Consider the following 57,671-nt stretch of genomic DNA (forward strand, 5'->3'; position numbering starts at 1 on the left):
GAGCAGTCTGGTAGCTCGTCGGGCTCATAACCCGAAGGTCGTTGGTTCAAATCCAGCTCCCGCTACCAAGTTTCTTAAAAGAGGCTCACAGACAGGTGGGCCTTTTTGCACAGTGGACTATTGTTTTCTGTGCTAAATAGGGGCGATTAACGCCCTTTTTTATTGGTTATCGTATCGCTATCGTGTAGTGTCGACATCAATTGGTCAAATAGTCATGCTTCACTATAGTAGGTCTGTGTCGGTTAAAACAACCGATTGAATCGCACGAGAATGACGAGAGTAAATGAAATTATCAAATAAATCCCAAGCATTGCATGACTTAATTGTTCCTGCAGTGGAAGCATGTGGTGTCGACCTTTGGGGGATCGAGTTTCTCCCACAAGGTAAACGTTCATTATTGCGTATTTATATCGATAAAGCGGTAAGTGAAGATGCTGAGCCTGTAATTAATGAAGATGGTGAAGTAGAACTAGGCCGTGGTATTGGTGTACAAGATTGTGTGCGTGTAACACAACAAGTTGGCGCAATGTTGGATGTTCATGATCCAATCTCAGGTGAGTATTCATTAGAAGTTTCTTCACCAGGTTGGGACCGTCCATTTTTTCAACTAGAACAGTTACAAGGCTACATCGGACAACAAATTGCTTTGCGTTTAATTGCAGCAGTAGAAAACCGTCGTAAATTTCAAGCAAAACTTATCGCAGTAGACCTTGAAAATGAAGAAATTCAGGTTGAAGTTGATGGGAAGCATGTGCTTGTGATCGACAGCAACAATATCGATAAAGCAAACTTGATCTATCAAGATTAAATTTATTTAAATTTTATAAGAAATCGGTAGGTGACTTATGGGCCGCGAAATTCTTACCGTTGTTGAAACGGTTAGTAATGAAAAAGGTGTTAGTCGTGAAGCGATCTTCGAAGCTTTAGAACAAGCTCTAGTTGCTGCAACGAAGAAAAGATTTTACGAAGGTACGCATGCTGAAGAAGCTCAGCTTCGTGTAGAAATTGATCGTAAAACTGGTGATTACCGTACGTTCCGTCAATGGACTGTTGTGGCAGATGAAGATCACGAGATGCCAGCTTGCCAAGATGCAATTTCTGACGTTGATCCAGCTAAATGGTCAATTGGTGACGTGCGTGAACTCGAAGTAGAATCTATTGAGTTTGGTCGTATTGCTGCACAAATTGCAAAACAAGTTATTGTACAAAAAATTCGTGAAGCTGAGCGTGCTTTAGTTGCTGATGCATATGAGTCTAAAGTTGGTGAGTTAATTTACGGTGAAGTGAAAAAACAAACCAAAGATGGCTTCATTATCGACTTAGGCGACAATGCAGAAGCTTATCTTGCACGCGAAGAGATGATTCCAAAAGAAATTCTTCGTCCAAAACAACGTGTAAACGCTATTTTATATAATGTTAACCGTGAAGGTCGTGGCGCTCAGTTGTTGTTATCACGCGCTAAGCCTGAAATGTTAATTGCTTTAATGAAAAAAGAAATTCCTGAAATTTCTGAAGAAATTATTGAAATTAAAGCAGCGGCACGTCAACCGGGCGTTCGTGCTAAAATTGCAGTGAAAACAAATGATCACCGTATTGACCCTGTAGGTGCATGTATTGGTATGCGTGGTACGCGTATTCAAGCTGTACAACAAGAGTTAAATGGTGAACGTATTGATGTAGTGGTCTGGTCTGATGATCCGGCTCAATACATTGCTAGTGCATTAGAACCAGCTGATGTTTCAGGCATCGTGCTTGATGAAGATGCAAGAAGTGCCGACATTATTTTTGCAACCAGCGATCAATTAGCTCGTGCGATTGGCTCTCAAGGTCAAAACGTTCGTTTAGCTTCTGATTTAACTGGCTACAAACTCGACATGATGCTTGAAGAAGAGTATCGTGCTCGTCAGCAAAATGAAGCTCAGCAATATCTTGATATGTTTGTATCACGTCTCGATATTGAAGAAGATTTAGCAATGGCATTGGTGGAAATGGGCTTCACTTCTTTAGAAGAGATTGCTTATGTTCCTGCTGAAACTTTTGACGAAATTGAGCTTGATGCTGAATTGGTTGAGTTATTGCAAAGTCGTGCAAAAGAAGCAGCCCTTACTGATGCTTTGAAACAGCAAGAAAATATTCAAGAACCGAGCGCAGACCTTCTCACTATGGAAGGCATGACTTCTGAGATCGCTTACTCGCTTGCCGCTCGCGGTATTATTACTGTCGACGATTTGGCAGATCAAGCTACTGACGATATCTCTGATATTGAAGGACTTGGTCATGAAAAAGCAGGTCAATTGATCATGAAAGCTCGCGAATCATGGTTTAACTAGGAGATGAAATATGACGGACAAGTCGATTAAAGAGTTAGCTCTCAGTGTAGGACGTCCTGTTGAGAAGCTCCTAGAACAGGCTCGTGAAGCAGGTTTGCCTCAACGTACAGCAGACGACATTATTACCACTGAACAACAGGATACTTTGGTCAATCACTTGAAAAAAGTTCATGGTCAGGAAAGTGGTAACACAGGAAAAATTGCGTTGAAACGTAAAACAACCAGTACCGCTAAAGTTGCAAGTACTTCAGGTAAAGCAAAAACGATTAACGTAGAAGTACGTAAAAAGCAGGTTTTTGCTAAACCAAACCCTGAACAAATTGCAGCTGAAGCAAAAGCACGTGCAGAAGCTGAAGCAAAAGCACGTGTAGAACAGCAAACGCGTGAAACTGCCGAGCAAAAAGCGCGTCTTCAAACAGAGCAAAAAGCTAAAGCAACTTTAGATGCGATGCGTGCTGCTCATCAACAAGATAGTGCTGCACAGACAGCTCCAAAAGCTGCTGTTGTAGTGAAAAAGCGCGGTGGTGGTACAGTTAAACCTGCACCAAAACCAGCTGAAACTCCAGAACAGAAAAGAGCTCGTGAAGAGCAGTCAGCTCAGTTAAAAGCAACTGAAGAAGCTGCACGTCGTAAAGCGGCTGAAGAAGCTCAGCAACGTACACTTGAACAAATGCGCAAAATGGCGTCTAAGTATTCAAATGACGATGCTACTACGACAATTCGTGTGATTGATGATTCTCCACTTGCTTCAGGTCTAGTTGGCCAAGCTTATGAAGATTCATTTAAGCAAGAAGACCGTGAAATTAAACGCGGTGGCGCAACCACTAACCCACGTGCTGGGAAGAAAGGTGGCCGTCGTGGTCAAGAAGAGCAAAGCTTTGTTAACCATAACAAACGTGGTTTAAAATCAAGCCAAGCGAATAAGCATGGATTTGAAAAGCCAGTTAAAAAGCAAGTTTATGATGTAGAAATCGGTTCAAGCATTGTTGTTGCCGATCTTGCTCAAAAAATGGCGATTAAAGTACGTGAAGTTATCAAAACACTTATGAAAATGGGTGAATTGGTTAATCAAGATCAAGCTATTGATCAAGACACAGCGGCACTTGTTGTAGAAGAAATGGGCCACAACCCTGTTTTAGTTTCTGATACACAAGCGGAAGATAACTTGCTTGAAGCAGCTGAAGAAGCTCGTGGTGAGCAAACAACTCGTCCGCCAGTTGTTACCATTATGGGTCACGTTGACCATGGTAAAACATCATTGCTTGACCGTATCCGTCGTTCGAAAGTGGCGGCTGGAGAAGCAGGTGGTATTACCCAGCATATTGGTGCATATCACGTTGAAACAGACAAAGGAATTATTACATTCCTTGATACGCCAGGACATGCGGCATTTACTTCAATGCGTGCACGTGGTGCTAAAGCAACGGATATCGTTGTATTAGTTGTTGCTGCAGATGATGGTGTAATGCCACAAACTGCAGAAGCAATTGACCATGCTCGTGCAGCAGGTACTCCAATTATTGTTGCAATCAACAAAATGGATAAAGAATCTGCTGATCCAGACCGTGTGTTAAATGAATTAACAACGAAACAAATCGTTCCAGAAGAATGGGGTGGTGATGTTCCGATTGCTAAAGTTTCTGCACACAGCGGACAAGGTATTGATGAACTCCTTGATTTAATTCTTATTCAATCAGAATTGATGGAATTAAAAGCATCTGCTGAAGGTGCTGCGCAAGGTGTTGTTATTGAAGCGCGTGTAGATAAAGGCCGTGGTGCAGTAACTTCGATTCTTGTTCAAAACGGTACATTAAACATTGGTGACCTTGTTCTTGCAGGTTCGTCTTATGGTCGTGTCCGTGCAATGTCTGATGAAAATGGTAAGCCAATTAAATCAGCAGGACCATCTATTCCAGTAGAAATTCTGGGTCTTCCAGATGCTCCAATGGCGGGTGATGAAGTTCTTGTTGTAAATGACGAGAAGAAAGCGCGTGAAGTTGCCGATGCTCGTGCTGACCGTGAGCGTCAAAAACGTATTGATCGTCAAAGTGCTATGCGCCTTGAAAATATCATGTCGTCAATGGGCAAAAAAGATGTTCCTACAGTGAACGTTGTTTTGAAAACAGACGTACGTGGTACTTTAGAAGCATTGAATGCTGCTCTACATGAATTATCTACTGACGAAGTAAAAGTTCGTGTAATTAGCTCAGGTGTTGGTGCGATTACTGAGTCTGATGTAATCCTTGCTGAATCTTCAGAAGCTGTATTGTTAGGCTTTAACGTTCGTGCCGATACGACTGCTCGTCAACGAAGTGACCAAGATGGTATTGATATTCGTTACTACAGCATCATCTATGAATTAATTGATGATGTGAAAGATGCCATGAGCGGTAAACTTGCTCCTGAACATCGTGAAACAATCTTGGGTGTTGCGGAAGTACGTGAAGTATTCCACTCAAGTAAGTTTGGTGCAGCAGCAGGCTGTATGGTACTTGAAGGCACATTACATCGTAATAAACCGATTCGCGTATTACGTGATGATGTTGTAATTTTCCAAGGTGAGCTTGAATCTCTTCGTCGTTATAAAGATGTTGTTGATGAAGTTCGTGCTGGTATGGAATGTGGCCTTGCGGTGAAAGGTTATAAAGACATCAAGCCACAAGATAAGATCGAAGTGTATGATGTTCAATTGATTAAACGGAGTCTTTAATGGCGGGTAGCCAACGCTTAAAGCGCATGGCGGATTCAGTACAACGTGAGTTGTCTGAGCTGATCCGTCAAGAGCTTAAAGATCCTCGCTTAGGTGGTCTAGTGACCATCTCTGCGGTGAAAGTCAGTGCGGATATGGGTTATGCTGAAGTTTATGTCACCGTTATGGGACGTGAACTCGGCGATGAGCAAAGTGAAGCAGCAAATAAAGAAACTTTAGATGTATTAAATAAAGCTTCTGGTTTCTTGCGTCATGAATTGAGCCGTCGCATTAAGACTCGTATTACGCCTCGCTTACGTTTCCATTACGATAAGACGAACGCATATGGTAACTATATGTTTGGTCTAATCGAAAAAGCGGTACAAGATTTACCAGAACGTAAGTCAGATGACCAAGAGTAATTAAAACTCAAAATAAAAAAGCCACCTTCGGGTGGCTTTTTTATTGATTCAATTTTTTTATTCTTTAGGAGGTTCCATAGGGGGCTTATTTTGTGAGAAGCGCTGACCAATTTTGTAACGATCCCAAGGTAGAGGACGTTCAATGGCTTCAGGTACTTCACCACTCAGTGAGCGTAAACGTAAATGTAGCGCAGCTTGAGCAATCAAATTAGCCGAAACTGGTGCGGTAATGAAAGCTAAAAGGGTAATGAGTAGCTCGGCAAAACCGAACCGACCTTGGAAAGCAAAAAAGATCATGGAAGCAATCAGAAAGCTTCCTAAGCCGAGCGTACTCGATTTGGTAGGCGCATGTAAGCGCATGAATAAGTCGGGTAAACGGACCATACCGATTGAGCCAACTAACATGAAGAAGGCGCCAAAAACCAGAAAGACCGAAACAATAATTTCCATTGTAAATTGCATTTGACCTCTCCTTAATCGATAACATGACCGGTTGTGAAGTAGCGTGCTAAGGCGGCTGTAGATACGAAACCTAACATCGCAACCAATAGTGCTCCTTCAAATAGAGAAGTCGTCATCCAATAAATGCCTAACACAACAATGAGGCAAGTTGCATTGAGGAAAAGTGTATCGAGCGCTAAAAGGCGGTCTACAATTGATGGGCCCATAACCAATCTAAAAAGGCAAAGTAGCATCGAGATTGTAACGGCAATCAAGCTAATACCTAGAGCATAGGGTAGGATTGTCATGCACTTGCCTCCGTTTTACTTTTCACATCAAAAATTTCCATAAGAGGAATTTCATAACGTTCTTTGATGTCTTGAATATCAGATTCGATATTATCTGTGCTTAAAGCATGAACCAGAATATCCCCGCGTTCCTGATCGATACCCGCAGAAACCGTACCTGGTGTTGTGGTAATGATCATTGCCAGTAAGGTGTTGACCTGCTCATGTTCTGTCTCTAAAGGTACGCGATACCATTTAGGGTGTAATTTTTTAGTAGGTCCCAAAACAAGTTTTGCGACCTTAAAGTTAGAAATAATAATATCCCAAAGAACAACAAAACATAGTTTAACTGCAGGTTTCCAGTGAATATGCGGTGTGCGGGTAATAAACGGTTTGACTAAACGAGGGATGATTAAGCCCAAAAGCATCGCAGTCAAAAGATCACTCGCATCAAGACTATGCGCCAGCATCAACCAAAATAAAACGATGAGAACCGAAACAAATGGATGTGGAAACCAGCGTTCAAGCAAATGAGTTAACTGCATTGTTATGGCTCCATAGGTTTCAATTGACTTTCATCAACAATGGTAGGCGTTTGGAGTTTGTCCTGTTGCTGAATTTGTCGTTGTTTATATTCAGAAATATGTTCACCATTGAACGTATCTTTCGAAATAATATCTGGAACAAGATAAGCATTATGATCTTCAACCTCACCGCCATACTTGGTTTCTGGTAAGTAAGCTGGGTCATATGGTTGCACACTGATGACTTCACCGTTTTGATCTACTTTAAGAATAGAGTGTTGGTAAAGTGCATGATCCTGAATCTGTTGTGCGGTGCTTAATGTGTAATGCTGAATTGGTGCAGCAAAGACAACATAAGCGATTAAACCAGCTAGTAATAGATAGATGACTTGATCGTTACGTGGTGGTGCGTGTTCCGGCAAAGCACGATAAAGAATATAAGCTGGATGGATTGGATCTTGTTCTGGAGCAGATGCGCGCCAGAATAAGATAAAACCAACACGTGTGAGTGCAATAATACTTAATAGGCTCACAACAAGCACAACACCAATAATCCAGCCTTGATAGCTAGCTTCAACTGTCGCTTGTAAAATGAATACTTTTCCAAGAAAACCACTAAAAGGTGGTAATCCAGCCATCATCATCGCAATCAAGAAATAAGTCAGCATAGCTGCTTTTTCTTGTTTGATTCTTGGGGCAACTTTTAAATGATCTTTAAAATCTCCACGTTGTGAAGTGATCCATCCACAAAATAGATAAAAAGCTGCGCCGATCAATGTACTGTGCACTAAGTAATATAAAGCACCAGACCATGCCTGCGTATTAGACATGGCAATTGCTGTAAGCAAGGTGCCAATTGAAGAAAGGACCATAAAGCCCACAAAGCGACGTAAACGATCTGCTCCAATTGCGGCAATCACACCATAGAGTGAAGTAATTAAGCCAATAGGAAGTAACCAGCTTTTTAAGATTTCTTGACTAAGCGCATCGTCAAATACTGTTCCATTTACACGTAAAATAGAATAGATCCCGACTTTAGTCATGATAGTGAAAATTGCAGCTACAGGCGTACTTGCAACAGCATAGGTTTTTGGTAGCCAAAAACCGACAGGAAGCATTGCTGCTTTAATACCGAAAACGACAAGGAGAAGTAAGGAACCCGCGACTGCTAATTTGTGTTGATCTGCTTCAAGTGTCGGTATAAGACGTGAGACATCCGCCATGTTGAGGCTACCCACACTGCCATAAATCATACCAAGCCCAATTAAGAAAAGGGCAGAGGCTAAAAGATTGATAATGACATAGTGAACGCCAAGCTGAAAACGAGGTTTGCCTTGTCCATGTAAGAGCAACACATACGAAGCCATCAACAGGATTTCAAAAAAGACGAAAAGGTTAAATAAGTCGCCTGTTAGAAATGCTCCACAAATCCCCATTAATAGAAAATGTACCATGGCATGGAAATAGCGACCACGCGTATCCCAGTTATCACTTGCATACCATAAAACTGGTACTGCTAATGCGTAAGTCAGTGCCAGCATAAAGGCTGAAAGACGATCGAGTACAAGCACAATACCAAATGGCGCGGACCATTCACTTAATTGGTAAACAGTAATTTGCCCCGTGCTGGCGTAACTAAGATAAACAATAGCGGTAATTAATCCGGCAATTGCTGAGATAAGGCTAATGCCACGACGCCAAGGTTGGCGCCAGTCATCTTTTAAAGCACCTGCCCCAGGGTTGCCTAACAGTAATAAGATAAAAGCAGTAAATGCTGGGATGAGAATGCTAAAAATAGGCGTGTGTTGTTGCCAAAAAGATAAAAAATCAAACATCACGGCTCATCCTCACGTGGGTCGTATGTTGGAGAAGCATCTTCTTTAGCATCAACATGATCACTACCTGATTCATAACGGCTACGTAGCGCAAGTTGTACAATAAACGCTGTAGTTGCAAAACCGATCACGATGGCGGTTAACACCAACGCTTGAGGGAGTGGATCGGTTATTTTTGTCGTTTCAGTTAAAATTGCTGGTGAGCTGATTTGTAATCGACCCATAGCAAATAAAAATAGGTTTACTGCATAACCGATTACAGCCAATCCGAGCACAACAGGGAAAGTACGAGCACGTAAAATCAGATAAATACCTGTGGCAACAAGTAAACCAATAGCAGAAGCCAGTAAGAATTCTAAACTGATCATGATGATTCCTCCCGATGTGGTACAGGACCGGACATACTCGAATGACGAGAGTCGCCTAATACAGAGATGAGCAACATTGTCGCGCCTACAACGGTGATATAAACACCCAAGTCAAAACTTGCAGCTGAAGCTAGATGTAGTTTTCCTAGAATTGGTAATTCAACATAGACATGAGCACTTGTGAGGAACGGACGTAACCAGAACCATGCTGCTATACCAGTCAGACCTGCAATCGTTAATCCTGTGCCAATCCAGACTTCGTAAAGGCGGCCAGACTTCGCTTTTAACAGCTGTTCTGCTTGATCTTGACCTAGTGCAATATATTGAATGATTAGCGCCATTGAGGTGATTAGACCTGCAATGAAACCACCGCCTGGATAGTTATGTCCTCGCAAAAAGATATAAACACTGACGACAAGCGCTAGAGGTAATACCCAAGAGGCCGTAATACGGAACATAAGCGGAGAAGGATTAAAACGGTAGGTGAGGCCTTGCGTCATGGTTGTGCCGTGTACACGCATACCATCCATTAAACATAGGGCACCAATCGCAGCAATGCCTAATACCGTAATTTCACCGAAGGTATCGAAGCCACGGAAGTCAACTAAAATGACATTTACAATATTTGAGCCACCACCAAGTGGTAAAGACTGTTGGGCAAAGAACCAAGAAATTGAATTATGATCACGGGTTAAAATCAGCCAAGTAATCCAGCCAATTCCTAGACCTCCAATAATTGCTAAGGCAGCATCTCTCAAACGTCTAGAACGACGAGATTCATACGGCGTGAGCTGTGGAAGTAAAGATAAGCTCATTAATAAAAGAACAGTCGTTACAACGTCTACTGTAATTTGAGTCAGCGCTAAATCTGGTGCTGACATGGTGACGAAGACCATCGTTACCACTAGACCAATTGCACCACTAATAAGTACTGCTTTAATGCGCTCATGGTGGAACCAGAGCATCATCCAACAGCCTGAGAACAACGTCAGCCAAAGAACCACAGCAATCCATGGAGCATGGGTGAGTTCACGTGTACCTGTGCTCAGCCCTTGATTGAGTAAAGGCATAGTGACCATGATGATGCTAAAAGCAATGATCCAGAACAAATAACTTTGCAATGAACCATTTTCAGTTTTTTGTTTGATTTTTCGGCTTGTAAGCAGCAGATGTTTTAAAAATAAATCAAATAAGATACGGCCTTGTAATTTGCCTAGACGTGGGTCAAGGTCAATTTTACGAATCATGCCGTCTTTTGCTAAAGCAAAGTAGAACAGCGTACCGCCCACTAAAGCAATAATACTCATCACAAGAGGAGCGTTGAATCCATGCCAAATTGCAAGGTGTGTACCCGCAAATTTTGGCTGCATCATGCTTGCTCTAGTTACGCTATTGACCAGTGGTTCTACCAATAAGGAAGGCAGAACGCCGACCAAGATACAGAGTACAGCAAGAAGAATGGCTGGAGCACGCATCCCGATAGGTGGTTCATGTGCATCTTTATTTGGAACTTGTTTACCAATTGGGCCGTCAAAGAACACACCATGCACTAAGCGAATTGAATAACTTACTGCGAAGATACCAGCCAGTGTTGCGATGATGCTGGCAAAGATAACTGTTGAACCTGAAAGATTTGCCAATAGCTCGGTAAAGAACATCTCTTTTGAAATAAAGCCGTTGGTAAGTGGTACACCTGCCATAGAGGCAGCGGTAATCATGGTGAGTGTGGCAGTGAAAGGAAGTAATTGCCAAATACCACTGAGTTTTCGAAGATCACGTGTGCCGGTTTCATGATCAATAATCCCTGCAAGCATAAACAGCGCTGCTTTAAATGTTGCATGGTTAATAATATGGAAAATAGCAGCGGCAACCGCTAAAGGAGAACCGATACCGAGTAAACAAACAATAAGCCCTAAATGACTAATGGTTGAATAGGCTAACAGTCCTTTTAAATCTTCTTTGAAAATGGCAAAACACGCTGCCATACAGAGCGTAAATAGGCCGACAAACGTAACGATATTATGATAAATCGCAGCGCCTATAAAAATTGGAAGTAAGCGGGCAAGTAGAAAAATCCCCGCTTTTACCATGGTCGCAGAGTGTAGGTAAGCAGACACTGGTGTGGGTGCCGCCATTGCGTTAGGTAACCAAAAATGAAAGGGAAACTGAGCACTCTTCGTAAATGCGCCAAGCAAAATAAGCAATAACATTGGAATAAAAAGAGCGTGGGCTTGGATAACATCTTTCATGCCCATGATTTCGCTAATTTCATAGGTTCCGGTGATTTGTCCTAATAGAACAAATCCACCTAGCATCGCTAAACCGCCCATTCCTGTAATGGTGAGTGCCATCCGAGAGCCACGTTGAGCAGCTTCATAGTGACTCCAATAACCCACTAACAAGAAAGATGAAATACTGGTGAGCTCCCAAAAGACTAATAAAATAATAAGATTATTAGAGAGCGAAATTCCCAGCATTGCTGCCATAAACAGCATGAGTAAAGTATAGAGTTTACTTAATGAGTTTTTAGGGCCTAAATAATAATAGGCGTATATATAAATGAGTGTACCGATACCGGTAATAAGAAGAGAAAATAATAAACCAAGAGCATCAAGTCTAAAGCTCAGATTGATCCCTAATTGAGGTAGCCAATCCCAGCTTTGTTGAATGCTTGCACCACCAAGCACAGTTTTAGCTTGAGTCAGTAATAAACCAAAACTGGTTAAACTGACTCCAATTGCCCCTAAAGCCGTTACTCCACGCGAGAACCGTTGAAGCAATGAAACAAGGGTGGTGCCTAATATTAACGGTAATAAGATAATTATCGGTAGCACACTCGTATCCATATGTGATTTAGGTCGAAACCTAAAGGTGAAATTTTAATTTCAGAATAGATAGGAATTCAAAGAGAGTTCCAAAGCTTATTATTCCGAAAACCCAACCAAATTAGAAAATAAAGCGAGAAACAAGTTGTATTGCGCAACTTGAAGAATAAAAACGCAAAATGAAATTTATTGTACACTAAAAAAGCATTGAAAATCTGATGTTATTACATGTAGTAACAACATCTAGTTATTTTAATGCCTAAAAAACCGTACTCCACCATATATTTTGTGAGTGTGGTTTTTTTTGATTATAAAACTCAAACCGAAGGGCTTTCTTCCGGTGCGTCTCCCGCATGAATCATCCTTAATAATTCATTTTTTTGTTGTTCATTTAAACCCTGAATCTGCTGAAATAAAACTTCAATCGGTGCTGGTGTTGGGTCTATTAAACTCAAAGGCTGTGCTTCCATAGATGGTATTAAAGGTTCGCTTCTTTGAAGTAAGGTGTAGATATGTTCAAGCTGTTGTTTGGTGGTGTTTAAATCAAGATGGCTAACTTTACCGTGCTCTAATTTTAGACATTGATAGGTTGAAGCATGTTCGAGTAACTCTTCACGACTTCCTGTTGCAATAATTTGTAGGCGTGGGAATGCTTGATGAAGTCGATTTAAGATCTCGGAGCAATGTGTTGAGTCGAGCTGTGCATCAATCTGGTCAATGAGTAAAATGCCGTCTCCTTCAAGGCAAGGGTTTAAACTTAATGGATTGAGTAAACAGAGTCTGCGGGCTATATCGCCTACTAAAGCAATCCAAGTTTTGGTTGTATTTGAAAGCTGCTGAAAAGGTAAGGTTTGACCTTCATAATCAACCATAAGTTGCAACCGAGGCTGATATTGTAAATAGATATCTTTAAGCTCAGGTAAAACTATACTTAATGCATTCTTGAGGGCGTAGAGATTGGGTGAAGTGAGCTGTTTAGGTTGCCCTGATAACTCTTTTTGGAGCTCATTTAATAATTCTGTTTGATCTTGCTGATCTGACTGTTTAGATCTAATCCGTTGTACTAGATATGCAGCTTGAGCATTTTCAATATCACTGATTTCTCGTAGCCATTCAAAAAAGCGTGTAAAAGTTGTAAACGGTAGTGGGCTAATATCATAGGCTGAAATGGCTTGAGTAATGCCAGGTAAATTTTTATTAAGCAGATTAATATCATTTACAAATCGCTCGGCTGGGTAGTAAGCGATTAAGGGAAGTCCTTGTAATGGATCTTTTTTTATGACTTGTTGATAAAGAGCCATGGTTTGGTCAAGTTGCTGAGTTTCAACTTGGCTCACTCCAATCCCACTTGCATTTAAGGTTTTAAAAAGCTTCCAGCTACACAGCGAAGAATCTACCTGCTGAGCAGAGGTACTTTCTGGCAGATGACCAATTTCTGAAGGAACTTGAATAGTCACTTCAATTTTTGATTGTAGACGTGACTGAGTAATGTCTTGATCAGGCATGACAATACCGGGACTGCGCAAATCTTTAAGGCGAGCAGGGAACCAAGTTAAAGCATGGTAAGTATGTTTGAGCAACATACTTTTACCAGTTGCCTGTTCACCTAAAATTAAGGTGATTGGCTGTTTTTCATAGTGAAAGTGTATTTTAAGGTCGTGAAACAGAGCAATATGTTTAAATTGGACAGATTCAAGTTTCATAGGCTCACCTAAATATGAGCGCTTCAACCAACCGACTGACGAAGACTTAAAGGCGCCCTTAGTTTTAATTGTTGTATCAGATCATAAAGATGATGGATATTTAGACTTACTTTAGCACGAGTACAGGCAACGTACAGTAATCTTAATTCTTCATCGGTAATCTTGTGTTCTAACCCATTAATTTTAAATTGATAGTCATCTTCAATATGAACGCGGTTCCATTCTAAGCCTTTCGCTTTGTGGGCTGTAGAGATGACATAATCAGCTTGCTCAAGTGGTGTAATCTTTGCAAGCGCTTTTTTTAGTGGGTCGGTACCGTGGTCATCGACAAGTTTAACCAATGGCTTAATATCACTACCTTCATTAGTTTCACAGTATTCATGAACATCATGCCATGAATTAAACCATGCTAATTCAGGTACATCAGTAACCCGTTTTCCTTGCTTTAAGAGGCTTGCAGCATCTACAAAACGGTTTAGTTTTTGATGGTCAGCCTGCAAACTTACTTTATCGCCGTGAACTAAACCAGCTAATAAAAGTTCCATTGCACGAGCATTGGTACGGCACAAAATCGCATCACGCATTTTAGTGTGTGGTTTATTTACAACACTTGATTTCTGGTTTGGATTACCAAGCAGAGGAACAGTTTCATTTAAGCCGCCCAGCAATGCATTGGCAACATCTGCAATCGTTTCACCAAAACGAAAAGAAGTGGTGAGGCGAGACTCTGGCAATGGTAATTGCTGCATGGCATTAATTGCACCACGCCACGCGTAGATTTGCTGATGTGCATCGCCAACATAGATAACCTGAGTATTTTTTTGACGAAGCAAAATGCCCAACATTAAAGGATCGGCATCTTGTGCTTCATCAAATAGTACATAATCGGCTGGAATGTTCGGTTCAGACAATGCCCAAAGTTTGAGGTAAATATCGTGACCAATTCCTGCCTGATGATTTGGGTCGATCGACTCTAACCAGCGGCGTTCAACAGCAGGGTAAAGATGAGTTTGTAACTCGGTAATATCGTCTGGATGTAACCAGTTTGGTGCCTGAATATGTCGAGGAGCAGGGTATTGCGAGCTGGTCGAGCAAAAATAGCTGACAGCATTGGCGACAAGACTTGCGAGGCGACTTGGCATTAAGACGTATTTTTCATAACGTCCACCCATCATGCGTCGCAAAGTTATAGGTTGTAGTCGATATTCTTTTGCAATAAAGCTTGGGCTTAAGCGAGGTAAGCGTAATTTATCAGTCACACCTCGTGGCACACTGCGAAAAGCGAGGGAGTGAAAAGTACGACAATCTACATTACGATGAAATTTGTTTTGTGCTTCGCCTGCAATTGCCTTGTTAAATGCTAGATACATACCGCGCCGTTCAGGCATGGCATCACTAATCATTTGTAAGGTAGTAGTTTTACCTGTACCCGCATAGGCAATCACTTTAAATGATTGCCCAAGACGTGCGTTATCTATGGCAATTGCTTGCTCATAGGTGGCTTTAGGTTTTTCGATATTCGACACTGAGTGATTTTAAACCTTGTTGCGGTTAGCTTTTTCAACTAAACCAGATAAACCCTGACGACGAGCTAATTCGTCAATAATAAGTTGTGGATTAAGATCGAAATAACCCAACATGACAATGCTATGGAACCACAAATCGGCAGTTTCATAAATCAAGTCATTTAAATTACTTTCTGTATTTTGAGCAGCGTAGTCTTTCGCAGCAATAATGGTTTCTACGCTTTCTTCACCGACTTTTTCCAAGATTTTATTGATGCCCTTTTTGTAGAGGCTTGCAACATATGACGTATCCGCTTCTGCTTGTTTACGCTCTTGCATTAATTGCCCTAAGTGAGCAAGTACATCCACTTGTTCTGTCGTGTGATCATGATCGTGGCTTTCAGTTTTGGCTTTATCGCCATAAATTGCAGTAGGGTCTTTTAATTGTGCATCGACAATTTCCCAGCCCTGTGGGGTAAGTTTACGGTAGAAACAAGACTCACGACCTGTATGGCATGCAATACCGCCGTGTTGCTCAACTTGTAATATGATTACATCGCCGTCGCAGTCCAGACGAATTTCATAAACCGTTTGGAAATGACCTGATTCTTCACCCTTGTGCCAAAGTTTTTGGCGAGAGCGAGAGAAATACACCGCCTGATTTTTTTCTGCTGTGAGCGCAAGTGATTCACGGTTCATCCACGCCACCATCAAAATACGTCCGGTTTGATGATGTTGAGCAATGGCAGGGATAAGACCTTGTTCGTTAAATTTTACTTCATCGAGCCATTGCGTGTTATTCATGAGGAATCACCAAAGAAATATGAACTATAAATTGATTTCAATCAGATGCTAAAAATAGCTTGTATAGTGTACGGCATCAACGTCGCTTTGCGGAAAAATTCTTTGTCCTTTTTGTCTTTGTCAGCGTAATGAGTAGCTTGTACTTTTTACTCATAAGTGCCTTATTCAGATGGCTGAGTCATTAGAATATTTGAAATCTCAATCAAATTTTGATCTGGATCACGAATATAAACTGAAAGAATAGGATGCATTGCACCAGTACGTTCAATCGGACCTTCTTCAATTTGAATATTTAATTGATTAAGGTACGCAACTACTTCTGAAATGGGAGTGTCAGAAATAAAACACAAATCGGCAGATCCAGGAGTCGGCTGTAATGCCTTGGGTTCAAACTCATTGCCTTGCTGGTGTAAATTTATTTTTTGATTTCCAAACTTTAGGGCCTTTCTATTACCTTTAAACGTGATGACCTCAAACCCCAATACGGTTTGATAGAAATGACAGGTGGTTTCAATATTCGAGACAGTTAAAACAAGATGATCAAGATGGCTGATTTTCATGTGTTACTCACTATTATTTGGTGGGGTTAATAGTCAGACAGAGATTCGCTTTCTAAATGAAATGCACTGTTTTCTTTAGGCGTTTGAGCTACCTGATCATAATCAAGTTGCTGGAATGGACCAGTCTTTAAGCCTGAAATCGTAATTGCCATTTCTTTTCGAAAATAAGGGATTTGATACATCCACGGAAAAACTAGATCTCTTAAACCTCCAGCCCACCAATGATCAGATTGATAAAGTGGTGTTAATAAGCGACTAAGAAATTGATAAAACTGGGTGGATGAACGGCGAAGCTGGTGGTAGTGCTGCCAGAGCAGGGACCAATCAATACTCTGGTTCTTTTGAGCATGTTGTAATGATTGAGAGAAAGCCCAAGCATCCAATAATGCCATATTTGCACCTTGACCTAACTGTGGACTCATCGCATGAGCTGCATCTCCAATTACTCCAACTCGACCCTGACCAAATTGAGTCAGGACCACATCGCGGTAGTTTGCAGATAGCCATTTAGGCTGAGTTTGACTGTTATACAAAATTTCTTTCAGCCATTCTGCAACTTTGGGCCAACGTTCTGAGACTTGCTTTAACCAAGCTTGTTTAGCCTGCTCATCTTGTAAAAAGCTTTGTAGTTGTGGTGTAGGTAGACTCCAAAAAACACTTGAAAGGCGCTGTTGAGGTTCAGTTGGAATCGCTCCTGTAGGAAGAATTCCCATCATAATTTTCGAGCGATCATAAAATTGATGCAGAATTTCAGAATCGAGAACTTGGCACTCAGGTACGATACTCCATGCCGCACCCCAAGGATAAGCTTTGTCAACCTTTACCCATGCTTTAGGGCGTAACTGGCTACGTGCACCGTTGGCAATGAGTAGGCTATCAAAGCAAGCATCAAACTTTTGGTTTTGATGACTGCCGAATATCCGAACTTCATCATTATGTTCTTCAAAACTTTCAACAGAATGGTTCATATGCCAAGTGATCTGGCTTGAATACTCGCTAAGCTTTTGAGTGAGTACATGACACAAAGTGGCTCGGTGTATACCTAGACCATAGAGGTTTGCTGATGCTTCGTGATAATGACTATTAACTAAAAGGCGCTTGTCCGGAAGTTGTCCTTCTAGGCCTGTTACTCTTGCGCCTAATGTTAAGGCTTTTTCGAGCATACCTAAGTGTTCAAATACAGCTAAGCCCGCAGGTTGTAGTAATAAACCGGCACCTACCGGAGATAACTCATCAACTTGTTCAAAAATAGTAACGTTATTGCCTTGGCGGGCAAGCAAAATAGCAGTGGCTAAACCTGCTGTACCTGCACCGATAATGGCAAAATGAGGTGTTTTCATTGTTTGTTCTTTTGAAGCATTTATAGCTTCAATTTAGCAATGAACGAATAGCTGATCTATAAATTTTTTGAAAATTAAATTTTTTCCATAAAAAAATCCCTTGCATTGGCAAGGGATTTTGAACTTATTTCAATATACGCCAAAGCGCTAATAAGCTACTCAGCACAATTAGAATAATCGAAACAAACCAAGGGCTAATAATTGCAATAGTCAGCAAAATCAGCATAGTACTGCCGAACATCCAACTACGGCGTTGCTGATGTTCCATTTGCAAACGAAGTTGCTGAATTTCGCGTAACTGGCGGTCTTGCCAAGCTGACTGATTTTTTAAACCATTTAAGCTATCAATAATTAAGCTTGGGAAATCTTGAGCGCCTAAAAGCAGGTCAGGTAATTGCTGGCCGAGTTCTTTTACATTTTTGACTGGGTTCATGTTGGATTTGACCCATTCCGTCAAAATTGGTTTTGCCAATTTCCAGATGTCGAGTTGCGGGTAAAGGTCAGTCCCTAGGCCTTCTACATGCACTAAAGTTTTGAGTAGCAGCATGAGCTGTGGCGGAATCTCAAGATGGAAGCGACGAGCAATGTCCATCACTTGAATTAAGATACCCGCAAAATCAAGCTGGTCCATTGGTTTAGATACCATTGGCCCAACAGTACGGCGCATTTCACGTGCTAAAGCATCTTGGTCTGTACCCGGTGGAATCCAGCCAGCTTGATGCACAATTTGAATGAGCTGCATAAAGTTGCTGTTCATGACAGCAAGCAACATACGGGCAACTGTCATCTGGTCGTGCTTAGAAAGCTCACCCATAATCGCACAGTCCAGCGCAATAAAGCGTGGATTGCTTGGATTAATGGTTTCTACAAAGACGTTACCAGGGTGCATGTCTGCATGGAAAAAGTTATCGCGGAATACTTGCGTAAAGAAAATAGTTAACCCTTTTTCTGCAAGTTGTGCGCGATCCATGCCTAAACGGTCAAAGGTTACCGTGTCTGAAATAGGCACGCCTGTAATGCGCTCAGCCACCATGACATCTTTGGTGTCCATGTAGACTTCTGGCACATACATCATGGTTGAGCCAGTAAAGTAATGGCGCATACGACGGGTGTTATCAGCCTCAATACTCAAGTCCAGTTCATTTAAAATGATCTGGCGGTAGTCTTGAATAATTTCGGTGAGATGCAACGCACGAGCAGCTTCAAGGCGGCTTTCTAACGTATTTCCTAGCCATGCCAGAATTTCAAAATCTTGTAAAATTTGATTGCGAATATCAGGGCGAGTCACTTTAACAACGACTTCGCGACCATCATGCAATGCAGCAGTATGCACTTGGGCAATTGATGCAGCAGCTAATGGCTGGTCATCAAAGCGAGCAAACAGTGTATTAATGTCAGCTTTTAAAGAATCTTGAATACGTTGTTTGGCAACATCTCCATCAAAAGGTTTTACTTGATCTTGAAGTAAAACCAGTTGAGCGAGTACCTCAGGTGGAATTAGGTCACGGCGAGTAGACAGTAATTGACCAAGCTTGATTGCAAGTGGTCCCATATCTTCTAATGCTTCTTTGAGCTTTAAAGGATTTTTACGTTCACGACTCGACCATGCAGCTGGATGCATTTTAATAATATTTAATGCATGCTGAGCTTTAACTGGTAATTCATCCGCAGGGAACAACGTATCGAGTCTATAGTGCGCTGCAATACGCCAAAGTTCGAGTAAACGTGAAACGTGCGGAATCATATACAGTCTTACCTAGTCTTGAGAGGGTTGTAGTTGTGCATTGAGTTGCTGCAATCTTGCTTCAAGACGGTCAATGTCTTGATTAAGCTTGCGAGTTGCTTGAGTTAAGTCGTCCATTTCCCAACGAGGGGCAAATAGACCGCTATCTTCTTTTAATGCGTCTTCTGCGAAAAATAGATGACTTTGCACCGAGCGTTTTAAATGTTTTGGTGCAAGTTGAATCTTGCCAATTTCATGAGCGAGTTGAGGACCGACCCATCTTGATAAATGCGCAGCTAAATCAGGTTCAGCTTGCTGCATAATCTTTTGAATATCCTGTAGGAGGTGGTAATCACCTTGCAATGGGATATTGCCAATCTGGTCTGGATCGCTGATCAATAATTTAATCAGTTCAACGACATCTTTAACATGCAAAGTTGCGGTTGCTTCAGAAATTTTTAATTGGGCATCAAAAGGACGCTGTTCAAAAATAGAAGGCTTTTCACTATGACCTGTTACGGTAGGTTCAAGACGTACTTTTTCTTGGTCAAAGAACACATCGACAGAAAGCTGCGGGCTATCAATCACAACACGCAACATTTTGCCCTGTAACTGATTAAGCTGAATGCGAGTAACCGCATCCAGATCTATCAGATGATGAATGATACGTTCGACTGCACCGAGTGCCAGAATCGACCACATATCGTTATCCCTTACAGTTTGAAGCCACGGTGAACAGCAACGATACCTGCAGTAAGGTTGTGATAGTCACAGTTCTGGAAGCCAGCATTTTCCATCATACCTTTTAAAGTACGTTGGTCTGGGTGCATACGGATTGATTCAGCCAAATACTTATAGCTTTCTGAGTCATTCGCAACCAATTTACCCATGATCGGTAAAGCGGTGAATGAATAGAGGTCATAAAGTTTCGAGAATGGCTCAAATACAGGTTTAGAAAATTCAAGAATCAGTAAACGGCCGCCTGGTTTTAACACACGGAACATAGATGCAAGTGCTGCGTCTTTATCTGTCACGTTACGTAAACCAAAGCTAATGGTTACAAGGTCAAAGCTGTTGTCTGCAAAAGGCTCTAAAGTTTCTGCATTGGCAAGAACGAAGTCAACATTGGTACAGCCTGCATCAATTAGACGGTCACGGCCAACATTGAGCATAGATTCGTTAATGTCTGAAAGTACAACATGACCTTGCGGACCAACTTCACGGCTAAATACTTTTGCTAAGTCGCCTGTACCGCCAGCAATGTCTAACACGTGTTGACCACGGCGAACACCAGACATGTTAATTGCAAAACGCTTCCACAAACGGTGAATACCAAATGACATCAAGTCATTCATCAAGTCATATTTGCTTGCAACTGAATGGAAAACTTCTGCAACTTTTTGTGCTTTATCTTCAGTTCTAACAGTTGAGTAACCAAAGTGTGTGGTTTCACCAACGTTGCCAGTATTACCAGCACCACGAGGTAAATTGTATTTAGGTACAGAACCATTCACAGGTGTGTCTGTTAAGGTTTGCTGTAAAGTTTGTTGTTGCCCTTGAGGAGTACCTTGAGGTAAAGGTGAGCTTAGGAATGGGCTAACTTTGTCTGAACTTTGTGCCTGCTCAGTTGGAGATGTTGGCTTTTGGTTTTCGTTAGACATATTGTCTCTCCTAGACTCAAACTCAAGTGAAACGGAATAAGTTCTGCATGATGACAGATTTTGTCTATTTTTACAGGCATCATCATGCAAATATAATGAATAAAATCTCAACTTCGTGAGGTTGAGTTTTTCTATGTGCCGACCTTATCACACTCTAAACGGATTCGGATGCCCTGAATGTACATTTTCAATAATCTGGCGTTCTTTTTCAGTAAAAGTCTTGATAAAGGTCTCGGCTGATTTTAACGGTTTCATCGCACTAAAACCATCTTGAATGAAATCATACATCAATTCGAAGTGATATTTTTGGGCAATACCTTTACACATTTTAAAAGCAGTAAACATCATAAATGAGCGCATGTATTTATCGAGTGCTGCACCTAAATCGTCAAGAAGAGCAAGTTGTTGATAACGAGCTTCGGCCTGATCCAGCTTGATTAAGGTTAAACGCATAATCTCATCAGTGAGTACGGTATCTGCCGGATAGTCCTCAAGAAGTTGCATTGCTACTTGCTCATCAAGTTGAGTTGCAAGTACAGCTAAACTTACCGATTTAGTGCCTGTTTTAATTGCATTTTCAGGTAAGACTTTTTCGGCTTTATGCGCATATTTCAATAGGCGTTCAATTTGAGCTGCTAAAGCATCAAACTCTGGACCGCCATATAAACGATTTAAAAAATACTCTGACATGAGCTTGTGCGCTGGCAAATTAAAAAAGTCGTGATGCGTATCTTTCATCCGCTCTTTTAGCCATGTTTGTACATCTTGCAAACGTTGGACAAGCACAGGATTATCGTGATAATTAAATGTTTTATATTGTTGTAAAAGATCATCAAAAGCAGCGAGTTTAGACATTTAAGGCTCTAATATTGGGCTATTTGCAAAAAATCATAAAAGGCATTGTAACCTTGTACTATGGCGAGTAGATGTAAAAAAAATGATTCATGCGTCAATTTTTAAACAGAATTTTGTCGCAATGACATAATTTGTATAGCAATTCATCATTTAACCGCATAAGTTAAAGATCATCGAAATTAAACAATAAAAGATTAGAGCCGTGGACTATGAGTGAACAACAACCAAAATTTGAGATTCGTGATGAAGAACAGCTTTCAGTCGATTTGATTGAAGCACAATATGCGTTAAAAGAAAGTCGGGGCAAACCCAACGCTAAAAGCACACTGATATTAATGAGTGGTATTGAACTGGCTGGAAAAGGCGAGGCCGTTAAGCAGCTTCGTGAGTGGCTAGATCCACGATATTTACGAGTCAAAGCAGACGCGCCACGTGTGCTGACAGACACAGAAGCATTTTGGCAATCTTACTCGGAGTTTATTCCGACTGAAGGTCAAATCGTGGTGATGTTTGGCAATTGGTATAGTGATTTGCTCGTCACCGCAACGCATGTTTCCGAGCCTTTAGATGATTCTCGCTTTGATGAATATGTTGAAAATATGCGGGCATTTGAACAAGATTTAAAAAATAACTATGTCGATGTGGTTAAAGTCTGGTTCGATCTATCATGGAAATCGCTGCAAAAACGTTTAGATAAAATAGATCCGTCAGAGCAACACTGGCATAAGCTGCATGGTCTAGACTGGCGTAATAAAAAACAATATGACACTTTGCAAAAGTTACGCCGTCGTTTTACCGATGATTGGTACATTATTGATGGCGAAGATGAAAAGCAGCGTGATCAATTTTTTGCTCAATACCTTTTACAACACATGCGTCAACTTCCAGAGCATGAAACTGAAGTTAAAGGAAAATGGCAGCAAGCTAAAATTCCAGAGAGTTTATTAAAACCTTCTAATGAACCACTTGAAAAAGCTGAATATAAAAAAGAGCTGGATAAGCTGAGTAAGAAAATTGCCGATGTCATGCGTTTTGATAAACGTAATGTCGTGATTGCTTTTGAAGGCATGGATGCAGCCGGTAAAGGTGGGGCCATTAAGCGAATCGTTAAAAACTTAGACCCACGTGAATATGATATTCATTGTATTGGTGCACCTGAACGCTTTGAAGCACGACATCCTTACTTATGGCGCTTTTGGAACCGCATTAATGAAGCTGAAAAAATCACGATTTTTGATCGGACTTGGTATGGGCGTGTGCTTGTTGAACGTGTCGAAGGTTTTGCTTCACCTTTAGAATGGCAGCGTGCCTATGATGAAATAAACCGCTTTGAAAAAGATTTATTTGATAGTCAAACGATTGTAGTAAAAATTTGGCTAGCGATTAGTAAAGATGAGCAAGAGCAGCGTTTTAAGGCCAGAGAAGAAACACCGCATAAACGTTTTAAAATTACCGCAGAAGATTGGCGTAATCGTGATAAGTGGGATGATTATTTAAAGGCAGCAGCCGATATGTTTGAGCGAACCAGTACTGAATATGCACCTTGGTATATCGTTGCAACTGATGATAAATATACGGCACGTCTGGAAGTATTGAAGGCCATTTTAAAACAGCTGAGAGCAGACTAAGCTCTCAGCTACAAGGCAAACATTAATTTACAATAGTGCCACGGCTTTTTTGCTGAATACGTTTTGCAAGGTTATAACTGTCATTCAGATGAGTTTCTGCTATTTTTTTCATCATGAAATAGCCTAAACTTGCTGCTACAATTTGTCCGCCTAGCGGTATAAATTTAGTCACCTGTTTTGTTACGATTTTGCCTAAAAAGCCGTTAAATGTTTTTTTAACGGTAGTACGTGCGACTACAAAACCTGAAAATTCAAAACCGCGTTTACGTAACTCATCCCAATGAATAGTTTTAGTTTTTGGGTCGTAAACGCTCACGTGCTCAGGTGCTAAACCAAAACGGGAATTGATATCTGGAATCAGGTGCGACAAAATTCCCAAATCTACCGCCACGTCAAAAAAAGGAATCGGTACAATTGCCGCTCCGGCTGAGACGTAAGCTCTTTTTTTGATGAGATCATGGCACTCATCGCGAATTTGTTCCAGATTTAGGCTAGGATCAATATAGTCAGGAATCTTGTCAATTTTCATAATGTCTACCTGTATAAGTTCTTGATGGCGTCATTCAAACCAAGTGTAAGTGACACCTTGAGTTAAATTATGCTGTGTTTAAACCAACGTGACATAGTCAGATTCAGTTGTATAGTAATGAATGTTTATGATTTTGTGCATAAATTATGCAAGCAGGAAATGAAATAAATGGGGATCCATGTTATTCAAAGTCAACGTATTGATCTGTTGTTGCAAGGTGTATTGGCGTCTACATCTCAAGCTTCAACGCATCCATTACAGGTTTTGAAAACCCAACATTTTATTGTTCCAAGTCCTGCGGTCGAGCAGTGGCTGATACAAAAACTTGCAGAACAGCAAGGCATGAGTGCCAATTACCAGTTTCACCAACGGGTACGAGGTTTCCAATGGTTTGCCTATCAGCAAGTTTTAACTGCGCATAAAGAACAGGTCCGTAAAGCGAACATCCCGCGTTTGATTTTTAAATGGCGGGTGCATCAGGCTCTACACGAATTTATTCAACCTGACACGATGAGCATCGATACGTCGCATCCTTTACATTCTATTGTTCAGCGTATTTATGACAGTGCAGATCGACTCGAACAAGGCATAGATAAACAATTAAAAAAACAAAAAATGCTGTATTGGGTCGCTGAGCAGGTTGCCGATCTATTTAGCAACTATATGATTTATCGTGGACAGTGCCAGCGTGGTTGTGAAAATAGTTGTACCTGTCCGGAAAACTGGTTGTCTGCTTGGGGACAGGGCCGAGCACTCGATATTGAAAAATATATTGTGCAGAAAGATGAAGAAGTGACTGCTTTTGCATTACATCAAACTGAGGAGCTAGAGCGTTGGCAGCGTTGGTTGTGGCAGCAACATTTTCATGATGATTTTGTGCAGATGCAGCAAATTGACGCGTTGTTTTGGCAAGAGTTAGATCATCCAGACCGTGGTAAGCGTGCTATTTCAAGATTACCTAATCAAGTGGTGATCTTTACGTTATTAGATTTGCCGCCAAGTCAGTTACAGTTCTTACGCCGTTTAGGTCAATATATTGATGTCTTGATTTTGCACTATAACCCTTCACAAGAATATTGGGCCGATAGTGTCGATCCACTCTGGAAACAGCGTTATGACTTAGGGGTAAAAGAGCGTTTTATTGCGAAAAATCCAAAGGCTACTGATGCTGAAATTAGCGATTTCTTTAATAAATTCACACTCAATTTTAATGCTGAAGCGCGTGAGTCTAGACATCCGCTTTTAACCAGATTGGGTAAACAAGCCCGCGACCACTTTTCTTTATTATCGAATTTATCTACAGGTGAGGAAGGTAAGTGGGTTGATGCTTTTGTAGATGATTTCCCAGAAAGTTTACTCGGTAAAGTTCAGTCAGATATTTTGCATTTGGTAGAACCGCAAGCTAAGCAATATGAACTCGCTCCAGACGATGACTCTATTCAGATTCATGTTTGTCATTCGACTTTACGTCAGCTTGAAGTACTAAAAGAGCAATTGATTGGTTGGTTGGCTAAACCGCATGAACAGCCGCGCCGTCCAAACGATATTTTAGTTCTAGTTCCTAATTTGGCTGATATAGAGCCTTTAATTCGAAGTGTATTTCCCGCTACTGCCACTGAGCAAGGTGTACATTTGCCAGTGAAAATTGCAGGTGTTGCATCACTTGATGCACTTAATGCTTGGCGTGCCGTAATTGGGCGTATTCAACTGATGCAGGGCCGTTTTAGCTTTGATGATTTTGCTGATTGGTTAAGCTTGCATGCGACCCAGCAACGTTACGAACTTGAGTATGTTCAGGTCGAGCGAATTTTAAATTTACTTGCCGATGCGGGCTTTAAACGAGGGCTTGATGCAGAGCATCTCAAGCGCAGTTTGTGTGACGGTGATGATGATTATCGATATAGCTTTAAATTTGCCTTAGAGCGATTGGCTCTTGGCATTGCCGTGCCTGTACATGCGACGTTTAATCAGGTGTTGAGTTATGCCAAAGTTCAACCGAGCGATTTCGAGCTGATTGGTACACTTATTCAGATTTATCAAGATTTAAATGAGCGCCGTGATTGGCTGACTCTGCATGAACAAGGAAAAGTCTATACGGTTGAATATTGGCTCCAAGTGCTAGGCAAAGATATTGTTGAGTTTGAGCAGGTCGGTGTTGCAGCTTTAAAGGCTGTGCGGGAAATTGTTAAAAAACAAGAACGGATGTTGACACTCGCAAGTTATTACGCCGAGACAGAAACAGGAACTTTGCGCAAAATTACCTTGCCTCTGCCTTATATTATTGAAGAAATTCAACGGACTTTAGAAAGCCAAAGTGCGCAAGCTGAACCGACAGGGCAGATTACCTTTGCTCAAATTGGACATATTCGACCGTTACCTTATCGTTTAATGGTGATGCTAAATCTTGATGCAGGACAATTTCCAAACCGTGATACACACGTTCCATTTGATTTGATGGATGCACTGCGCCAACAGTTAGGCGACCGCTCTCGACTTGAAGATGATCAAGGTGCTTTTTTAGATGCTTTATTATTAGCCCAAGAAAATTTATGGCTGTTTTATAACGGCTTTGATGTGAACGATGGCGAGGTGCGCGAACCCTCCAGTATTCTTCAAGAGTTCCGTGAACATCTTGCCTTGATTGTGAAAGCTGAAAACGATGTACCTGAAAATGTAGTTGTTGAAGGAATTGAGATTCCATCACAGTTAAAACAACTCTATCACTTACATGATTTACAGCCCTTTGACCCGAAAGGTTTTACTGTCGAAAAAAGTGTTATTCGCTACCAAGATCACTGGTTTAAGGTCGCTTCACAAATTCAGCAAGTTTCAGGAAGTCGCCAACCTTGGGCAAATACGACCTATCCGCTACAAGCGCCTGACATGCTGGTTTTAGAGAGCCAGCAGTGGATACAGGATGTGACGTTCCCTGCACGTTTATATTTGAAAACTTTAGGGGTAGAAAACTTAGGAAGTGTCGGAGTGCTCGACCAAAATGAACCGTTATTATTAGATGGTTTAGGGCGTTATGCGATTCGACATTTTTTACAACAATCTGACCAGCACGCACAACCTGAAGTATTAATTGATCAGCTGCCTGTAGGTAAAGTCAAATATAGCGCATGGCAACAAGGTGTGTTTGAGCAAGAATGTTTGCTTGAACGCCTTCACCATTATGCACCAGCAGTGACACAAACAACTCAGCGTATTTGGCGAATTGCTAAACAACTTCATATGAATATTACGGTTCCAAAGTCTGAAACTCGGGATTGGGTGAGTATGGAACCTTCAAGCGCTCGGGCAAAAAGACGAGCCAAAGTCTGGTTGGAACACCTACTTTGGTTAGCTTACTTAAATGAGGGAAGTGCAGGAGCTGAAAAGCGCCGTATTGTGGTTTTTAGCGATCAAACTGTGATTTGTAGTGGTGTAAGTTCTGAGCAAGCTCGGCAATATTTACAGCCATGGTTTAAAATCTGGCGTCATGCACAGCAACAACCATTGGTTCTACCAGCAGCCTTATTATTAAAGCCATTAGAAAAAGCCAAAGCATATCAGTGGGAAACAACAAATCAGACAGAAAAAGCAAAACTGGATGAGAAGAGCTACACTGAGCTGTTAAAATACTGGAATGAGACAGGGTCATTTACCACAATGGATATGACTCAAAATGAAGCTTGCAAGTTGCATCGAGACTGGAGCTTTATTTTACAAGAACAAGATGCGCAAGCTTTGCTTCAACATGCTTGTGATGAGTTTGCGTATGATCTGTATCATCCGGTTTTTCAATTTCAACATTCGGAGTAAGACATGAACTCAAGAGTACAGGTGTCTTATCAACCTATTATTGATATTGAATTTAGTGGCTTACACTTAATTGAAGCTTCGGCAGGTACAGGAAAAACCTATACCTTATCAAGTTTGATGGTCCGTATCTTTCTTGAAAAATACTTGCCTAGACAAGTCATTGCGACCACGTTTACCCGTGCTGCTGCTGCTGAGTTAAAAAGCCGTATTCGTGCACGTTTGGTTGAAACGTACCGTTATTTAGATGCCAAGCGTAGTTTTACAGAACAAGAATTACTTACGCAGGCAGAGCAAGAACCTGATTTATTACTCCAGCATATTCTAAAGCATTTTGCGACGCGTATTGCCTATGCGTGTGAACGTTTGAAATTGGTTATAGATCAGTTAGACGAACTATTTGTCGGAACACTCGATAGCTTTAGCCAAAAACTATTACGTGAGTTTGCCTTTGAGAGTGGCAAAATTGAACGTGCTCAAATCACCGATGATGCTAAAATTTATAGTCGGCAACTGATCCATGATGTACTGCGTGAATGGATACAGTCTCAACCTCAGACTGTGATTGATGCGTTGTATTTGGCAGGTGAGCTTAAGAGTGTCGACAGTTTTGTCAAACTCGTTGAAGACTCACTGAATTTTAGTTCGGCTCATTTTAAGCTTCCCGAAAAACCAACCATTCAATTTGAACAGCTTGCTCAGCTCAAACAATTAGCGACAGAAATTGATATCAGCCTTTTAGAAGCATATTACTTGCTTGATGGCGAGCACTATAAACATGTGAGCGGAACAGTATTTAGAAATGGGGCATTTAATAAACTATTTAGTGAATGTTTACCGCAGCTACTACAAGTTCTAAAGCAAAGCGACATTATTTTAGTTTTTGACTGGTCATTAGCCGCACAAAGAGAACTTATTTTTAAGTTTTTAGGTCAACTTGCCGATCAAAAAGTTTTCAAAAAATGCCCTGCTGAAATTTCAGATGGTTTCTATCAGCATCCTTGTATTCAGCAAATTCAGAAGCTGTTTGGTATGCTGAAAAACTACGCCGAGCAGTTCGACCAGCTTCATATTTATTTAAAAGCTTATTTATGTGTAGAGGTTAAAAAACGTTTACCACAGGTTTTGCAAAATAAAGGTGAAACTACTTTTTCTCAGCAAATTCGTACACTTTCAGAAGCTTTAAAAGGTGAGCAGGGGCAACGTTTTGCTGTATTTGTTCAAGCGCGTTATCCCTTAATTTTGGTCGATGAATTTCAGGATACCAACCAAGATCAAGACGACATGTTGGCGAGTATTTGGCGCCATCCAGAGCGCTACCAAAAAGGCTGCATGATTATGGTGGGGGACCGTAAACAGGCGATTTACGGCTTCCGTGGTGGGGATATGCTCACCTTCTTAAATGCCTATAAAGATATTCAAGCCAAACATGGCCGCGAATATAAGTTAATTCATAACCATCGTTCCGTTGCTGATCTGGTTGATGTGGTTGACGCCTTATTTCAACGACAAATCGACTTTGGTGAAGAGGTTCAATATGACCCAATTCGAGCGGGCACTCGACCTCATCCTGTACTGATTGAGCAGAACAATCATAATCCTTACCCTTTGCGCTGGTTAATGCTCAAAGATAAAGAAACAGAGGCTCAGCAAGTTGCATGGAAGATTCGAGATCTACTTAACCAGTCACATGCCGGACAACTATATTTTCAAAAAGATGCTCAGACTCAAACCTTAAATGAAGACGATATTGCGGTATTGTCTCGTAATCATGATGGGCTGGATAAAGTTCAATTTGAGCTAGAGCGTTTAGGAATACGAGTTAACAGGCCATCAAAACGAAGTGTTTTCGATTGCTCGATTGCTCAAGATGTGGGTGCTTTGTTGACCGCTATACTTCATCCTTACGATGAGGCAAAAGTGAAGCGAGCTTTAATTAGCCGTCTATTTGCCATGGATTTAAAACAACTCTTGCAGCTTGAGCAGACAGCCGAAGGGTTAAGCCAGTTTATGACTGGTTTTGACACGATTAGAGAGTTGTGGTCCGCTCAAGGCTTTTTAGTGGCATGGCAACAATGCCTCATCCAGTTTGATATATGGCAAAATTTGGTTGCAGCTCAAAGTAAAGATAATGAACGGGTTGTGGTGAACTTGCGTCATTTAACTGAAATCTTGAGTCAGCACAGTGAGAAATACTCAGGTGCTCAGAACCTTTATCACTGGTATCTCAAACAGTTGCGTTCTCCTCTTGACCGTGATTGGGAGTTAGAACGTAAATTATCGAGTGAAGCTGGTGTTCAGCTCATGACAATTCACCAGTCAAAAGGGCTGGAATTTAAGATTGTATTTTTATTAGGTGCAGATAAGCCCTTTCGAGAAAATAATAAAACACTCAATTTTTCGACCCAAGATATTGTCAAACCGGCCTCAAACCAGACTTTGACTCAACGTGTCGTTGCGATTGCTGACAAAACTTATTTAAATGAAATAGAACTTAAGCAACATGAAGAACGAGCGCTCGCTGAACAGAATCGACTTTGGTATGTCGCTTTAACGCGAGCAAGCCACCGCGTCTATGCTGTTCTACAAGATCTTGATGGTAAGTCAGTATCAGGTCTCGCTTTTTGGAAAAATAGAACTGAACCTTTTCAGCACCGTTGCTGTAAGGATGAAATGGTTTTGGAACAGATTCCACAAGCAATTCATTTAACCAAGCAAACCAGTGTTATTGAAATACAAGCACAACGATTCCCTGAACAACGTTTTTATTCGAGAGGGAAAACCAGTTTCAGTTACTTGGCACAGCATTTAAAACATAAGGCTGGCACGGATTTATTGGCCAGCCAGAGCAATGATGCTGTATTGGCAGAAGATGAGTTAGACTTAATTAACACTGCTGAAGCAAGCAGGGCTCAGCCAATTGACTGGATAAAGAGTAACTTTCCGCGAGGAACGCTTGCCGGTAATTTCTTGCATGAAATATTTGAACATATTGATTTTCAATGTTCAGATGACTGGGTCATAGAAATACGTCGGCGTTTTAAAAATGACTATAGTGGCCTTTGGCAAGATTTACTTAATAAATATAACGAGAGCTTCCCTGAGCAAGAGGACGCTGAGAATCTGCTTTACCAGTCAGTTGCAGACTGGCTAAAAGATATTTTGCGAACACCGCTTTATCAAGGTTTCAGACTCAATCAACTTCAACAAGAACAGTATTTGTCAGAGTTTCCTTTTTATTTGGCACTGTCAGATCGAGTTTTAGCAATGACACGTATTCAGCAACTCTTCGCTGAGTATGGGTTGAATATGCCGGAATTACTTGAGGCTCGCTCAGCACGTTACCTCAATGGTTCTATCGATTTGGTTTATTTTGATGGGCAGCGTTACCACATTGCCGATTATAAAAGTAATTACTTAGGTGATGATCTTGCAGATTATCGTAGTGATAACATTGCTCAAAGCATGTCTTTGGCAAGTTACTGGCTACAAGCAGGTTTATATCTCGTTGCGTTACATCGCTATTTGCAAGTCAAAATGCAGGATTACCAGATTGAGCAACACTTAGGTGGGGCAACTTATCTTTATTTACGTGGTATGAATGGTGAAGCGGAGCAGGGGTATTATTACTGGCAACCTAGCGTCGAGTTTATCCTTCGTCTTGATGCCATTTTGGGGTATTTTGCTGAGGATAAAATAGCATGAAAAATGCTGATAAAAAGCGTAAATTGAAGATTAACAAATACTTGACATGTGGATAAGCCTGTCTATAACCATGTGGACAAGCGTGTGGAAAACTAGGTGGATAAGTGTGTGGACAATCTAAACAGCCCTGAACAAGCCGATTTAAGTTGGTTAACAACGTGGAGTAACTTCTTAAATCAGGCTCCATTTACTGAACAATCGCAAGTACCAGAAGCCACTTCTTACTTGCAGCAGCTTATTGAAGCGAGCTTACAAGGCGATAGCTGTATTGATATCAGTTCAGAGCAAATTGCAGCACTTGGTCAGCTTGCTATATCTGCCGATCAAGCAACCTTAAAAGTTGCGCCGTGCGTCTACGATGAGCAGGGGTTGGCATTATACCGATATTGGCACCTAGAGCAACGACTCGCAGAACAAATTTGTCGATTAAAGCAACAATTAATTCAACCAGTCTCTTGTGATGACTATTTAGACCTGCTTACCGATCCTCATCAACAGGCAGCTTTACAAATGGTTGCTCGGCAAAGTTTGAGTATTATTACGGGTGGGCCGGGGACAGGGAAGACGTATACGCTGGCTCGTATTATTGCTGTACTTAGCCAAGCCATCCCTCATATTCGTGTGGCGATGGCTGCTCCAACAGGTAAAGCAGCACAGCGAATGCAAGAGGCTTTACAGAACTCATTTAACGATCCTAAATTGTTTGAGTCCGGATTAGTTAGTGAAGAGCTCAGAAATCAGGGAACACAAACGATTCACCGTTTGTTGGGGATGGGACATAGCCAGACACCACGGTTTAATCAAAAACAGCCTTTGCCTTATGACGTGATTGTCGTCGATGAAGCTTCCATGCTGGATTTAAATCTGGCTACTCTTCTATTCGAAGCAGTGCCTGAGTCTTGTCGAATTATTTTATTAGGAGATGCAAATCAGCTCGCTTCTGTCGATGTCGGAGCTGTTCTTGCAGATTTGCAACAAATACAGGCGTTGGCTGATAACCGAGTACAATTACAAACCAGTCGTCGTTTTGCTGAAGGTGCGTTGATTGGACAAGTGGCCAAATTTATTCAGGCACAAAGCTATCAACAAGACCATGTAGAGGTTTTGCAGCAGTTTGAAATTGATATTGTTCAAGCTTCAGAATTAAAACCTATACTTCTACAAAGAGATATGCCTGATGTTGTTCAGCTTGAATATTTACCAGAAGGGAATCTATTAGACCTAGATCTCTATTATCAAAAGCTAATGCTCGGTTTCCAAGGGTATGTACAGAGTCTAAAAAATTATTTAAAAGAAGAACGCTCGATTGAACAGGTCCAAAACGTAGTAAAAGCATTTGATGACTACCGGATTTTAACCGCGGTTCGTCATGGTCCGTTTGGATTGCAGCAGTTAAACCAATATGCACAGCGTTGGTTGCAACAGCAACTTTCAATAGTGACGGCAGGGGGATGGTATGTCGGTCGTCCGGTCATGATGACTTATAACGACTATCAGCTCGGTATTTCAAATGGTGACATTGGTTTGTGTTTTGAACATAGAACTCAGCCACAGCAGTTTGAAGTATATTTTCCAAGTTTGAATAAATGGGTCGCTGCAAATCGATTGCCTAAAAGTATTCAGAGTGCATTTGCCTTAACGATTCATAAATCGCAAGGGTCTGAATTTACACATACTGCTGTCGTTTTAGATCAAGCCGCAAAGAATTTATTAAGCCAAGAGCTTATTTACACTGCGATTACACGTGCTAAAAAAGTAGTCAGTCTTTTGGTTCATCCCGAAGCTTTACTACAGTCCTTTACAGTTCGTACTACACGAAAAAGCGGTTTAGTTCAAAAAGTTAATCGGTTAGTTCGTTAAGACAAACTTAATATTTTTACCCTTGTAAGAAAAAGCTTACATAGATTCGAGATATTTGCTGCTAGAGTACACCCCGTGTTTTTGAGATTATAAACGCACAACGAGCTTGGCACGGAATGTCGGGCAAAATCGCACAATAATAATAACTTAAGTCGAGAGACTGCGAACTTACAATGAAGTAGGTGTATAAAGAGGAAACTTACAGCCGCTAAGCCTTGTAGTTTTGGGAGAGACTACAGGGCTTTTTTATATTCTACTTTTCACCATGTTTCAAAAAGCATTCGAACATTTCGTTTTTAACACTATCTTCACTCTGTTTTTGTCTAAAGATTTAAATCAATAATATCAATATATTTATCTATAATATGATTTCAAAACAGGCATTTTTCCTGTGAATTGTTAAGTTATATGTTATACAGAACTGTACGTTAAAGGTAAAAATGGCTATTTACCAAATATTATACAGACCTGTACGTTTTCACTTACATGATGATAAGAAAAATACTACTTTTCTTCATAATTGGATATGTCACAATACATCACATAAGGAAATAGAAACAAAAACATCGGAAGTGAGTTAAAACAACAAGAAGGATGTGACTAGCATCTCACCAACGACAATAAAAACAGCAATAACACGATAAACAAAAACTACAGCGCAAAAAACCCAAGCAGAAATGCTTGGGTTTTTTATTTGTTTCTACACTAAGTCAGTTTCATGAGAATCACTACCAAATAATGAACGGCGTTGATCTCTCGGTATACGTGGACATTGGGTTGAGATTTGATAGAGCACTTTAGCTAAAGCAGGTAGGTGAGTACCCACTACAGATTTACCAGTTGTTAATAGGGAAACACTGATATCTCTTTCAGGGTCAGCCCAGCATAAAATGTTGGAGAATCCTAAATGACCAAAAGCTTGCCCCGTCATTGGGCCAAAAAGACCTACAGGATTGCTACCTAACATTGGTCCTAAAGCATAGCGCATTGGAATTAACAAAGTACGGTCAATGTTAACGCCTGTAGTTGGCAGTGTTGCTCTGAAAATTGTTTTCTCACTAAAGATTTGCTGACCGCCGTAGCTTCCTCCACTTAAAAGCATTTCAAAGAAGCGGCCGGCTTGTTCTGCACTGGTATAGATGTTTCCAGCTGGGCAAATGGTGTCCATAAAACGACTATCGTTAGTCACATCAACTGCAAGTTGTAAACCGCCACCTAACACATGATTCAGGTAGTGATCGGTACCAAGGCTAGGGTGCAGACCTGTTGCACAGTTTAAGGCGACTTCTGAACGGTATTCTGGTTTTAAGCCATAATTGAAATAAGGCATCCCCATTGGTTTTTCGATAGTTTGATGTACAAACTCACGTAAATCCTGCCCAGTCACCCGTTCAATAACTTCTCCTAAAATATAACCTGCCGTAACAGCATGATAGGCAAGGTGATTACCAGCAGGAGACACAGGTCGGGCAGCATATAAACGTTTTAAAATTTCGTCTTTATCAAATAATAAATCTGGTGTGACATCGCCATCAATATAAGGAATGCCGCCACGATGTGCTAATAAATGAAAGATCGTTGCACGACGCTTACCATTTACCCCATATTCAGGAACATAATAGCTCACGGGATCAAGCAAATTGATTTCGCCTTTTTCATCTAATAGATGAATCAACATGGCTGTGATCATCTTTGATGCTGAAAATAGGCAAACAGGTGTATCAGGTGTTGCAATCAGGGCATTTTCTTGAAGGCCTGCTGGAGAGTTCCCTTGAGCATATCCAATGCTTCGATTGAGTAAAATTTTACCTTGTCTGCGTAAGCAAAAGGTAATGAGTGGATAGTTTCCGGTTTTATATAGTGCTTCTATACTTTTCCAGATTTTTTGAATCTGGTGATCACTCATTCCACCCTGTTCAGCAGCAACTTCATCTTTTTGCCGAATGACTTGCTCAATATTGTCCGGTACTGGACAAGTGTTGGTTGAAAAAATTTTCACACGTCCCTCGCGCTTCTTTCTTTTTATTCGAGGCTAGTGTGCAGGGTTAAGGTCTTCATGTCAGTGTCTAAAATGACAAGTTACTGAAAACTATTTTGCAATCCACCTATAGATACCTTAAAATAGGCGACTTGCTGTAGTGATGCACGGCAGTCAGTTGCCTCAACTGATTCATATCGTTTACTTTTTTAAGCATCTCGGAGAAATCGAATGGCTTTAACTAATGCAGACCGCGCAGAGATCATTGCTAAATTTGCTCGCGCTGAAAATGACACTGGTTCACCAGAAGTACAAGTAGCTTTATTGACTGCTCAAATCAATGATTTACAAGGTCACTTCAAAGCTCACAAACACGACCACCACAGCCGTCGTGGTTTGATCCGTATGGTTAACCAACGTCGTAAATTGCTCGACTACTTAAATGGTAAAGACCACGGTCGTTACACTGCTTTGATCGGTGCTTTAGGTTTACGTCGTTAATTCGATTTTCACTTTGTTTTCGCTATTTCGCATGTCGCAATGCTTTATCGCTGAAAAGAGAGTTTCACTTAATGTTAGGTTAAGTGATTTTTAGAAGGGGCGCTTGTGCGCTCCTTCTTTGCGTTTAACTTATTTTAAATAATTGATCTAGTGTGATGGCTTCTAAGCTTTGTCATTTATCTACCAATCGGTGTAGTCTGAATGCCAAACCTTAGGGGTCTCACTAGAATAAAATTAGGAAAATACAATACATGTCAATGTTTAATATCGTTCGTAAAGAATTCCAATTCGGTCAACATCAAGTCGTTTTAGAAACGGGTCGCGTTGCACGTCAAGCAAACACAGTTTTAATCACTATGGGTGGCGTAACTGTTTTAGTTGCAGTTGTTGCTCAACCTAAAGCAAAAGCGGGTCAAGACTTCTTCCCGTTAACAGTGAACTATCAAGAAAAACAATATGCAGCTGGTCGTATCCCTGGTGGTTACGGTAAGCGTGAAGGTCGTGCTTCTGAAGCTGAAACTTTAATTTCACGTCTTATTGACCGTCCAATTCGTCCGTTGTTCCCAGAAGGTTACTTCAATGAGATCCAAGTAACAGCAACTGTTGTTTCTTCTGACAAAACTATGGATGCTGACATTGCAGCAATGCTTGGTACATCAGCAGCATTGTCTATTGCTGGTACTCCTTTCCGTGGTCCAATTGGTGGTGCACGTGTTGGTTTAATCAACGGTGAATATGTTCTTAACCCGAACTTCGAACAGTTGAAAGAAAGTGACCTTGACCTTGTGGTTGCAGGTACAGAATCTGCTGTATTGATGGTTGAATCTGAAGCGAAAGAACTTTCAGAAGACCAAATGCTGGGTGCTGTTCTTTTCGGTCATGACGAAATGCAAATTGCAATTCAAGCGATTAAAGAATTTGCTGCCGCTGCTGGTGCTGTTGAGTCAACTTGGGTTGCTCCAACTAAAAACGAAGCTCTTCTTGAGCAATTAAAAGCAGCTTTCGAAGCTAAAATTTCTGAAGCATATACAATTGCGGTTAAACAAGATCGTTACGCAGCACTTGATGCACTTTATGCAGAAGCTGTAGCTCAGTTCGTTCCAGAAAATGACGAAACTGGTATTGCTGATGAAGTAAACGAATTATTCGAAGACCTTAAATACCGTACAGTACGTGACAACATCTTGTCAGGTAAGCCACGTATTGATGGTCGTGATACTAAAACTGTTCGTGCTATCGACGTTCAAGTTGGCGTATTAGATCGTGCACACGGTTCTGCCTTATTTACACGTGGTGAAACTCAAGCGTTAGTAACAACAACTTTGGGTAATACTCGTGATGCGTTAATGGTTGATACCCTTGCTGGTACTAAAACTGACAACTTCATGTTGCACTATAACTTCCCTGCATACTCTGTAGGTGAAACAGGCCGTGAATCTGGTCCTAAGCGTCGTGAAATTGGTCACGGTCGTTTAGCACGTCGTGGTGTTCAAGCAGTTCTTCCTGCTGCTGACCGCTTCCCGTATGTAATTCGTATTGTATCTGACATTACTGAATCTAACGGTTCATCTTCAATGGCTTCTGTATGTGGTGCTTCATTATCACTTATGGATGCAGGTGTTCCGCTTAAAGCACCAGTTGCGGGTATCGCAATGGGCTTAGTGAAAGAAGGCGAGCGTTTCGCAGTACTTTCTGACATCTTGGGTGATGAAGATCACTTAGGTGATATGGACTTTAAAGTAGCAGGTTCTGCAAACGGTATTACTGCGCTTCAAATGGACATCAAGATTGAAGGTATTACTGAAGAAATCATGGAAGTTGCATTAAACCAAGCATTTGCTGGTCGTATGCACATCCTAAACGAAATGAATAAAGTCATTTCACGTGCTCGTGCTGAAATCAGTGCTCATGCACCGACGTTTGAAGTGATTAACATTAACCCAGACAAGATCCGTGATGTTATTGGTAAAGGCGGCGCAACTATCCGTCAAATTACTGAAGAAACTAAAGCTGCAATTGATATCGAAGACAACGGTACAGTTCGCGTATTTGGTGAAACTAAAGCTGCTGCTAAAGCTGCAATTGCTAAGATTCAAGCAATTACTGCTGAAGTTGAACCAGGTAAGATCTATGACGGTAAAGTAATCCGTATCGTAGAATTCGGTGCGTTTGTAAATATCATGCCAGGTACTGATGGTCTTCTTCATATTTCGCAAATTTCAAATGAACGTATTGCGAACGTAACTGATGTTCTTAAAGAAGGTCAGGAAGTGAAAGTACAAGTTGCTGATGTTGATAATCGTGGTCGTATCAAATTGACTATGAAAGACATTGAACAAGCATAATTGTTCTAGTGACATGAAAAAGTCCGCTTGATGCGGACTTTTTTATGGCATGATGCAAGTAATACAAAAACAGATCATTGTGGTATGCAGGTTTATTACTTTTATCGCCATCAAGCTGACGGTTATGTCTTTTTAAGCCGTGAACAGCATAATGAACACATTCTGGAGTTTTTCTGGATTGATAGTGTCAGAGCTGATGTGGTGAACCATAACGAAGAATGGCAACAAAAGATTCAGCAGCTTTCAGGTGTGGTTATTAATGAATTTCATATGCGAGATATTGCGAATATTGAGCACCCTTGTGCATTTGATACGCTTGAAGAATATGACCTGCTTATTTTTAGAAAGCTCGTTACACCTGATGATGAAATTAAAAATGGGGAATCCCATGAGAGTGTATTTGGCCTAGCAACCACGCCGATTAGCTTTATTTTTACTCCTAAAGTTCTGATTAGTGTTCGTGAGCAGGGCAATAAGTCGATTGAAAACTATATTCAACGTCTCGAAAATATTTTATGTAAAACTTTGGAAGAACAAAACAAAACCCGTAAGCTGCCTAATTCACCTGTAGATTTATGTTTACGACTGCTTAATAGTATGGTGGATGGCTACCTTGATATCCGTTCACCTTTGACTAGAAGGGTCGAGCATTGGCAACAGCAATTGCTGCAAGGTAATCGCCGTTTTAAACAATGGCATCAGCTGTTTCATGAAAACATGGCCTTTCAGCAGGTTGAAAATTTATGCGAAGAGCAAATCGAAACCTTACAAGAGTTTCGAGATGAAATTGTAGAAAACTATCATCATGTTATTGGTGAGAAGACACATAATTCTCAAGATCTTCTGTTAGTTCGTTTGAATGATTTAATGAGTCATGTCGAACGTATTCAAAAACATACTTTACGTTTACGTAGCGCTATTCAGTCAGCGATTGATTTGCACTTCTCAGCAATTGCAAACCAGACCAATGAGAATATGCGTATTCTTGCCATTATTACTGCCGTATTTGCACCGCTTACTCTTTTAACGGGTATTTATGGAATGAACTTTGAGTTTATTCCAGGGCTTAAGTCACCAGTAGGTTTCTGGATTATGCTGGGTGTCATGCTGCTAAGTACGATTTTCTTGCTTTATTACTTCTATCGACAACATTTGGTAGGGCGCGGTGAAAAAAGTGTGATTGATTTATTGGCTCAACAACATCGTCAGGATCGGATGAATTTGTTCTGGTTTTTGGAATATGAACCGATTAAGCAGACTTTGAAGGAAGTGGAAAAGATTACTCGGTTGAAATAATTCTTCAATTTTTATTGAATTTTTTCCAAATTTGCTTGAGCTAAGCGTCATCCACAACCTGCCCATAATTTAAAAATTATTGTTTTTGCAAAGTAATATTTTAAATGAAAGTAGTGAACAGGTTTTGTGGATGACAATGGTTTTGGTTACTTTTGCCAAAACAAAAGTAACGTAATTAACTGATGAAATAGATAGGGAGTGCCAGTAGGACTCCGTCGTGACTATCTAATCTAATGAAAATGCTTCAACTGTTTTCTAAGTTGTTGCACTTCATCAATCAAATCTAACATCACAGCAACTGCCGCCAAACTTGCGTCAAAGTCACGTTGTAGACGATACGCTTTACGTGCACGTGCGACATCTTCGCCCATAAACTGGTGTGCTTCAGGTGTGTTCTCGACTGATAAAATATCATATTCAATGAGCTGAAGAATCCAGTCAGGACTTTGGCCGCAAGCTTGGGCAAATTGTTGTAAATCAAAAGTCGATTGTTCATCAACGACCTCTGCACTAAAGGTATGGCCGTCATATACAATTTCTCGATAGTGAATGGTTGTCATGATCTTGCTCCCTAATGAGATGAACGAGGTTCGAATGAAGCAAATGCTTCTGCCAGTTGCTGATACGCTTCTTTTTCTTTTTCAGAATTTGCAGGCGGGAATACAATATTTAAAATTAAATACAGATGCCCTGGCGTTTTATTTGGTATCCCTTTGTCTTTTAAACGTAGCTGTTGTCCTTGTTTTGCATTTTTAGGTAAATTTACATGTAAAGATCCTGCTGGTGTTTTTACTTCAATACCTTGGCCTAATGCTGCTTCCCATGGAGCTACATCTACAGTCAGATATACGTCACTGCCTTCGACATGAACACGATCTGTATCTTTATACTGGATTTCAATATAAAGATCGCCGTTGGCACCACCATTAATCCCACTTTGGCCTTGCCCACTTAAGCGGATTTGCTGACCTTCTTTCATGCCTTTTGGTATTTTTACCTGTAAAGTTTTACGTTGAACTTCAGGCTCACCATAAGCATTCATGGTTGGAATTTGCAGAGTAATTTGCTGGGTTGAACCATGATAGGCAATATCAAGATCAACCTCTATGCTGGCATGTTGATCTTCACCGCGATAACTACGTTGTTGTCTTTGATATTGTTGTTGGCCACCGCCAAAGCCTGCACCAAAGCGTCCAAATAAATCTTCAAAACCGCTAAAGTCTGCTTGTTCACCGCCTGTAAAACCTTGACGATAAAACTGTGTTCCATCAAAACCACCTTGTGCAGCACCTTGACCAAAGTTATTAAAACCTTGAGGATGATCTAACATTTGGTCATATTCGGCTTTTTTATCCGCATTGCTTAATGTGTCGTAGGCAACATTAATGGCCTGCATTTTTTCTTCTGCATCTTTTTCTTTGCTGATGTCGGGATGATATTTACGGGCTAATTTTCGATAAGCTTTTTTAATTTCATCAGCAGAGGCTTTGCGTGTAACCCCTAATTCTTCATAATAATTTTTTGCCATAATGTTTTATCACGATGGTGTTGTTTATTTCATTATGAAACGATTTTTAGAGTTTTCAATAAGCTAGATTGTATAAGAGTTGTTCTATTACGAAATTAAATTAATAGGAAGAGGCATAGACAAATTAGACCATACCTCTAATGAATTAGATAAAGCTCTGATACAAGCCGTAAAGGGCAATCAGTAAAAGTAATAAACCACATAGACCCAATATTTTTGGATATAAATGACTGTTAGAAAGGCGGCGGAAAAAGATATAAACCAAAGATAGGGTGAGGAAGTCTAAAACGATCCATGTCAGCGTAAGTAGGGTTAAACTTAAATTTAATTGAGGAGTAATAGAGACGAATTGCGGAAAGAAAGCCGAGAAAAAGATAATATCTTTTGGGTTTGAAATACCAACAAGAAAACCTTTTTTAAAGCCGCCATTTTGTGCTGAAACTGTTTGTATCGCTTCTGGATGAGGGGCCTGAATCACTTCTTTGAGAATACTAAAACCTAAATAACCAATATATAAGCAGCCTAAAATACGAATGATATTGAGGTAACTATCATTAACACTTAGTACTCCTTTTAAAACCAGTACTGAAATAAAAATTAAAACAAGGGATGCTAGGTTTGTACCAAAAATGGTTTCCAGTGCTTTTTTATAGCCTCCTTTAAGTCCAGCGCTTGCAACTAAAATCATGACAGGGCCAGGGGTCGCAATCATGATAACTACACTAAAAATAAAGAGAAAATAATCAAAATAATTCATGGTATTTAGGCATCTTATTTATTAGGCTATAAAGTAGTCTTATATTATCCTATTTAAATTAACATGTTGAAAATTATCATCAAAAAATACAGCTAAATAAAAAAGGCGGTATAACCGCCTTTTTATAAAGTTAAAATATTAACTTAAATGTTCACCAAATAACGCTAAAGCTTCTTCAGCGGTAAAGGTATATTGCGTATTACAGAACTGACAGTCCATACGAATCGGGTTCTGCTGTTCTAAGGTTTCATGAACAGCGTCTACACCAATTTGAATCAGGGCATTTGCACAGCGTTCTTTTGAACATGTACAGCCAAATTTTAATGCTTCAATTTCTGGTAAACGAACTTCTTCTTCGTTATATAAACGATATAAGATTTCATTTGCATCTAAATTGGTAAGCTCTTCAGCTTTTAATGTTTCGGTCAACATTGTCAAACGTGGCCATAAATCTTCATCAACCAAGTTTTGCTCTTCTTCATCATGACGTGGTAAGAGTTGAATCAGTAAACCACCAGAACGTTTATCTGTACTTGCCAACACAATACGAGTTGGAATTTGTGCAGACAAATCATAATATTGCATCAAGCAACCTGCTAAAGTCACTTGATCAAGCGGCACGATCCCTTGATAACGTTCGCCAAATTCCGGTTCAATATTAATAAATAAAACCGGATTAACTAAAGCGCCAAGAACTGTACTGCTGTCTGTTGCTTCAACAAAGCGAGGGTCGGTTTCATAGTCGGCTAAAGCACGAACCTCTCCTAAATGGTTACATTCAGCCATCGCCCATTTGAAGGTACCGCTAGCCTGGATTTGCAAGCTGATACGGCCTTTGATTTTTAGTGTACTTGCAAGTAATGCAGTCGCACTCAACATTTCACCTAGCAGAATTTTAACCGCAGGCATATAGTCACGTTGAGCTAAGATAGTTTGTAGGGCTTCTTCTAGATGAACTACTTCTCCACGTACTGGAAAGTTCTCTATATAAAAGCGTTGGCGTAAATCAGACATAATATTCTCCAGGGCCCTAAGCAGAGTATAACTATTTCGTTTTAATCAAGCTCAGGAAATGCAGCTAAGCCGCAAGCCGGACAGGGGCAGCTTTGTGCCCATTGTCCAATTATTTAGGCAATGTGAATAAGTCCTTAATATAGCCATTTTCTGAAATCTCAAGTTATTCTAGATGATCTCTTGTAATGTCGATGCGATTTGGTTGTAAATGACGCTTTAAATTAACATCATGTTTTGATGTAGCCTGTTGCTGCGCATCACTTTCAAACAAATGTTCAAGTTCGGCTAAGGCATTACGATGTGTTTCAAAAATCTTCTGTTCATCAGTATAAATACTTTGCTGCTGTATGAGCAATTTCTCATCATAATCCCGAAAGATTTCGATATTGTTATAGGCTTGTTCATCAGAGATTCCGAGTTCTCGTAAAGCGCGATAAGCCATACCTAATGAAGATAAATACGTTTCACGCCAAATATATTCAACACCTAAATCTCTTAAAAGATGGACATGGTGGCGGTCACGAGCACGGACTAATAGCTTTAAGTTTGGATAATTTAATCTAAGATGACGTGCAACATTCATGGAGTCTTCAACATCATCGATTGCTAAAATAAAGACTTTAGCTTTTTCAATACCGGCAGAGCGCAGTAAATCGGGCTGGGTCACATCGCCATAATAGAGCTTGCCGCCGTAGCGACGAACAAAGTCCACTTGATGAAGATTGTTGTCGATTGCAGTAAAACCTAAATGTTGTAGGCGGGCAATACGCGCGATGATTTGTCCAAATCGACCAAAACCTGCAATGATAATCGGATTATCCTGCTGAGGAATTTCATCATACTCAGGTGGACGTTCTTTATTAAACAAAGGAATAACCTGAGTTGCCATAATCCAGTAAATTACTGGAGTAAGTACCATCGACAACGTTACGATCAGGGTCACTGGTTCTAATATAGCTTGAGTTAAAACCTTCTCACTTTTTGCAAGGCTCAAAATTACAAAAGCAAATTCTCCGCCTTGTGCTAAGCAAGTACCTAAAAGTAAACTGTTATTCCAACTGTATTTTTTATAGCGGGCAATGGCGGTCAATATCAGCGTTTTGATGAGTAATAAGCCGACTGCACCACCAATAATAAGCAAAGGCATTTCAATGAGTAGTGACAGCTGTGTAGTCATGCCGACGGTCATAAAGAATAAGCCAAGCAATAAACCTTTAAACGGTGCAATACTCGCTTCAACTTCGTGGCGAAATTCTGAATCTGCTAATAATACACCTGTAAGGAATGCACCTAATGTGGTGCTAATCCCTAAAGTGTCCATAAGCAACACAACAGCAAGAATAATAAATAATCCTACTGCTGTAATAAGTTCAGTCGCTCCACTTTTAGCAACAAAGCGGAAGAAGGGACGCATCACATAGCGGCTAAACATAAATAGACCAGTAAATGTTGCAATGATAGCCGCAAAATAAGCCACCCCATGATGGGTTGATTCTGTTCCTGCCAATAATGGAATAATGGCAAGTAAGGGGATAGCCGCTATATCTTGGAAAAGTAAAATGGAAAAAGACTGCTGACCATAAGTCGTATTGAGTTGCTGCTTTTCGGTCAGAAGTTGTAATACAAAAGCTGTAGAAGAAAGCGCAAGGGCAAAACCAATCACAAAGCTGACAGAAAGCTGCTGTTGAAAGAGTAATAGTACGATCAGCATAAGAATAGCCCCACTAATGAGGACTTGCAGACTTCCCATTACAAAAATAGAGTCACGCATTTCCCATAAACGTTGGGGGCGTAACTCTAAACCAATCAGGAACATTAATAAGATAACGCCAAATTCGGCAAGTTCCATAATCGCTTCAGGGTCATGTGCAATATTTAAAACACTAGGGCCCAGAAGTATTCCTGTAAATAAATAACCTAAAACTGTTGCTATCCCTAGGCGCTTGCCAAGAGGGACTAAAATCAGAGAAGCTCCAAGAAAAATTGTTGCTTGCAGTAAGAATGACATTCATTGCCTCGAATGTATTAGTCTCTTTTAAGTGTAAAGCCAAAAAGGCTTCTTCACACCATGATATTCAAATCATCTAATTAAATTCTTGCGGATCAACATCAATTGATAGCCGAAGTTGATGCTGCCGTGGTGCATGAACCAATTGTGACCACCATTGCCTTAAGTAAAAATGTAGGCGAGCACGGTCAGCAGATAAAATCACCATGTGGGCGCGGTAGCGCCCAGCTTTACGTTCCATCGGTGCTGGAATTGGACCCCAAATATCAACAATTTCACCTGCAATTTGGCGTAATTGTTCCGCCGCTTCATTTAAAAAATGTAAGGTATAGTCACGATCTTTAGATTCTGCACGTATCAGTACTGCATAACGATAAGGTGGCAGCAATGCGACTTTACGTTCCGCAAGAGTCTGTTTAGCAACCGCCCGATAATCTTTTTCGATGAGCGTGGTTAGTAAAGGGTGATCTGGTCTTAAGGTCTGTAAATAAACATGGCCTTTGTGTTCACCACGACCTGCACGTCCAGCGACTTGTACAATTAACTGCGCAGTACGTTCTGGCGCGCGGATGTCGACACTAAGTAACCCCGCATCAATATCTAAAATGGCAACCAAAGTCACGTGTGGGAAATGATGACCTTTTGCCAGCATTTGAGTGCCAAGCAAAATTGTTGGTTTGTTTTGATGAATCCGATCATAGATTTTTTGCCAGCTACCGACACGACTGGTGCTGTCACGGTCAACCCGAATCACATCATAGTCTGGAAATAGTTCTTGTAAGTGCTCTTCAACCTTAGCTGTTCCAGCACCTAGGGTTTTTAGGCTTTTTTGCTGGCATTCAGGGCAGTGATCGGGTAAGCGATGAACAGTACCGCAGTGGTGGCAGTGTAAATAAGAATAAGGCTGAGTGTGCAACGTAAAATGTGCATCACAATGTGGACAATTTGCTTGCCACCCACAACTTTCACAGACCAGTACAGGTGCATAGCCACGACGGTTTAAAAAGATTAAAACCTGTTCTTTTCTTGCTAACGTATGCTTGATTTGCTCAATAAGAGGTTGGCTAATTCCATGTTGCTTTTTGACAATTTTAAGGTCAATCAAATGCATTTTAGGCAAAAGCGCATGGCCTGCACGTTGGTTAAGTTGCAGTGAAGTTAATTTACCAGTTTCGACCAAATAATAACTATCGATGCTCGGTGTTGCTGAACCTAAAATAACTGGACAGTTTTGTAAGTGACCTCGGTACAGTGCGACATCACGTGCATGGTAACGGAAACCTTCTTGCTGTTTATAAGAGAGGTCATGTTCTTCATCTAAAATGATTAAGCCCAAACGTGGCAGTGGCGTATAGATCGCAGAGCGTGTTCCTAAAATAATAGATGCTTTACCAGTCTGGGCCTGTTGCCATGCTTGTAGGCGTTTGGAGTCATTTAAGCCTGAGTGTAATAGAGCAATATCACAGTTAAAACGAGACTTAAAACGAGAAATCGTTTGAGGGGTTAAACCAATTTCTGGAACTAACACCAGTACTTGTTTACCTTGCTTTAGAACCTCGTGCATGATGTGCAGATAAACTTCAGTTTTACCACTTCCTGTTAAACCATCTAATAAAAAGGCTTGGTATTGATGCTGCGCGTTTACGACGTGCTGAGTTGCTTTCTTTTGGTCTTCATTTAGCGTGAGCGGCATTTGTGCCAATTGAACAGGCGATGGGCTAAAGTCGTGTGGTTCAAGCGTACAGTCAACCAGTCCTTTCTTTTGAAGTGCTTTAAGCGTAGCCGTTTCTACACCACTTAGATTAAGAATATTCTCTGTAGTTCCGGCAGGATGTAACTTTAAAATTTGATACGCGTCTTGTTGCTTAACAGAGCGTTTAAGAAGTGCTTCAACATTATCACATGGCGTGATTTTCCAAAGATGGAACAAAACATCCATTGGTTTGCCCTGACGCAATAATGCGGGTAGGGCGGTTTGCATGACCTCGCCAATTGGAAATTGGTAATACTGAGCCGACCATGTCAATAAACTTAAAACTTGTTCATCTAAAATAGGCTGTTCGTCTAAAAGGTCAGAAATGGCTTTAAGCTGAAAGGTGCCTGTAAATGATTCACTTGGATCAACTTTTTCAGTAATGATGCCAATCAGGTTTTGGCGCCCAAATGAAATAGCGACGCGTGAGCCTACATGAGCCCGTTCATATTGTGCTTGGGTGAGTGTATAGTCAAAAGTGTCGTACAGATGTACAGGTACGGCTACACGCACACGATAAACAACTGAATCAGGCTTTGGCGTTATGGTCATAGAGGCTCATTTCGTCAATTTTAAAAAACGGCATAGCGTCGTGAAGAGGACTTGAGTATTCTACACAGGCTATAGAACGAATATGAATGATTGCGTAGCATAGATGCAACAGCAGCGACTATTATTTTTGGAAAATTAGAACATTACCATGCCTGCATATCAATTTACTGCCATTGATGCTTCAGGGAAGCAGCAAAAAGGGGTGCTTGAGGGAGACTCAGCGCGCCAGATTCGCCAACAATTACGCGATAAAGCATGGACTCCCATTAGTGTCGATCCTGTTGAACAAAAAGATAAACATCAGAGTCAGGGGTTATTCCAAAAAAAGTTCAGTGCTTACGATTTGGCGCTCATGACCAGACAACTTTCGGTTTTAGTTGCAGCTGCTATTCCACTTGAAGAAGCTTTGCGCGCCGTGAGTAGGCAAAGCGAAAAAACACATGTACAAAATCTTTTATTATCTGTGCGTTCTCGAGTCTTAGAAGGGCATTCACTCGCACAAGGTATGCAACAATCTGGACGTTTCCCTGACCTTTATATTGCAACGGTGGCTGCTGGTGAACGCTCGGGACATTTAGATCTCATTTTAGATCAGCTTTCGGATTACACTGAAAACCGCTTTGCCATGCAAAAGAAAGTTCAGGGTGCCATGATTTATCCAATCATTTTAATGCTGATGTCTTTTGGTATTGTGATGGGTTTAATGACTTATGTTGTGCCAGAGATTGTAAAAACTTTTGATCAAAATAAAGATGCTCTCCCGTGGATTACAGTCGCTTTAATGAAAGCCAGCGATTTTATTCGACATGCGTGGGTGTTTATTATTCTTTTTGCAGTGGTAGGTGTTATCGCATTCGTTCGGTTTTTAAAAACCACTGCTGGACATTATGCTTTTGATCGATTAACACTCAAATTGCCATTATTCGGTAAACTGTCACGTGGTATTAATGCTGCACGCTTTGCTAGTACCTTATCTATTTTGACCCGTTCAGGTGTCCCTTTGGTCGATGCCTTAAAAATTGGTGCAGCAGTGACCAACAACTGGGTTATCCGCGACTCAATTGCTCATGCGGCTGAGCGAGTGACAGAGGGGGGTAACTTAGGTACGCAACTGGAGCGCAGTGGTTATTTCCCACCAATGATGGTACAAATGATTCGAAGTGGAGAGGCATCAGGCGAGCTTGACAGAATGTTAGAACGAGCATCGACCATGCAAGACCGTGAGGTGACGACATTTATTTCAACCTTACTGGCATTACTTGAACCGCTTATGCTGGTTTTAATGGCAAGCATTGTACTGGTTATTGTAATCGCGGTTATGCTGCCAATCGTAAATATGAACAATATGATTTAATAACTTTGATATTAGAGATAATGATGAAAGTAAAAAATATTCAAAGCGAAACAGCGATGGAACAACATAGTGAATCTGCGGTTTCAAATCAGTTTGAGCCAACGTGCCATTCCGAGCATAGCTCTCTATCAGATATTTGCTCCTCAAGCGTAGCTTTCGGACTTGCGGTACGTTCGAGCGGTGCTCGAATGAAGCGTGCCTCAGGTTTTACCCTCATTGAAGTCATGGTCGTGATTGTAATTTTAGGTGTGTTAGCAGCTTTAATCGTACCAAATGTCATGGGGCGTAGTGAAAAAGCTAAAATTGATACAACTCAAATTGCATTAAAGGGTGTGGCGGGTGCTTTAGATCAGTACAAGCTCGATAATGGCCATTTCCCAACCATGCAAGAAGGTGGGCTAGATGCTTTGGTTAACCAGCCAGCTACAGCGAAAAACTGGATGCCAGGTGGCTATGTAAAAGGTGGTTATCCTAAAGACAGCTGGAAAAATGATATTCAATATGTCATTCCTGGGGCAGATGGGCGAGCTTTTGATTTGTACTCATTTGGAGCAGATGGCAAAGAAGGCGGTGAAGGTAATGATGCAGATATTTATTATCAACCTTAATTAAAATGTAATGGAGATTATCAATTCAGTTAAACAGTTAAAATGATAAATACGAATTGATAATCTCTCTCAATCAGAAAAATATAATAACTAACTGAAAAATATAAATTAAAGTTAATATCAATGTTTGAGATTTATAATAAGAATTATTCCCATATTTAATAGTTACAAGAAAGTTAAAATGTAGAGAAAAATAAGCTATATATTTAAACGAAAGCTTTGCATAATAACTAAAAAGCACTTTATTCAATTAAAAGGAGAGATTAAATGAAAGCATTTCTCATATTAGATGAACTGACTCAGTTTCATTGGGTAATGCTCAAGTCTGTCCTATTGATTTTGGGTTTATTACCGATTGCTGAAGTGTCATTAAAGTTATGGCTGAGTACAGAGGGAAGTAGCCAAATCATGATTGGTTTCTTCGCATTAAGTATTGTGAGTGCATGGTTAATGGTGAGCTTCTTTACAGCATTAAAAGCGAGTGTCTGGCAAGCTAAACAAATCTCTACTCAATATGAGCAATTCCTTTTTAAAGCTTACCGTTATGTACCCATGGTCTTTTTATCGAGTTTAGTTGCATATTTATCTCTGCAACTATCGATTGCTTTTTAATAATATTTTAAAACTAAATTTTTAGATAAAACGTAGACTCAACATCTACGTTTTATTTTTTAACTGGACTTAAAAACAGGGTGTTTCTTCATTTGTACATATTATATGCTTCAAATCAGCAATTTAAGAACATGAGAAATATGAAATGGAACAAATCGATTGGAATGATTTTTTAAAAGTAGAGCTTCGCGTTGGTAAAATTATTCAAGCCGAGGTTTTTGAAAAGGCACGTAAACCTGCTTATATTTTGCATGTAGATTTTGGTGAAGAGTTGGGAGTGCGTAAATCAAGTGCACAAATTACCAAGCTCTATCAACCACAAGATTTGGTGGGTAAATTAGTCGTTGCTGTAGTGAATTTCCCTAAAAAACAAATAGGGCCTATTCAGTCAGAATGTTTGGTGACAGGATTTCATAATGCAGATGGTGATGTCGCACTTTGTATCCCAGAGTTTGAAGTGCCTCTGGGTACAAAGTTATTGTAAATTAGCGACGAGATTTAAAAGAAACGTCAACTTTACGCGGACGATAAACCCAACCTAAAATCAGCAGTAAGACCGCGAATCCTAAAATTGGATAATCACCTAAACGGTTATAAAGAGTTTGGCCTTGCATGGCTGGTAAATCACCTCTCAAGACAAACTCTTTATCGATTGGTGCTTGTTCAGTGATATGACCATTTTGATCAATAAACGCTGTTACACCTGTGTTGGTTGCACGAATAAACCAGCGGCCATTTTCTTTCGCCCGCATCTGCACCATTTGTAAATGTTGCCAAGGCCCAGCAGTACCCGTAAACCAAGCATCATTCGATACAGTCACCAAGAAGTCGCTATCTTCTGCATTACGTCTTGTCAGGTTGGGGTAAGCCACTTCATAACAAATTGCAGCAGCAAGTGCATGCCCTTTAATTAAGAGGGGCTTCTGGTCACTCTCACCACGTGTAAAACCGCTCATGCTGATATCATTTTGCATGGCTGGTAACACCCAAGAGAGTAAACCTGAAAGAGGGATGTATTCACCAAATGGAACAAGACGCTGCTTTTTATAGAGTCCACTTGAATCACTGCCAGAAGCCATAATACTGTTGTAATATAGTGGGCTACCAACTTGATGTGATTTCGCAACATCCCAGTAGGGAATTCCGGTTACCCAAGCTGTATGGTTCTTTTTCGCTTGTGCATCCATTGCATCCAAAAACGGTTCAATGTCGGTTTGGAAGAGCGGAATTGAAGACTCAGGCCATACAATCAGATCACGGCCCCATTCAGATTGTGTCAAGCCAGCATAAATTTCTAATGTTCTAACTTGATATTCAGTCAGCCATTTTAAATCTTGTGGAATATTACCTTGAATGAGTGAAACGCTAAGTGGTTTAGCGGCTTTAGGTTTTACAAACTGTATATATGATGCTCCCCAAGCACCCAAAACCAATAGGGCAGAAGGGATAACCCAAAAAATACGTTTACGCAGAACTTCAACTAAAGCACATGCTAATACAATGACGACGAAGGAAATTGCATAAATACCAAATAGCGGTGCATAACCATCGAGTAAACGTTCAGTAAAAGCGTAACCTACAAACAACCATGGGAAACCTGTAAATACCCAAGTTTTTGCCCATTCGAAAACAATCCAAAGTGGGGCAAAAGTAAGTGGCGTTTCAGGGAAGAATCGTCGGTAAACCCATGTCTGAAATGCCGTAAATAGACCCATCACAAGGGCCATAATAGCAATCATACACACGCTTAGAAATGCATTGGTATCGCCATATACATGGATGGAAGTATAGAGCCAGAAAGCGCCTAGAAACCATAAGCCAAAGCCATAGCTCCAACCAATAGCAAAGGCTTGTTTAGCTGAGCGCTTATGTAATGTTGCATAGAGTAGGGCTGGAGATAAAATTGCCAACCACCACCAATAATAAGGTGCCAGTGAAAAACTGAACACGGCACCTGAAAATAAAGCAATGAGTAAAGGAAAAATTAAAGGAAGCTGTTTTTGTTGTTGCGAAGAATCTAACAGCTTTTCAAAGTATGCTCTCATTGACGTACAGCTCGAATCAGATGAATAGTGCGGGCATCTGCTTCAACGATTGTAAATAACCAATTTCCAAGCTCAACAGTTTGACCTTGTAAATCACTTACCAGACCAATCTCTTGAAGCAATAAACCGCCGACAGTTTCTACTTCATCGTCAGAAAAATCAGCATCTAAAATAGTATTGAAATGTTCGATTGGTGTAAGTGCTTGCACCATCCACGCATTTGCTACCGTATGGTCATTGTCAGGAACAATGTACTGAGCATCTTCATCGACAGTGTCGTGCTCATCTTCAATTTCACCAACGATTTCTTCAAGAATATCTTCAAGCGTAACAAGACCTGCTGTTGAGCCATATTCATCAATCACAATTGCGATATGGGTCTGGGTATGTTTTAACATGCGCAGTACCTGATCGGAACGTGCACTTTCAGGAACAAATAACGGTTGGCGCATAAGAACTCGAATATCAACTTTAGTATTCGGTTCAGTTAGAAACGGCAACAAATCTTTTGCGAGCAAAATCCCGACAACATTGTCTGGCTGATCGGCAGAGAAGACTGGAAAGCGTGAGTGAGCAGACTCAACCAGTACATCAAGAATATCAAGTAATTGATCATCTTCTTGCAAACTGATCATTGCTGTTCGTGGCGTCATGACTTCACGAATTTTTGTAGCTGGAAGGTCAAGAACGCCTTCAAGCATAGCAACAGTATCTGGTTCTAAAAAGCGGCGTGAATTTTGGACTAATTTTAATAATTCATCACGGGTTTCTGGCGCTGTACCTAACCATTTTCGTAAGCCTCGCATTCCCCACGACGGACTTGGTTCCTCTTGCATGATCTTTCCTAAAGACTCAATGTATCAAATGAATACACAGATCATACCGAAGAAAAGATGCTTATGCATCTATAAAACAAGCTAAAAGACAAAACGTATATTGTTATGTAAAAGCCAGTTACAGTTAACAGCTCAGTAATTTGTTTATGCTAAAATGTGAAAATTCTATTTGTTCGAGTTTGTTATGTCAGAGCAACCCATTTCACCTACTGTACAACTCAATACGCGTGGTTTACGTTGTCCGGAACCTGTCATGATGTTGCATCAAGCCATCCGCAAATCTAAGTCAGGGGATGTGGTTGAAGTCTTTGCAACAGATAATTCGACCTCTTGGGATATTCCTAAATTTTGTATGCATTTAGGCCATGAGTTGTTGTTGCAAGAAGAACGCTTAGATGAAAATGGTCATAAAGAATTTCATTATTTAGTGAAGAAAGGTTAATAGAATAATAAGGCTTCTAATAAAGACGATTAGAAGCCATGAATAATTTAGCTTTAATTTGAAATGATAATTTTTTACAAATAAGAATCGTTATATAATTTATAAAATTAAGTATATAAATGACGTATAAAAATGAATGATTATTTTGTGAAAAGAAGCTTATTAATCTGTCTTTGGTTTTTCACTATTGCTGGTTTATTACATTTAGAGATCTCTTGGTTATCTGAAACTGTTGCTATCATTATTATATCTATTCTTATTGTTTTAGGTTCAATTCTACTCGGTTATAGAAATACATATTTTGCTCCTGAACCAAAGATAAAGATGAGTTTGATCTTGCATACAAGGTTTATCGGGTTGATGTTAATTCTTGATTTATTATTTGGTAAATCGGTTTGGTACTACGATTTAGCGCGGAACTTTGGTTTTCTTGGCTTATTTTTATTAGGCACATTTATTTTCTATAAAAAGAATTTTAATTTAAACGTAGCAAAAATACCGCCTTTTCAATAAATGAATACTAATAAAAAAGCCCTGAATAATCGGGGCTTTTTTATTATATATTAGGATATGAGCCGCGGCTAAAGCGGCGCAAGGAATTACATGTTAGGGTAATTCGGACCACCGCCGCCTTCAGGCGTTACCCATGTGATATTTTGAGATGGGTCTTTAATATCACAGGTCTTACAGTGAACACAGTTCGCTGCGTTAATCTGGAAACGTTTAGAACCATCATCATTTTCCATGATTTCGTAAACACCAGCAGGGCAGTAGCGCTGAGCAGGCTCATCCCATTTTGGTAAGTTCACATTCACTGGAATTGAAGGATCAGTAAGCTTCAAGTGAGCTGGCTGGTTTTCTTCATGTACAGTGTTTGAAATAAATACTGAAGATAAACGGTCAAATGTAAGTTTGCCATCCGGTTTTGGATAGTTTGGCTTAAAGCTTGTTGCATCAACAGTTTTCAATGCAGCAAAGTCTTGCTTCAAGTCATGTAAAGTGAATGGCACTTTAAAGACATTCTGGTCGATAAAGTTAAATGCACCACCCATCCATTGACCAAATTTATGCATCGCTGGGCCAAAGTTACGAGAGTTATAAAGCTCTTCTTTTAACCAGCTGTTGTTAAATTTGTCAGTGTATGAAGTCAATTCTTTAACGAATAAATCTTCGCCTTCAGTAACACGTGCAATCGCAAGATCACCGCCTTTTTCTACACCCGCAGCAATCGCTTCAAATACAGCTTCACCACATAACATGCCTGATTTCATGGCAGTGTGTGAGCCTTTGATTTTTGCAAAGTTTAAGAAACCTGCATCATCACCAATCAAGCAACCGCCCGGGAAAGTTAATTTAGGTAATGAGTTGAAACCGCCTTTCACTACCGCACGTGCGCCGTAAGAAATACGTTTACCGCCTTCTAAATACTGTTTAATCAGTGGGTGAGTTTTCCAGCGCTGCATTTCCATAAATGGATACATGTGTGGATTTTCATAAGACAAGTCCACAATCATACCCAAAGTGACTTGGTTATTTTCAGCGTGATATAACCACCAACCACCAGAAGAAGCTGTTTCAGCTAAAGGCCAACCTGCACCGTGCATGACTAAGCCCGGTTTGTGTTTTGCTGGGTCAATTTCCCAAAGCTCTTTAATCCCGATACCGTAGTGCTGTGGATCAGCATCTTTATCAAGGTTGTATTTCGCAATGAGGCGTTTGCCTAAGTGACCACGGCAACCTTCTGCGAAGAGGGTGTATTTAGCGTGAAGCTCATAGCCTGGAGTAAAGTTATGCGTTGGTTCGCCATCTTTACCAATACCCATGTCGCCTGTTTGAATACCTTTTACAGTACCATCTTCATGGTAAAGCACTTCAGATGCAGCAAAGCCAGGGAAGATAGAAACTTCTAACTCTTCAGCTTTTTGACCTAACCAGCGAACCACATTACCTAAAGAGATCACATAGTTACCGTCGTTGTGCATGGTTTTAGGAACCATCCAGTGAGGTACTTCTTTAGAAGTGGTGTCTGAAAGTAAGAAGAAAGTTTTGTCTTCAGTTACAGGGACATTAAGAGGCGCGCCTTCATCTTTCCAGTTCGGGAAAAGTTCATTGATGGCACGTGGCTCAAGCACAGCACCAGACAAGATATGCGCACCTACTTCAGAGCCTTTTTCAACTACACAAACAGAAAGATCGGGTAAGTTTTTTTCAATCGCTAATTGACGGATCTTAATCGCAGCAGATAGACCTGCAGGTCCTGCACCTACGATGACAACGTCAAACTCCATCGATTCACGTTCGATGTGTTCCATGTAGGACTCCTCAATACTTAAAGGTGGCAACCGTCATATTCAGATAATTCGGTGCTGCCGTGAGTGTTTTAATCCATAGGCGCAAATATGCTATTGTGCCTTTTATCGTTTGGGCTAGTATAGTTTTAAACCATGATCTAGCCAATTGGCTGAGTCGTAACATTTTTTCGTCAGCAAGGCATAAACTATGGTAAATCAAAATAATTCACCATCGGATATGGGAAAAATACCGTTATCTGATGATAAAAACTTAATGAACATTGCACAATACTTAAAAGGTGTACAGCAAAGTCACAAAAGGTCAATTCCACCTTTAGAGCAGTGGCATCCAAAGCATTGCGGTAAAATGGATTTGACGGTGAAATCCAATGGAGAATGGTGGCACGAAGGTCAATTAATCAAGCGCCAAGCTCTATTAGATCTGTTTACCAAAGTCCTATGGAAAGAAGAAGGCAAATTCTACCTGAAAACCCCTGTAGAACAAATTGAAATCGAAGTTGAAGATGAACCTTTATTAGTCAATCAGGCAGATCAGGTCGAAATTTCAGGTGAGCAGTTTTTACAACTGACCACCACTAACCAAGATGTAATTTTGGTTGATGCAGAACATCCTATTTTTATGCGTGAATATGCAGGAGAGTTGCGTCCTTATGTGCATGTCCGTTTTGGAATTAATGCGCTGATTCAACGTCAGGCTTTCTATCATTTGGTGAACTATGGAACACTGATTGAAAACGATAAAGGTGAAACCATTTTAGAGCTAAAAAGTGGTAATTTGCTCTTGCAATTAGGCACTTGAGGTTTAAGCTTTAGGGAGTGAAATTTTCTGACACTTCAGTACAGCTATGACCGCCATACAACCTTTATTTTCCGAGTTAGAACCTATGCCTAAAGCATCAGCAGATGCCCCAATTGGTATTTTTGATTCGGGAATTGGAGGGATGTCAGTTGCAGCAGAAATTGCCAAATATTTACCAAATGAACGTATTGTGTATTATGCCGATACTGCCTACGTGCCTTATGGTCCACGTTCTGATGAAGAAATTAGGGAACTGACTGCGCGTGCTGTTGATTGGCTATATCGTCAAGGTTGTAAAATTGCAGTCGTAGCCTGTAATACGGCTTCTGCATTTAGCCTTGATCATTTGCGTGAGCATTATGGTGAACACTTTCCAATTGTTGGATTGGTTCCAGCATTAAAACCTGCCGTATTACAGACACGTTCTAAAGTAGTTGCTGTCTTGGCGACTCCTGCTACTTTTCGTGGGCAACTCATTAAAGATGTAGTCGAGAAGTTTGCTGTTCCGGCAGGTGTTAAAGTGATGACCTTAACCAGCCTTGAACTTGTTCCTTGTGTAGAGGCAGGTCAGCAAATGGGTGAGGCATGTTTAAATGCACTAAAAGAAGTTTTACAGCCCGCCGCTGAGCAAGGTGCCGACTATTTAGTGCTCGGTTGCACGCATTATCCTTTCTTAAATCAAGCAATTCATCATCTTTTTGATAACCAATTCACACTGGTTGATTCTGGATTGGCAGTTGCCCGACAAACAGCCCGTATTTTAATAAAAAATGAGTTATTATGTGACCAAATAGGTCAGAATGTTGCATGTATTGAATGTTATGTCAGCGGTAATAATGCTGAGGCACTGCAACCTGTTTTACAACATTTGATTCCACAAGAGTTAACTTGGACACTTCATAATCTGAACTGATCTTTTAGCATCATTTAGAAACTAGTGTTTTTTAGATTTATTATTTTATTTGGGGCGGTTCATGATCTTGGCTGATATTAAGTCACGGACAGATCATGGGGCGAAAGGGTATTGTTATGCTCGATACACGCTATCAGATTTTTATTTCAACATCCGGCCTTGACATGCAGCCAGAGCGGATGGTTCTGTCTCAAACCTTGGTAGGGATGGGTTTCTTTGCTTGGGGATTAGAACATCGAACACCCCTCACCACTACACTTGCACGTCGACAAATTGATGAATGTGATTATGTAATCCTACTTTTAGGCAGCCAGTATGGAGAGCAGTCGATTTCTGGTGTGAGTTATTTATCTTTAGAATATGAATATGCGTTAAGTCAGGCTAAACCCATTATTGTGTTCATGCATGAGCAGCCCGAAAGTCGTGAAATACATTTACAAGAAACACATCCACAGCTTAAAGATAAATTTCTCGCATTTAGAAAAAAATTATTACTTGATGTGAATCATATTTTTTACTTTAAAACTCCACGTGAACTAGAGTTGGCTGTTCGTTTAAATATGCCTTTAATGGTTGAACAGCATATAGGACAAGGTTGGGTTCCTGCTCATCAGGCTCATCAC

Annotated in this window: 46 protein-coding genes (1 of these 46 running past the window's edge); 20 read left to right on the forward strand and 26 right to left on the reverse strand. The window is 40.6% G+C overall.

Features of this window, described 5'->3' with window-relative positions; all coding sequences use genetic code 11:
* Positions 1 to 283: 283 nt before the first annotated feature.
* Genes rimP through J536_RS10545 form a run of 4 tightly spaced genes read left to right on the forward strand, consistent with a single transcriptional unit; the run spans position 284 to position 5,441 of the window.
* Complete coding sequence (rimP, locus tag J536_RS10530) at positions 284 to 808, forward strand: ribosome maturation factor RimP (RefSeq protein ID WP_002114922.1); 525 nt, start codon at positions 284 to 286, stop codon at positions 806 to 808.
* Positions 809 to 845: 37 nt separating this feature from the next.
* Positions 846 to 2,330 (forward strand): transcription termination factor NusA, encoded by a 1,485-nt coding sequence (nusA, locus tag J536_RS10535; RefSeq protein WP_002115134.1) that lies wholly within the window; start codon positions 846 to 848, stop codon positions 2,328 to 2,330.
* A 10-nt stretch (positions 2,331 to 2,340) separates the two neighbouring features.
* On the forward strand, positions 2,341 to 5,040 hold the full coding sequence (gene infB, locus J536_RS10540) for a translation initiation factor IF-2 (protein ID WP_002114697.1): 2,700 nt from the start codon (positions 2,341 to 2,343) through the stop codon (positions 5,038 to 5,040).
* Entirely contained in the window at positions 5,040 to 5,441 is a 402-nt protein-coding gene (locus J536_RS10545) for a ribosome-binding factor A (protein WP_002114836.1), read from the forward strand. The genes infB and J536_RS10545 overlap by 1 nt, the downstream gene beginning before the upstream one ends.
* A 57-nt stretch (positions 5,442 to 5,498) precedes the next feature.
* Here J536_RS10545 and J536_RS10550 read toward each other — a convergent pair whose 3' ends face one another.
* From J536_RS10550 to J536_RS10615, 15 genes are all read right to left on the reverse strand, one after another.
* Complete coding sequence (locus J536_RS10550; protein WP_005065884.1) at positions 5,499 to 5,903, reverse strand: Na+/H+ antiporter subunit G; 405 nt, start codon at positions 5,901 to 5,903, stop codon at positions 5,499 to 5,501.
* 11 nt (positions 5,904 to 5,914) lie between these two features.
* Positions 5,915 to 6,190: a monovalent cation/H+ antiporter subunit F gene (locus tag J536_RS0104345; protein WP_005065886.1), complete on the reverse strand. Its 276-nt coding sequence runs from the start codon at positions 6,188 to 6,190 to the stop codon at positions 5,915 to 5,917.
* Positions 6,187 to 6,714, reverse strand: a complete 528-nt coding sequence (locus J536_RS10555) for a Na+/H+ antiporter subunit E (RefSeq protein WP_005065887.1) — start codon at positions 6,712 to 6,714, stop codon at positions 6,187 to 6,189. Before J536_RS10555 ends, J536_RS0104345 begins: the two co-directional genes overlap by 4 nt.
* 2 nt (positions 6,715 to 6,716) lie before the next feature.
* Positions 6,717 to 8,528, reverse strand: a complete 1,812-nt coding sequence (locus tag J536_RS10560) for a monovalent cation/H+ antiporter subunit D (RefSeq protein ID WP_032062855.1) — start codon at positions 8,526 to 8,528, stop codon at positions 6,717 to 6,719.
* A complete protein-coding gene (locus J536_RS10565) occupies positions 8,528 to 8,896 on the reverse strand; it encodes a Na+/H+ antiporter subunit C (protein WP_002115033.1) in 369 nt (122 codons plus the stop codon). Before J536_RS10565 ends, J536_RS10560 begins: the two co-directional genes overlap by 1 nt.
* Positions 8,893 to 11,742, reverse strand: a complete 2,850-nt coding sequence (locus J536_RS10570) for a monovalent cation/H+ antiporter subunit A (RefSeq protein ID WP_032062856.1) — start codon at positions 11,740 to 11,742, stop codon at positions 8,893 to 8,895. The genes J536_RS10565 and J536_RS10570 overlap by 4 nt, the downstream gene beginning before the upstream one ends.
* 296 nt (positions 11,743 to 12,038) lie before the next feature.
* Positions 12,039 to 13,424: an AAA family ATPase gene (locus J536_RS10575; RefSeq protein WP_032062858.1), complete on the reverse strand. Its 1,386-nt coding sequence runs from the start codon at positions 13,422 to 13,424 to the stop codon at positions 12,039 to 12,041.
* Between the two features lie 23 nt (positions 13,425 to 13,447).
* On the reverse strand, positions 13,448 to 14,950 hold the full coding sequence (locus J536_RS10580; protein WP_032062860.1) for a UvrD-helicase domain-containing protein: 1,503 nt from the start codon (positions 14,948 to 14,950) through the stop codon (positions 13,448 to 13,450).
* 9 nt (positions 14,951 to 14,959) lie between these two features.
* Complete coding sequence (gene hisIE / locus J536_RS10585; protein WP_032062861.1) at positions 14,960 to 15,733, reverse strand: bifunctional phosphoribosyl-AMP cyclohydrolase/phosphoribosyl-ATP diphosphatase HisIE; 774 nt, start codon at positions 15,731 to 15,733, stop codon at positions 14,960 to 14,962.
* A 161-nt stretch (positions 15,734 to 15,894) separates the two neighbouring features.
* Positions 15,895 to 16,293, reverse strand: coding sequence for a VOC family protein (locus tag J536_RS10590; RefSeq protein ID WP_032062863.1), 399 nt, complete (start codon positions 16,291 to 16,293; stop codon positions 15,895 to 15,897).
* 26 nt (positions 16,294 to 16,319) lie between these two features.
* Positions 16,320 to 17,633, reverse strand: a complete 1,314-nt coding sequence (locus J536_RS10595) for an FAD-dependent oxidoreductase (RefSeq protein WP_032062864.1) — start codon at positions 17,631 to 17,633, stop codon at positions 16,320 to 16,322.
* A gap of 124 nt (positions 17,634 to 17,757) precedes the next feature.
* Entirely contained in the window at positions 17,758 to 19,377 is a 1,620-nt protein-coding gene (locus J536_RS10600; RefSeq protein WP_032062866.1) for an ABC1 kinase family protein, read from the reverse strand.
* A gap of 12 nt (positions 19,378 to 19,389) precedes the next feature.
* Positions 19,390 to 20,058: a ubiquinone biosynthesis accessory factor UbiJ gene (locus J536_RS10605; RefSeq protein ID WP_032062867.1), complete on the reverse strand. Its 669-nt coding sequence runs from the start codon at positions 20,056 to 20,058 to the stop codon at positions 19,390 to 19,392.
* Positions 20,059 to 20,069: 11 nt separating this feature from the next.
* Positions 20,070 to 21,017: a bifunctional demethylmenaquinone methyltransferase/2-methoxy-6-polyprenyl-1,4-benzoquinol methylase UbiE gene (gene ubiE / locus J536_RS10610; protein ID WP_002114829.1), complete on the reverse strand. Its 948-nt coding sequence runs from the start codon at positions 21,015 to 21,017 to the stop codon at positions 20,070 to 20,072.
* 147 nt (positions 21,018 to 21,164) lie between these two features.
* Positions 21,165 to 21,872, reverse strand: coding sequence for an FFLEELY motif protein (locus J536_RS10615; RefSeq protein WP_032062869.1), 708 nt, complete (start codon positions 21,870 to 21,872; stop codon positions 21,165 to 21,167).
* A gap of 209 nt (positions 21,873 to 22,081) precedes the next feature.
* Here J536_RS10615 and J536_RS10620 point away from each other — a divergent pair, with 209 nt between their 5' ends.
* Positions 22,082 to 23,500: a phosphate--AMP phosphotransferase gene (locus J536_RS10620; protein ID WP_032062870.1), complete on the forward strand. Its 1,419-nt coding sequence runs from the start codon at positions 22,082 to 22,084 to the stop codon at positions 23,498 to 23,500.
* Positions 23,501 to 23,522: 22 nt separating this feature from the next.
* On the opposite strand, the gene J536_RS10625 is transcribed toward J536_RS10620, so the two are convergent.
* Complete coding sequence (locus J536_RS10625) at positions 23,523 to 24,029, reverse strand: hypothetical protein (RefSeq protein ID WP_016142355.1); 507 nt, start codon at positions 24,027 to 24,029, stop codon at positions 23,523 to 23,525.
* Positions 24,030 to 24,197: 168 nt separating this feature from the next.
* Between J536_RS10625 and J536_RS10630 the strand changes: the two genes are divergently transcribed.
* The 3 genes from J536_RS10630 (at position 24,198) to recD (ending at position 33,395) form a co-directional block, all read left to right on the forward strand.
* Positions 24,198 to 27,833: an exodeoxyribonuclease V subunit gamma gene (locus J536_RS10630; RefSeq protein WP_032062871.1), complete on the forward strand. Its 3,636-nt coding sequence runs from the start codon at positions 24,198 to 24,200 to the stop codon at positions 27,831 to 27,833.
* A 3-nt stretch (positions 27,834 to 27,836) separates the two neighbouring features.
* The gene (locus tag J536_RS10635; RefSeq protein ID WP_032062872.1) at positions 27,837 to 31,535 is read left to right on the forward strand and encodes a UvrD-helicase domain-containing protein; all 3,699 of its coding nucleotides are present in this window, start codon (positions 27,837 to 27,839) and stop codon (positions 31,533 to 31,535) included.
* Positions 31,536 to 31,643: 108 nt separating this feature from the next.
* A complete protein-coding gene (gene recD, locus J536_RS10640; RefSeq protein WP_032062874.1) occupies positions 31,644 to 33,395 on the forward strand; it encodes an exodeoxyribonuclease V subunit alpha in 1,752 nt (583 codons plus the stop codon).
* Between the two features lie 700 nt (positions 33,396 to 34,095).
* On the opposite strand, the gene J536_RS10645 is transcribed toward recD, so the two are convergent.
* Positions 34,096 to 35,394, reverse strand: coding sequence for an EstA family serine hydrolase (locus J536_RS10645; RefSeq protein WP_032062875.1), 1,299 nt, complete (start codon positions 35,392 to 35,394; stop codon positions 34,096 to 34,098).
* Positions 35,395 to 35,604: 210 nt separating this feature from the next.
* Between J536_RS10645 and rpsO the strand changes: the two genes are divergently transcribed.
* From rpsO to J536_RS10660, 3 genes are all read left to right on the forward strand, one after another.
* On the forward strand, positions 35,605 to 35,874 hold the full coding sequence (gene rpsO, locus J536_RS10650) for a 30S ribosomal protein S15 (RefSeq protein WP_002114951.1): 270 nt from the start codon (positions 35,605 to 35,607) through the stop codon (positions 35,872 to 35,874).
* A gap of 257 nt (positions 35,875 to 36,131) precedes the next feature.
* Entirely contained in the window at positions 36,132 to 38,219 is a 2,088-nt protein-coding gene (pnp, locus tag J536_RS10655; RefSeq protein ID WP_170814194.1) for a polyribonucleotide nucleotidyltransferase, read from the forward strand.
* Between the two features lie 84 nt (positions 38,220 to 38,303).
* Positions 38,304 to 39,515 (forward strand): magnesium transporter CorA family protein, encoded by a 1,212-nt coding sequence (locus tag J536_RS10660; RefSeq protein WP_002114783.1) that lies wholly within the window; start codon positions 38,304 to 38,306, stop codon positions 39,513 to 39,515.
* Positions 39,516 to 39,745: 230 nt separating this feature from the next.
* Here the strand turns inward: J536_RS10660 and J536_RS10665 are convergent, their stop codons facing one another.
* From J536_RS10665 to J536_RS10690, 6 genes are all read right to left on the reverse strand, one after another.
* The gene (locus tag J536_RS10665; protein WP_002114963.1) at positions 39,746 to 40,075 is read right to left on the reverse strand and encodes a chaperone modulator CbpM; all 330 of its coding nucleotides are present in this window, start codon (positions 40,073 to 40,075) and stop codon (positions 39,746 to 39,748) included.
* A gap of 11 nt (positions 40,076 to 40,086) precedes the next feature.
* Positions 40,087 to 41,043 (reverse strand): DnaJ C-terminal domain-containing protein, encoded by a 957-nt coding sequence (locus J536_RS10670; protein WP_032062877.1) that lies wholly within the window; start codon positions 41,041 to 41,043, stop codon positions 40,087 to 40,089.
* 145 nt (positions 41,044 to 41,188) lie between these two features.
* On the reverse strand, positions 41,189 to 41,800 hold the full coding sequence (locus J536_RS10675) for a LysE family translocator (protein WP_002115157.1): 612 nt from the start codon (positions 41,798 to 41,800) through the stop codon (positions 41,189 to 41,191).
* 138 nt (positions 41,801 to 41,938) lie between these two features.
* Positions 41,939 to 42,814 carry an Hsp33 family molecular chaperone HslO gene (locus J536_RS10680; protein WP_002114728.1) on the reverse strand — a complete coding sequence of 292 codons (876 nt, stop codon included), beginning with the start codon at positions 42,812 to 42,814 and terminating at the stop codon, positions 41,939 to 41,941.
* 163 nt (positions 42,815 to 42,977) lie between these two features.
* A complete protein-coding gene (locus J536_RS10685; protein WP_032062878.1) occupies positions 42,978 to 44,822 on the reverse strand; it encodes a monovalent cation:proton antiporter-2 (CPA2) family protein in 1,845 nt (614 codons plus the stop codon).
* A 76-nt stretch (positions 44,823 to 44,898) separates the two neighbouring features.
* On the reverse strand, positions 44,899 to 47,127 hold the full coding sequence (locus J536_RS10690; RefSeq protein WP_032062879.1) for a primosomal protein N': 2,229 nt from the start codon (positions 47,125 to 47,127) through the stop codon (positions 44,899 to 44,901).
* Between the two features lie 148 nt (positions 47,128 to 47,275).
* On the opposite strand from J536_RS10690, the gene gspF reads away from it, so the two are divergent.
* The 4 genes from gspF to J536_RS10710 all read left to right on the forward strand — a co-directional run bounded on the left by gspF (position 47,276) and on the right by J536_RS10710 (position 50,185).
* Positions 47,276 to 48,481 carry a type II secretion system inner membrane protein GspF gene (gene gspF / locus J536_RS10695; RefSeq protein ID WP_005065941.1) on the forward strand — a complete coding sequence of 402 codons (1,206 nt, stop codon included), beginning with the start codon at positions 47,276 to 47,278 and terminating at the stop codon, positions 48,479 to 48,481.
* Positions 48,482 to 48,504: 23 nt separating this feature from the next.
* Positions 48,505 to 49,089 carry a type II secretion system major pseudopilin GspG gene (gene gspG, locus J536_RS10700; RefSeq protein ID WP_032062881.1) on the forward strand — a complete coding sequence of 195 codons (585 nt, stop codon included), beginning with the start codon at positions 48,505 to 48,507 and terminating at the stop codon, positions 49,087 to 49,089.
* A gap of 267 nt (positions 49,090 to 49,356) precedes the next feature.
* The gene (locus J536_RS10705; protein WP_005804170.1) at positions 49,357 to 49,701 is read left to right on the forward strand and encodes a hypothetical protein; all 345 of its coding nucleotides are present in this window, start codon (positions 49,357 to 49,359) and stop codon (positions 49,699 to 49,701) included.
* A gap of 145 nt (positions 49,702 to 49,846) precedes the next feature.
* The gene (locus J536_RS10710) at positions 49,847 to 50,185 is read left to right on the forward strand and encodes a tRNA-binding protein (RefSeq protein ID WP_005079284.1); all 339 of its coding nucleotides are present in this window, start codon (positions 49,847 to 49,849) and stop codon (positions 50,183 to 50,185) included.
* A 1-nt stretch (position 50,186) separates the two neighbouring features.
* Here J536_RS10710 and lnt read toward each other — a convergent pair whose 3' ends face one another.
* A complete protein-coding gene (lnt, locus tag J536_RS10715) occupies positions 50,187 to 51,746 on the reverse strand; it encodes an apolipoprotein N-acyltransferase (protein WP_032062882.1) in 1,560 nt (519 codons plus the stop codon).
* Positions 51,743 to 52,582, reverse strand: coding sequence for an HlyC/CorC family transporter (locus J536_RS10720; RefSeq protein ID WP_032062884.1), 840 nt, complete (start codon positions 52,580 to 52,582; stop codon positions 51,743 to 51,745). Before J536_RS10720 ends, lnt begins: the two co-directional genes overlap by 4 nt.
* 184 nt (positions 52,583 to 52,766) lie before the next feature.
* On the opposite strand from J536_RS10720, the gene tusA reads away from it, so the two are divergent.
* Together tusA and J536_RS25995 are read left to right on the forward strand one after the other, a co-directional pair.
* A complete protein-coding gene (gene tusA / locus J536_RS10725; RefSeq protein WP_002053527.1) occupies positions 52,767 to 53,024 on the forward strand; it encodes a sulfurtransferase TusA in 258 nt (85 codons plus the stop codon).
* A gap of 132 nt (positions 53,025 to 53,156) precedes the next feature.
* Entirely contained in the window at positions 53,157 to 53,537 is a 381-nt protein-coding gene (locus tag J536_RS25995) for a hypothetical protein (RefSeq protein ID WP_002114996.1), read from the forward strand.
* Positions 53,538 to 53,623: 86 nt separating this feature from the next.
* On the opposite strand, the gene J536_RS10735 is transcribed toward J536_RS25995, so the two are convergent.
* Positions 53,624 to 55,336, reverse strand: coding sequence for an electron transfer flavoprotein-ubiquinone oxidoreductase (locus J536_RS10735; protein ID WP_005804177.1), 1,713 nt, complete (start codon positions 55,334 to 55,336; stop codon positions 53,624 to 53,626).
* A gap of 187 nt (positions 55,337 to 55,523) precedes the next feature.
* On the opposite strand from J536_RS10735, the gene J536_RS10740 reads away from it, so the two are divergent.
* The 3 genes from J536_RS10740 to J536_RS10750 form a co-directional block, all read left to right on the forward strand.
* Positions 55,524 to 56,135 (forward strand): DUF1285 domain-containing protein, encoded by a 612-nt coding sequence (locus J536_RS10740; protein ID WP_002114653.1) that lies wholly within the window; start codon positions 55,524 to 55,526, stop codon positions 56,133 to 56,135.
* Positions 56,136 to 56,181: 46 nt separating this feature from the next.
* On the forward strand, positions 56,182 to 57,048 hold the full coding sequence (gene murI, locus J536_RS10745) for a glutamate racemase (protein WP_032062885.1): 867 nt from the start codon (positions 56,182 to 56,184) through the stop codon (positions 57,046 to 57,048).
* 116 nt (positions 57,049 to 57,164) lie between these two features.
* On the forward strand, positions 57,165 to 57,671 hold the 5' portion of the coding sequence (locus J536_RS10750) for a DUF4062 domain-containing protein (protein ID WP_032062886.1). Its footprint extends 498 nt past the window's final position; the window shows 507 of its 1,005 coding nt (coding positions 1-507); its start codon is at positions 57,165 to 57,167; its stop codon lies off the right edge, out of view.

Origin of the sequence: Acinetobacter sp. 809848 (assembly GCF_000581275.1) — a bacterium.
Taxonomy (GTDB): domain Bacteria; phylum Pseudomonadota; class Gammaproteobacteria; order Pseudomonadales; family Moraxellaceae; genus Acinetobacter; species Acinetobacter pittii.

Coding starts and splice junctions, on each gene's coding strand:
- rimP (WP_002114922.1), top strand. CDS start 284: ATGAAATTATCAAATAAATCCCAAGCATTGCATGACTTAATTGTTCCT.
- nusA (WP_002115134.1), top strand. CDS start 846: ATGGGCCGCGAAATTCTTACCGTTGTTGAAACGGTTAGTAATGAAAAA.
- infB (WP_002114697.1), top strand. CDS start 2,341: ATGACGGACAAGTCGATTAAAGAGTTAGCTCTCAGTGTAGGACGTCCT.
- J536_RS10545 (WP_002114836.1), top strand. CDS start 5,040: ATGGCGGGTAGCCAACGCTTAAAGCGCATGGCGGATTCAGTACAACGT.
- J536_RS10550 (WP_005065884.1), bottom strand. CDS start 5,903: ATGCAATTTACAATGGAAATTATTGTTTCGGTCTTTCTGGTTTTTGGC.
- J536_RS0104345 (WP_005065886.1), bottom strand. CDS start 6,190: ATGACAATCCTACCCTATGCTCTAGGTATTAGCTTGATTGCCGTTACA.
- J536_RS10555 (WP_005065887.1), bottom strand. CDS start 6,714: ATGCAGTTAACTCATTTGCTTGAACGCTGGTTTCCACATCCATTTGTT.
- J536_RS10560 (WP_032062855.1), bottom strand. CDS start 8,528: ATGTTTGATTTTTTATCTTTTTGGCAACAACACACGCCTATTTTTAGC.
- J536_RS10565 (WP_002115033.1), bottom strand. CDS start 8,896: ATGATCAGTTTAGAATTCTTACTGGCTTCTGCTATTGGTTTACTTGTT.
- J536_RS10570 (WP_032062856.1), bottom strand. CDS start 11,742: ATGGATACGAGTGTGCTACCGATAATTATCTTATTACCGTTAATATTA.
- J536_RS10575 (WP_032062858.1), bottom strand. CDS start 13,424: ATGAAACTTGAATCTGTCCAATTTAAACATATTGCTCTGTTTCACGAC.
- hisIE (WP_032062861.1), bottom strand. CDS start 15,733: ATGAATAACACGCAATGGCTCGATGAAGTAAAATTTAACGAACAAGGT.
- J536_RS10590 (WP_032062863.1), bottom strand. CDS start 16,293: ATGAAAATCAGCCATCTTGATCATCTTGTTTTAACTGTCTCGAATATT.
- J536_RS10595 (WP_032062864.1), bottom strand. CDS start 17,633: ATGAAAACACCTCATTTTGCCATTATCGGTGCAGGTACAGCAGGTTTA.
- J536_RS10600 (WP_032062866.1), bottom strand. CDS start 19,377: ATGATTCCGCACGTTTCACGTTTACTCGAACTTTGGCGTATTGCAGCG.
- J536_RS10605 (WP_032062867.1), bottom strand. CDS start 20,058: ATGTGGTCGATTCTGGCACTCGGTGCAGTCGAACGTATCATTCATCAT.
- ubiE (WP_002114829.1), bottom strand. CDS start 21,017: ATGTCTAACGAAAACCAAAAGCCAACATCTCCAACTGAGCAGGCACAA.
- J536_RS10615 (WP_032062869.1), bottom strand. CDS start 21,872: ATGTCTAAACTCGCTGCTTTTGATGATCTTTTACAACAATATAAAACA.
- J536_RS10620 (WP_032062870.1), top strand. CDS start 22,082: ATGAGTGAACAACAACCAAAATTTGAGATTCGTGATGAAGAACAGCTT.
- J536_RS10625 (WP_016142355.1), bottom strand. CDS start 24,029: ATGAAAATTGACAAGATTCCTGACTATATTGATCCTAGCCTAAATCTG.
- J536_RS10630 (WP_032062871.1), top strand. CDS start 24,198: ATGGGGATCCATGTTATTCAAAGTCAACGTATTGATCTGTTGTTGCAA.
- J536_RS10635 (WP_032062872.1), top strand. CDS start 27,837: ATGAACTCAAGAGTACAGGTGTCTTATCAACCTATTATTGATATTGAA.
- rpsO (WP_002114951.1), top strand. CDS start 35,605: ATGGCTTTAACTAATGCAGACCGCGCAGAGATCATTGCTAAATTTGCT.
- pnp (WP_170814194.1), top strand. CDS start 36,132: ATGTTTAATATCGTTCGTAAAGAATTCCAATTCGGTCAACATCAAGTC.
- J536_RS10660 (WP_002114783.1), top strand. CDS start 38,304: ATGCAGGTTTATTACTTTTATCGCCATCAAGCTGACGGTTATGTCTTT.
- J536_RS10665 (WP_002114963.1), bottom strand. CDS start 40,075: ATGACAACCATTCACTATCGAGAAATTGTATATGACGGCCATACCTTT.
- J536_RS10670 (WP_032062877.1), bottom strand. CDS start 41,043: ATGGCAAAAAATTATTATGAAGAATTAGGGGTTACACGCAAAGCCTCT.
- J536_RS10675 (WP_002115157.1), bottom strand. CDS start 41,800: ATGAATTATTTTGATTATTTTCTCTTTATTTTTAGTGTAGTTATCATG.
- J536_RS10680 (WP_002114728.1), bottom strand. CDS start 42,814: ATGTCTGATTTACGCCAACGCTTTTATATAGAGAACTTTCCAGTACGT.
- J536_RS10685 (WP_032062878.1), bottom strand. CDS start 44,822: ATGTCATTCTTACTGCAAGCAACAATTTTTCTTGGAGCTTCTCTGATT.
- J536_RS10690 (WP_032062879.1), bottom strand. CDS start 47,127: ATGACCATAACGCCAAAGCCTGATTCAGTTGTTTATCGTGTGCGTGTA.
- gspF (WP_005065941.1), top strand. CDS start 47,276: ATGCCTGCATATCAATTTACTGCCATTGATGCTTCAGGGAAGCAGCAA.
- gspG (WP_032062881.1), top strand. CDS start 48,505: ATGAAAGTAAAAAATATTCAAAGCGAAACAGCGATGGAACAACATAGT.
- J536_RS10705 (WP_005804170.1), top strand. CDS start 49,357: ATGAAAGCATTTCTCATATTAGATGAACTGACTCAGTTTCATTGGGTA.
- J536_RS10710 (WP_005079284.1), top strand. CDS start 49,847: ATGGAACAAATCGATTGGAATGATTTTTTAAAAGTAGAGCTTCGCGTT.
- lnt (WP_032062882.1), bottom strand. CDS start 51,746: ATGAGAGCATACTTTGAAAAGCTGTTAGATTCTTCGCAACAACAAAAA.
- J536_RS10720 (WP_032062884.1), bottom strand. CDS start 52,582: ATGCAAGAGGAACCAAGTCCGTCGTGGGGAATGCGAGGCTTACGAAAA.
- tusA (WP_002053527.1), top strand. CDS start 52,767: ATGTCAGAGCAACCCATTTCACCTACTGTACAACTCAATACGCGTGGT.
- J536_RS25995 (WP_002114996.1), top strand. CDS start 53,157: ATGAATGATTATTTTGTGAAAAGAAGCTTATTAATCTGTCTTTGGTTT.
- J536_RS10735 (WP_005804177.1), bottom strand. CDS start 55,336: ATGGAACACATCGAACGTGAATCGATGGAGTTTGACGTTGTCATCGTA.
- J536_RS10740 (WP_002114653.1), top strand. CDS start 55,524: ATGGTAAATCAAAATAATTCACCATCGGATATGGGAAAAATACCGTTA.
- murI (WP_032062885.1), top strand. CDS start 56,182: ATGACCGCCATACAACCTTTATTTTCCGAGTTAGAACCTATGCCTAAA.